This is a genomic window from Cupriavidus sp. D39 (assembly GCF_026627925.1).
Taxonomy (GTDB): domain Bacteria; phylum Pseudomonadota; class Gammaproteobacteria; order Burkholderiales; family Burkholderiaceae; genus Cupriavidus; species Cupriavidus ulmosensis.
On sequence record NZ_JAPNLE010000009.1, the window covers coordinates 4,457,482 to 4,512,567 of the forward strand.

The following is a 55,086-nucleotide window of genomic DNA, read 5'->3' on the forward strand; positions in this document are numbered from 1 at the left end:
ACAGGCGGATCTCCTCGCCGTCGATGCGCGCGAGCAGGCGGTAGCCGTCGAACTTGACCTCGTACAGCCATCCGCCATCGTCCGCCGGCGCCTTGTCGGCCAGGGTTGCCAGTTGCGGCGCCAGCATCAGCGGCAGGTCGGCGGCCTTGGCGGCGGGAGGCATGCTGTCGGGTGCTTCGATGCCAGCTTTGCGCGCGGATTTCCGCGTTGCCTTGCCGGCCGGCTTTGCGTCCGGTTTGCGCTTGCCGGAAAGCACACTGTCGGGCAACGCTTCCACGATGTCGAACGACGAGGCGGCGCGCGCCTCGTCATCGCGCTCCTTGATCAGCAGCCACGCTGGCTTGTTCGCATCCTGGTCCTGCCTGCCATGCATGCGCACCAGCGTCCATTGCCCGTGGAGCTTTTCGCCATCCAGGACGAACTTGAGCTTGCCGTCCCGATAGCCGGCATGCGGGTCGCCGAGTGGTGCCCAGGTGCCCCGGTCCCACACGATGACCGTACCGGCGCCATACTGCCCTGGTGGAATCACGCCCTCGAAGGATCCGTAGTTGAGCGGGTGATCCTCTACCTCGATGGCCATGCGTTTGTCGGACGGGTCCAGGCTTGGGCCCTTGGGTACCGCCCAGCTTTTCAGGGTGCCGTCGAGTTCCAGGCGGAAGTCATAGTGCAGGCGCCGGGCGGCGTGCTTTTGCACGACGAACGATAGTTTGCCGGCACGCCCGCCCCGTGCGCCCTGGGGCTCCGCGGTGACGGCAAAGTCGCGTTTCTGGTGGTACTTTTCCAGCGGATTCGGCATCTTGGGCACCTTGGCGCGAATGGCCGCGCTGTGCGCAATGGGTGGCAGAAATCGTGCCCGGCGAACCGGCAGGGTGGCGGCCAAGGGAATGAATCCTGCATGAGGGACAGGGCAAGGCCGCTTTGCCGGTGTCACTCACGCGCTGGCGGTTGCCGCCGCCAGATCCCTGCCTGTCGTTACCGAACAAGAACACTCCATCTTGCACTTTCTCCGACCCATGCGGGCCGCGTTTTGTAAAAAATGCAGTGCTATCGCCACTGTTCTCGCTAGTTCCGCCGCGGACGAAAGGCTCGCGCCCGGGAGACGTTCTTGCCTGCATCTTGTCGTGCTCGCAGCCGTCACGTTCGGCGTGCCGGCAGATCATGCCTTTGCCGAGGAGGCGGAGGCTGCATCTGCGGCCGATGTGGCGCAGTGCGGTGATCTGCTCGCCATCGTGCGCGATAGCCTGGTCAAGGAGGTGGAAGTGCCTTGTGCTCACCCTTCGCTGGCGACATGCAAAGAACGCAAGCGTCCACTGCAGGCCATCACCGCCTATATCCGGGAGCGCACCGGCAACCGAAGCGACGATTGCGACACGCTGCTGGAAGTGAATCGCCGGTTGCGCGCCTTGCCCCCAAAGCGCTGACAGGCCGCGCCATGGTGCTACCATGCGCGCAGCTTGCCAGCCTGGGCATCAGGCCCGGGCGGCAGAGTTCGACTTTTGCAGGGGAATCTGGATGGATCCGACAGTAGTGATCAGCACCTTCGAGCGCATCGCCAACGACGACACGGTGGAGCTATCGGTGGACGATGCCGTGGCCGGCCTGGCCGCGCTGCTTGCCAGCGAGCCGTTTTCCGACGCAGCGCGTGCGCTGCTGGAGAAGGTGGGGGCCACGCTCTATCGCGTAGGCCTGGACGGTTACGAAGACTGAAGGGAACGCGGGCGGCGCGCTCGTGCCGCCCCAGGTATTCAGTAGACAGGCGCCTCGCCCTCGGGGCGGTGCTTGAAGCGGCGATGCACCCAGTAGTATTGCTCCGGCATGGTGCGGACCTGCTGCTCCAGGAACTCGTTCATGCGCAGCGCGTCGACCTTCTCGTCGCCGGAGGGGTAGCCCGTCAGCGCATCGAATATCTTCAGCTTGTAGCCGCGGTAGCCAGGCAGGACAGAGGTCGTGAAGGGCACGACGCGTGCGCCGCTGAGCGCGGCCAGGCGCGACACCGAAGTGAGCGTGCAAGCGGGGACGTTGAAAAACGGCACGAATACCGAATCGCGCAAGCCAAAATCCATGTCCGCCGCGAGCATCAGCGGCATGCCCGACTTGAGCGCGCGCAAGGCCTGGCGCACGCTGCCATTGCGCGGGATCATCTCCGTGCCGAACCTGCCGCGCTGCTGCTTGGCGAGCTGTTCCAGCAACGGGTTCGACATCTTCGTGTAGAGCGAGGCCACCGGATGCTTGATCGAGTAGAACATGCAGCCGGCCTCGATCGCCACGAAATGGAATCCCAGGAAGATGGTCGGGCCGGCCTCGGCATTGCCGAGTTCGATGGCGGAGTCCAGTTCAACCAGGTCATTCAGCTGGCCGGCGTCGCCATACCATTGCACGCCGCGTTCCAGGTAGCTTCGGATCACGTGGCTGAAATGCGCCTGGCCCAGGGCATGGCGATGCGCTTCGCTCCTGTCGGGAAAGCAAAGCCGCAGGTTGGTCTGCACGACGCTGCGGCGCCGGCTTGGAATGCGATAGAGCAGGGCGCCCAGGCCCATGCCGACACGGGCGCACACGCTATAGGGTAAGGCGGCGAGCAAACGCAGCAGGCTGATGGTGAAAAATAGTCCAATACGCTGGATCATCCTGTTCCTGAAGGGTTGCCGCGTGGCGCGATGCGCCGCCTTTGCCAGGTGGCGCGGGCGTGCGCTGTCTCGCGTGAATGACGCGGCAGTGGTGGTGATTGCCAGCTGGTGGGCTTGCGGGGCCTGTCGGGCCCGCCTTGTTGGTGTGGTGCTATGGCGCCGCGTCGATGCGGGCGCGTGGCTGCATCATTGAAGGTCCGGGACCGGCGCCTGCTGCGGCGCTAGTTGCCAGCCCTGCGCATCGACGTTCTTCCCGTCGCGGTAGATCCAGCCGGTGCCGCAGGCCTGGCATACAAAGGTACTAACCGTCATCGCAGGGCGGCGCGGCACCTTGATGCGTTGCGTGTCAGTAATCCTGAGCAACGCATGGCCTGGCGAGCCACCACGGTTGGTGTCGATGGCGAGGCAGGCTGGGCAAGGCGACATGCGGAATCCGGCGGCGGAAGGTGGGTAACTGTAGCACGTTGATGCTGCCATAAACCGCCGCCGCCAGCTTGTGTCTGTTCACGCACGCGGGGGCGCCCGAGGCGGGAAAAAGGCCGCGCCTGCAACCGATGGGGCACTTTTCTCTTCGGCAAGTTGACATGCCTGTCCCAGCCCTGTATAAATGTTGGTGCAGGATCTTTCAAGCGGTTACTCCGATGTTATGGATCGTCCCCTCCAAGCGGCGATTCGTTTGCTCCATGTTCCTTCCTTGATCGTCATGCCTGGTGAGCATCAGGCTCATCCAGAACTTTTAAGGTTTAAAGGATATCCAGCATGGAAACCGGTACCGTCAAGTGGTTCAACGACTCCAAGGGCTTCGGCTTCATCACCCCTGACGCAGGCGGCAACGACCTGTTCGCGCATTTCTCGGAAATTCAAGGCGGCGGTTTCAAGTCGCTGCAAGAAGGCCAGAAAGTGCGTTACGTCGCAGGCGTTGGCCAAAAGGGCCCCGCAGCGACCAAGATCGAGCCGATCTAATCGAGCCGATTCGAATCGCCTAGAAGAAAGCCCCGCTTAGCGGGGCTTTTTTACCGACCGGGAATCATCGCGGTGCGCAAGCGCCAAAACATCATGCCTATGGTCGAATCCATCCTTCTTGCCGCCGTCCGGGTCTCGTCGTTCGAGGGCCAGCAGCCGCTGACCAATGCGAGCGGATTTTTTCGAGCGCGACGGCCGGCTCTTCGTGGTGACCAGTCGCCATGTGGTGTTCGACGAGCCAAGCAAGCACCACCCGGACCGTATCGAGATCGAACTGCACAGCCAGCCGGAAAACATGGCCGACTCGATCGGCTTTTCGATTCCGCTATACCGTGACGGGCTTGCGGTCTGGCATGAAGGCGAGGACGGTGGTGGCCCGGTCGATGTCGCTGTGGTGGAACTCGAGCGCAAGGCGTTGCCGCCCACGCTGCTCTATCGGGCATTCACGCCGGAGCATCTGGCGCAGCCTTCCGACCGCGTCGAGGTGGGCGACTCCCTGTTGATCGTTGGATTTCCGCTGGGTTTTCATGACGCGCTCCATCATTTGCCGGTTGCGCGCCAGGCCGTGATCGCTTCCTCCTACGGATTGCGTTTCCAGGGCCAGGGGTTTTCCTGACCGATGCCAGGACCCATCGCGGCACCAGCGGCGCGCTCGTGGTCTCGCGCATGCGCGACGGCCGGGGCGACAAGCTGGACCTCCCGTGGATGCTGCTCGGCATTCACTCCGCCCGCTTCGACGTCGGCTCGCGCGACCTGGCAGAGGACGAAGTGCTTGGGCTGAACTCGGCCTGGTATGCGGACATGCTGCTGACCCTGACCGATCCCGCGGCGGCAAAGCCCGCGCGGACCGCGCCTGGCGCTACAAGTGCAAGTGCCACTGCCACCGCCAGTGCCAGTGCCACTGCCACTGCCACCAGTGCCGCTGCTGCCACCGCCGCCGTTGGCAATGCTGCGGCCACGCCTTCAGCTGCTGCTGCGGCTGCTGCTCCTCCCGCGCCTGTTCCCGCGCCAGTCCCGCCCGCTCGGCCAAAATAAAGGTCATGGGGCTGCTCCCAATAGGAGTAGAGTGGGACTCAGTGGAACTGTGGAGTGCATCATGGACGTCAATCCGATTGCCAGCTACAAAGGGTTCGACTTATACCCTCTCGTCTACAAGCATGCGGTGGTGCGCAACTGGCCGGAACGCAGGCCGGACCGGACCTTCGATGCCGCCGTTGTGATCTGCCGCGAAGGTGGCGAGCCCGAGGGCGAGCAGGCCCGTACGTTCCGCCTCGATACCGTGCCGTGGGACAATGTCGGCGCTGCGCGCCGTGGTGTCGTTCGTTATGCCGAGGACATTATCAACGGCGCGATTCCCGGGCAATCCGTCGTATCGCTCTGACGCCTGAAGCGATATGCGGCAATGTCCGTCGTTGCACGAGGATGACGCAGGCGCGCCTGTCATGTCCTCGCCTGTCCCTGGCTTGGCCAAGCTGCCAGCCACCGCTACATCGTCGCCAGTTGACGAGATCCCCGGGATGTCCTGCTTGTCCATCGGACCGACGGTGCGCCGGTCGTTCGCCGGTGCGGCGTCATGCTAGATCTCGTTGCCTTCGTGAAGCCGGTCCTTGACGAGATTACCGGGCAGGATGTCAGGATCTGGCCGACAGGGCAACGCGTGGTGACTGCAAACTGGCAGATCCCTGATGCCAGGAGCCTTACCTGGTCAGCCAGGACGCTTGAAATCGAGATGGCGCAGGACGTCGCGGAGCAGTTAAGCAACGCGGACCAAAGCGCCTTATATCAACTACAACGCAGCCTTGACCGGTATCTGCGCGCACGCCTTGGCGTCCATTGCAAGCAGGACAATCCAGGGAACGCGATCGTGATCGTCGTCGATCGCCTGATGGCTCCCTAGCTTGCCCGCGTGCTGGCGCATTGGGCCTCGGCATTGGCCATTGCAAGCGAACCGGCACAAGGCCAGCTGCGGCATCCAGCCGCCTGGAGCACTACATGAACACAACGCCTTCCGCCAGCTACAAGGGATTCGACCTTTATCCGCTGGTATACAAGATCCAGCCCGCGCAATCCTGGCCGAGGACCAAGCCGGATCGCAGCTTCAATGCATCCGTGGTGATCTGCCGTGAGGGCCATCGGCCCGGCAGCGAACGCACTCGCGTATTCCGCCTGGAAAGCACACCATGGGAGAATATCGGCACGGCGCGCAGGGGTGCCGTGAAGTTCGGTGAAGATATTATTAACGGACTGATTCCCGGGGAATCTGTGGCTACGCTGTAACGCTGCGCCGGCAGAATCTGGCGCAGGAGCGCGGCGTTGCCCGCGCTTGCCGTTATGCTGGCGTGTCGGCTGGTACCGTAGGGCCGGCCTGGCAGCTGCCAGGCAACGGGAAGCAAGAGGAAACGGGACCGCGCCGTGCAATGCCCGCCCTGCCGGTCTACCTGTCAAAACCTGCCGTGCGCAGTTGCGCCGGCCCGCAAGCGCATACGTCATGAACAAGGTTGCAACACCATCCAACTTCCTCTGCACGCTACCGGGACAAGGCAAGGGCATCGCCTACCACGTAGCCGTCAGCTTTCTCGACTCCAGCCATCCGACGGGCGTGCGCTTCACCAGTTTCGTCGGTGACGGCAGGCGTTCATTCGGGGTTCAGGCCAAGGAGGCGGCCTTGACGGGCGAAATGGTCGACAGCTTCGAGGCGTTGTGCCGGCTCGCGATCGGGCAAGCGATTCGTGACAACCTCTATGACAAGGCCGGCGAAGGAGACTACGTGCTGGACCTGGGGGCGCAGCCTTTCGAGGGCGAGTTGCGCCCGGTTGGCTCTCGCGTTGGCGCCAGCATGCCGCGCATGCGGTTTCCTGGCTGAGCCAGCGCTTTTCCTGGCACTGGCACGGGCGCGCAAAGCGCCCGGGAGGGTAGTGCTGGTCCGGACTAGACGCCGAATGCCGGGCTGCCGAAGCGGGCCAGCAGCGATTCGATCAATGCCATGTCTTCGGTTTGCGGCGTCCTGTCTTCCGTGGCGCGCGACGGGCCGCAATAGGTTGCGGCTACATGCCTGCGCACGGTAAGCACTTCATCCGCGGGGCGCTCCACCGTGACTGCCGGTCCCGGCACGTGGCGATAGCTTCCGCCTACCCAGCCGCCTGGCGTCAGGTGCATCTCTTCCCATTCTTCGCTGATCGACATGATTCTTCCTTTCGTTAGAGGGTGGGAGGGGCCGCGGGTCAACAGCTTGACGGCGCGGCGGCGTATCGCCTAGCAGTATCAATACTTGTGGCGATAGTTGATCCGGCCCTTGGTCAGGTCGTAGGGCGACATTTCCAGCGTGACGCGATCGCCGGCCAGGATACGAATGCGGTTCTTCTTCAGGCGCCCTGACGAATAGGCCCACACCTGGAAGCCATTTTCCAGGATGACGCGAAAACGGTTGTCCGGCAGTACTTCCGATACTTGTCCACCAAATTCCACTAGTTCTTCTTTAGCCAAGGATGATCCTTTTGCAGCAAGACCTGCTGCACAGTAGGTTGAGACGCATGCGGGTTGCTTTTCGTGTGGCCGGCTTATTGCAGGCGCATATCGGCAGCGACGCTCTCGGCCGCGCGTCGGGCGGCCTGTTTAGCCAGGGCTTCGGTGCCATGCGTGGCATGGCGCATCGAGACGTTGGCGACGATGCATTCGGAGCCGTTCTTGTATTCGGCGATCAGGTAGGTCGCAAACCACACGCCTGGCTCTTGTTGTATTGGGTACACCGACACGGTGTACGGATTGACGCGAGTGGTGCTATTGGTGCTATTGGTGCGAATGATGCTTTGATTCAAGGTGTTGCCCTTATGCGGGCGGACGATCTGAGGCAACGTTGAGCGCATCTCGTGGTGCGCCGCGTGCTCTCTTCTGGCGATCGGTCGCCGTGTTTGAGCTTGCCCAGCAACGTCAGGTCCCGCGCGTTTGCGCGAGAAAGGTAGCTGGTGATGAGTGGACCGTGCTTGCGCAGGCTGATGCGCCAGGTACATGCGCACAGGTTGCGGAGCGGACATGCCGCCGGGTCGGGAGGGTGATGGGCGGTTGTCGCCCTGAACGAATCGGGTGTACGCCCGACAGGCCGCCGTTGATATTTTTTGATGATGTCTGGCAGCCGGCACGTTTGGGCCGACTAGAAGGAAGTCGGCGAACGGCCAAGACTGGCAATGATACCATTTTCCGTCAATCGGCGCTCGCCCGCGGATTTGGGCGTACGATAGACATAGCGTTGCGCATAGGCGCCCCTCGTGGCGCCGGTGTGGCGCGGCGCTACCTGTCGTATCCCGCGAAAAGCCGGTGCCCGATGCCGGGCAGGCCGCAACTGAGCGAGGTGATCGATGCCGGAGAGTTTTTTCTATCAGGGCCACTACGTCAACTTCGAGCTGACGCAGCGCACCTTCGGCCAATGGAACTGGGTCTATACACTGGATACGCACGGCCGTTTTGAAAACCAGGGCAACGCGTTCAGCTCGCGCGAGCTGGCCATGAAGGATGCCCTGGAGAACGCCAAGGCCCGGATCGAGCGCCTGGGGCACTAGCCAAGTGGCATCTGGCGCCTGGTCGCCTTACTTGCCCTCGTCGGGAATGTTGTACTGCGCCTGCATCGAGACCGTGAACGGTCGGATCTTCTCGATGCACGCGGCGCTGTCGCCGCCTTCCATGGTGGACAGGTTCCAGTTGCAGCCGCCTGCGTCCGGCGCATGCCAGCAAATGTCGCCAAAACAGGCGCCGCTGCATTCCTCGAACTTCTGCTGCTCGGCGCGAATCATTGCGCGCAGTTCTGCCTTGTTCTTGATTTGTCGGTCCATGGTCGTCTCCTGTTTTTTCGTGGGGAAGTCTTGCTGGGCGTGGCTGCGGCCAGGCCGGTCAGGGCGGCCGCGCGATGGACTGCAATTCCGGGCGAATCGAGGGGGCGGGACTACTTGCGCTTGACGAAGGTGGACATGTCGTCGATGACGGTCCTGGCATAGGACACGGCCAGGTCGATGGCATCGTGCGGCGTGTGCGCGACATGCTCGAGCAAGGGTGGCACCAGCCTGAGCGAACCGCTGTCGCCGCTGACCTGCGTGATGGTCACGGTGGCGAGAAAGCTCGCCCGTGCGAGTTCGGCACTGGGGCTTTCGTCGAACGAGCGGCGTACATTGGCCGAAACCTTGAACCCCTTGTAGATCGCATGATTTTGAGACATGTTGATCTCCTTTCTTCAACGAGCATACGCTGTTTGCCTGGTGGCGTCCGATTTACTTGGTGGCGCAAGGGCAGGTGGCTATAACCCGCCGGCCGATGGCGTTTTTCCCGCTTCGGTAAAGCACAGGCGCCTCGCGCGCGATATTTCCCTGAACGCGGGAGTAAGCGGGTATGCTGGATCTGCCGCCTGGCACGCAATGCAGTAACCCACTCGTGGAGACACACCATGGCCAAAGGTCAATTACGCGGCAATCGCGAAACCAAGAAGCCCAAGCAACCCAAGAAGCCGGTTGCGCCTGCAGCACCGTTCGGTGCGGTCCAGTCGCGCGTCGGCAATGATGGCACTGCAGGCAAGAAGAAGTAATCAAGACGCGAATAAAGCGCAACTAATGCGCAACTGAAGTGCAACTGAGACGGAACGTCAGGCCGGACCGTGCCATCTTGCTTTGCAGCAAGAAGCCCGGGGTGCCGCCGCTACCGGCGCGCGCCCGTTTGGCCCCTGACGTTCACCCGATGCGGTGGCGGTGACAAGCTGCCGCCGGGGCGTTCGAGACACCGGGAGTGCAAGATGAGGCGTGACATGTCCTTCGCGGACCGCGTGCTGACGGCACTGCGCGCCGACAGCCAGGCGATGATGACGGATCTCCAGCTCGCCAAGGCGCTGGGCAATGCCGATGCATCCAAGCTCAGCCACCATTTACTTCTGCTTCAGGATTCGGGCCTGGTCGCCAAGACCGCTACCTCCGGGTGGCGCTTGACCTGGGCCGGCCACGACCGCGCGGAGGCGCGCAGCGTGGCCTAGCAAGCAAACCACCCGCCATCAAGTAAAAAGCCCGTGGCCATTGCGGCACGGGCTTTGTCACGCTCTTTGTCACGCTATTTCTTGTCGGCGGGCTGCGCGGCTTGCGGGTCGAACTGACCGGGCTGGGAGGTATGGCGTTTCTCGCCGGGTTGCTGGAAGTGTGTCTTCCAGGGTGTGGTCGGCGCCTTTTGCTGACCAGGCTGCCTGGGACTGTAATGCATTCAATACCCCCATCGATGTCCGTGCGTGCCGGACCGGCACTCCCCTAGTGTAGGCTGATGCAGGCCCATTCCCTAACGCTGTTACCGATGAGGCGCCTGCGGCGGCGTTGCCATGCCAGTGTCATTCCTCCTGGAACGCTTCCTCGCGCTTGGCTTTGATCGACGGCAGGGCAACGATGCAGACCAGCAGCGCCGCGGCAATCAGCAGGCCGAGCGACAGCGGACGGGTCAGGAATACGGTGAACGTCCCCCGCGACAGCAAGAGCGCGCGGCGGAAGTTCTCTTCCATCATTGGCCCCAGCACAAAGCCCAGCAGCAGCGGCGCCGGCTCGCACTTGAGCTTGATGAACAGGTAGCCGATCACACCGAAGCCAGCCGCGGTAAAGACGTCGAAGGTCTGGTTGTTGACCGAGAACACGCCGATGCAGCAGAACACCAGGATGGCCGGGTACAGGAAGCGGTAGGGCACCTGCAGCAGCTTGACCCAGATCCCGATCAGCGGCAGGTTCAGGATGATCAGCATCAGGTTGCCGATCCACATCGAGGCGATCAGGCCCCAGAACAGCGCGGGGTTGCTGGTCATGACCTGCGGGCCCGGCTGGATGTTGTGGATGGTCATCGCGCCCACCATCAGCGCCATCACGGCGTTGGGCGGAATGCCCAGCGTGAGCAGCGGGATGAAGGAGGTCTGCGCCGCGGCGTTGTTGGCCGATTCCGGGCCTGCCACGCCCTCGATGGCGCCCTTGCCGAATTCATGCGAGTACTTGGAAGTCTTCTTCTCCAGCGAGTAGGCCGCGAAGGACGCGAGCGCCGCACCGCCGCCGGGCAGGATACCGAGGATGGAGCCGAGCGCGGTACCGCGCAGCACTGCTGGCGCCATGCGCTTGAAGTCAGCCTTGGAGGGCCACAGGTTGCTAACGTGATCGGTGAAGGTCTCGCGATGTTCCTTCTGCTCGAGGTTTGCGATGATCTCGGCAAAGCCGAACATGCCCATGGCCAGCGCGACGAAGTCGACGCCGTCGGTCAGTTCCGGCACATCGAAGGAGAAGCGCGCGGCGCCCGAGTTCACGTCGGTGCCGATCAGGCCCAGCAGCAGCCCCAGCACGATCATGGCAACCGCCTTGGGCAGCGAGCCCGAAGCCAGCACCACGGCGCCGATCAGGCCCAGGCACATCAGCGAGAAATATTCGGCGGGCCCAAACTTGAATGCCAGTTCCGACAGCGGCGTGGCAAACGCGGCCAGGATCAAGGTTGCCACGCAGCCGGCAAAGAAGGAGCCCAGGCCGGCGGTGGCCAGCGCCACCCCGCTCGCCCTCGCCGCGCCATCTGGTAGCCATCGATGGTGGTCACCACCGACGACGATTCACCCGGCAGGTTGACCAGGATGGCGGTGGTGGAGCCACCGTACTGGGCGCCGTAGTAAATGCCGGCCAGCATGATCAGCGCGGCCACCGGCGGCAGCGTGTAGGTCACCGGCAGCAGCATGGCGATGGTCGCCAGCGGCCCGATGCCGGGCAGCACGCCGATCAGCGTTCCCAGCACGCAGCCGAGAAAGCAGTATCCAACGTTCTGCAGTGTCAGCGCCGTGGAGAACCCAAGGGCCAGGTGTTCGAATAGTTCCATGAGGCTGTCTCCCTCGCCTGCAGTGAAACCCGGGCCGCGCATCTGCCGGAAGGCAGGTACGGCGGACCAGGCTACGCGCGGTATTTTTTACGGAATTGCGCGCGAATCGGAGGAAGCTGGCGCGGCGCGATGCCACGCTGGTTTCCGCCACAGATCGTCATCGACAGCAGGCGCGCGCGCTTAGGCGCACCCCAATGGCTTACCCAGCACAGTAGGCGCGGGTGCTTTCATCCGCCTTTCAGCGACGGCCGCTGCGGGTATGTCCCGATACGTTTGAGTGACGCCGGAGATTCCTCGGGCCTGAAAAGCCAACGCCCCGGCGAAAACCGGGGCGTTTTCACATGGCCTGCCGCTAGCCTGGCAGGCGAACGGGCGCAATGCTCACTGCTTCGTATCCTTGCCCATGGCGTCCTTGCCCATCGTGTCCTTGCTCATGGCGTCCTTGCTCATGCTGTCCTTGCCCATTTTGTCCTTGCCCATCTTGTCGTGGCTCTTGCTCATCTTGTCCTTGCTCATCGAGTCCTTGCTCATGGTGTCCTTGGCCATGCTGCTGTCACTGCTCATGGCATCCTTCTTCATGGCGTCCTGGGCAAAGGCATGACCGGCGAACAGCATCGTGGTCGAGAGCAGTGTGGCTGTGAAAAGTTTGTTCATGAAGATCTCCTTGGGGTGGTCAGTGTGCAAGCCGGCACCATGCCGGCCAATTTCAAGCGGATCAGGATCCGCCGAACCAGTTGTATCCCTGGTCTTCCCAGTAACCGCCGGGATACGTGTTGGTGACGTACAGCGCCATGATGTGCTTGGGGTTCTTGTAGCCAAGCTTGGTCGGCATGCGCAGCTTCATGGGAAAGCCGTACTTGGGCGGCAGCGTTTCCCCGTCGTAGGTAAAGGTCAGCAGCGTCTGCGGGTGCAGCGCGGTGGGCATGTCGATGCTGGTGAAGTAGTCGTCGGCGCAGCGAAAGCCCACATACTTCGCGCTGGTGTCGGCACCCACGCGATGCAGGAACTCGGAGAAGGGCGTGCCGCCCCACTTGCCGATGGCGCTCCAGCCTTCCACGCAGATATGGCGCGTGACCTGCGAGGTCTGCGGCAGCGCGTAGAGCTCGTCGAGCGTCCAGGATGCCTTGCGTGCCACCAGGCCGCCCACTTCCAGGCGGAAATCCTTTGCGTCGACCTCGGGCACCTCGTCTTCGCCGTAGAAGGCATTGAACGGGAACGGCCTTGTCATGCGGGATTCGTCATAGGTAGGCGCGAGCCGGCTGGGGTCGAACAGCCAGCCTTGCACGCGATCGTTGAAGCGCGATACCGCGGAAAGGAAGCGTTCCACCGAGGCATCGTCGGTCAGGCTGCAGCCCGTCAGCATCGACAGCCCGCCCAGCGTGACGACGCGCTTGGCGAACAGGCGGCGCGAGGGCATATCGAGTTCGCGCACGGCATCGCGCAGGATCAGACGACGGTCGAGCGTGACGATGGGTTTGCGTTTGTTCATGGCGATTCTCCGCGAGGCGGGTTCCTGGCCTCTCTGGCTTCTCTGGGTTCGGGGCGGGCAGGCGTTCAGCGGCCGCGCAGCATGATCAGCAAGGTGCGCGGTACCAGCGCCACCATGGCCACATGCACGACGGTGAACAGCACGATGGCGCTCATGCACACGAAATGGACCCAGCGCGCCGCGTCGTAGCCGCCCATCAGGTCGCGCAGCAGCGGGAACTGCACCGACTTCCAGATCGCCAGGCCGGACACCACCGTGAGCACGATGATCACCACCACGCCCAGATACATGGCTTTCTGGGCCGCGTTGTATTCGGCCAGGTCCGGGTGCGCCAGCCGGCCGCGCAGCGCCGCGGCGATATCGCGCAGCGCGGCGGGCACCGACAGCGGCAGGAAGCGGCGGCGGAACCGCCCGGTGATGGCGTTCATCAACAGGTAGAACAGCCCGTTGGCGACCAGCAGCCACATGGCGGCGAAGTGCCACTGCAGCGCGCCACCCAGCCATCCGCCGAGCGTGATGGCCTTGGGGAAATGCAGCCCGAACAGCGGCGACGCGTTATAGATGCGCCAGCCGCTCATCATCATGATGATGACGGCGATGGCGTTAAGCCAATGGGTGATGCGCACCCACGCCGGCTGGATGGTGGCGGACGAATGTCCGCGGCGGCCGTGCGCGGTCCGCGATAGCTGGGAGGCTGTGTCCACCGTTGTTCTCCAATGTCCCGTGGCGCCCGCAGGTGCGGCTGCAACGGTTTATGTGCCTTTGTCGACGGTGGTGGCACGAACTTACACGCGGGACGGAAATTTTTTGTGGCACGCGGGCACGTCGGCAACGGGTATCCCCGGCGTCACTCGGCGAGCTCGGCGAAAGAAGGTACGGACTGTTGGGCGACGCATGGACGGCTACCCGCACTCTTGACATTAGCACTCCGCCCGCGAGACGCCAAAGGCAATCGATACCCGCTTCCCACGGCCCGCTACAATGCTGGCGGGCTGCGCGGACAGCGCTGCTCCACCGCGCTGGAGCCTGCAGCCCGGCCCGCCCGTAATCGCAACGCAATCGCAAACCGCCATCGCCCCGACACCCTCCACGGACCCCAGGATCTCCGCATGCCACTGACCGCCGAGCAGCTCACCGAATACATGGACTTCGCCGCAGGCCTGGCGCAGGCGGCCGGCAACGCCAGCCTGCCGTACTTTCGCAGCGCCCCGGCGGTAGAGGACAAGGGCGGCCGGCGCTTCGACCCGGTCACCGCGGCCGACAAGGCCGCCGAGCGCGCCATGCGCGACCTGATCCTGGCGAAATACCCGGAGCACGGCATCCTTGGCGAGGAAGAAGACCGCGTGGCCGGCAGCTCGCCGCTGACCTGGGTGCTCGACCCCATCGACGGCACCCGTGCCTTTATTACGGGGCTGCCGCTCTGGGGCACGCTGATCGCGCTCAATGACGGCCAGCGTCCGGTGATCGGCATCATGGACCAGCCGTTCACGCGCGAGCGGTTCAGCGGCGATGGCAGCCAGGCATGGCTCAACGGCCAGCCCCTGCGCACGCGGCCGTGCGCCGACCTGGCGCAGGCCAAGCTGATGTGCACCACGCCGGAGATGTTCGAGGATGCGGCGCAGTTCGCCGCCTTCCGCCGCGTGGCGGACGCCGCTCGCATGCAGCGCTACGGCGGTGATTGCTATGCCTACTGCATGGTCGCCGCGGGCCATGTGGATGCCGTGGTCGAGGCTGGCCTGAAGGCATACGACGTGCAGGCGCTGATTCCCATCGTGCAAGGCGCCGGCGGCGTCATGACCAGTTGGACCGGCGGCGATGCGCAGCAGGGTGGCACAGTCGTTGCCTGTGGTGACCCGCGGCTGCACCAGCAAATCCTCGCGCTGCTGAATGCGCCTGATTGAGCACTCCTGTGGCTCGGGGCGCCTGCCGGGCTTGCTATCATGCTGGCCGCAACGTCCGGCGCGGGGAAAAGCCAGGCCAGCCAGCCCAGCCATCCCGGCCCGGACTTAACCATGCAGTAGGGAAGAAACCAGAAACATGATGTCAAACGCTTGCGGCCTCGATTTCGGCACGTCCAATTCCACGGTGGGCTGGTGCCGGCCGGGACAACCCACGCTGTTGCCGCTGGAAGATGGCAAGCTCACGCTGCCCTCCGTGATCTTCTTTCATTCCGAGGATCCGCTGGTCAGCTACGGCCGCGCCGCGCTTGGCGACTACCTGGCGGGCTATGAGGGCCGGCTGATGCGCTCGCTCAAGAGCCTGCTCGGCACCTCGATGATAGAGGACAGCACCGAGGTCATGGGCCAGGCCATGCCGTTTCGCAAGCTGCTCTCGCACTTCATCGGCGAGCTCAAGCAGCGCGCCGAGACCTCGGCCGGCGCAAGCTTCGACAAGGTCGTGCTGGGCCGCCCGGTGTTCTTCATCGACGAAGACCCCAAGGCCGACCAGCTCGCCGAGCAGACGCTGCGCGAGATCGCCGCGGATGCCGGCTTCAAGGACATCGAGTTCCAGTACGAGCCGATCGCCGCGGCCTTCGACTACGAAGCCACGATCTCGCGCGAGGAACTGGTGCTGGTGGCCGACATCGGCGGCGGCACCTCCGACTTCTCGCTGGTGCGCCTGTCGCCCGAGCGGGCCGGCAAGGTCGACCGGCGTGGCGACATCCTGGCCAATGGCGGCGTGCACATCGGCGGCACGGACTTCGACAAGAGCCTGAGCCTGGCGAGCGTGATGCCGTTCCTGGGCCTGGGCAGCGAGCTGCGCAACGGCAAGGCGATGCCTTCGGGCCAGTACTTCGACCTGGCGAGCTGGCATACCATCAACCTGGTCTACACCCGCAAGGCGTGGTCGCACGTGATGGACAACTATCGCGATGCCGCCGACAAGGTAAAACTGGACCGGCTGATCAGCCTGATCAAGCAGCGCGCCGGCCACTGGCTGGCGATCCAGGTGGAAGCCGCCAAGATCGCCTTGTCGGGCGAGCCGCAGACGCAGCTCGACCTCGGGCGCATCGCGCCGGGCGAGACCATGGCGATCAGCCGCGCTGACTTTGACCAGTCCATCGGCAAGCTGGTTGGCAAGACCGAGGTGACCGTGCAGGCGTTGCTGCGCGATGCGGGCGTGCAGGCGGATGCAATAGACACGGTGTTGTTTACCGGCGGCTCGAGCAGCGTGCCTTTGCTGCGCGAGCGGTTGTCCGAGCTGATCCCGGGGGCGCAGCGGATCGAGGGCGATCTGTTTGGCGGCATCGGTTCCGGGCTGGCGCTGGATGCGCGGCGGAAGTTTGGGTGAGGGGATGGGTGGGGTAGGTTGACTGTAACTGCAACTGCAACTGCAACTGCAACTGCAGAATCAGCTTCAGCTGCTTGACTGCAACGTCGAAAGCTTAAGGTCAAAGGCAGTTTCACCTCCCCTGCAGGGAGGCGACCTACTTTCTTGTCTCGCCAAGAAAGTAGGCAAAGAAGGCGACCCGGATGGGGCGAAAGACTCCTCGTCGCCAGGCCAAAAGAGCGGCCGGGACCCAAACTCGCATCGCCTTAGGGCGATGCTCAAACATGGGTCCCTCTTTTCCGCTCTTTTGGCCTGGCGACGAGGCGCCCCATAACGGGAGATGCAAACCTTCACGGCTCGCTTCGCCTCGCGCGTGGGTGATTTCCGCCTGGGGGCGGAAATCACGGCTATACCGAATGGTTCTCTATTCCCGTCGGTTTGCTCCCTCTCCCGCTTGCGGGAGAGGGGCCAGGGAGAGGGCGGGCGCTGGCAAGAGCGAGATACCCTAAACGACCTTGTGCCCCTGGCCGGGTGCCGTCCGTCATCCCCGCATGCTAATGTCCCATCTCCGCGAATTCGCCTCTCTGGTTTGCTCCCTCTCCCGCTTGCGGGAGAGGGGCCGGGGAGAGGGCGGGCGCTGGCAAGAGCGAGATACCCTAAACCACCTTGTGCCCCTGGCCACGTGCGGACCGTCATCCCCTCATGCTAATGTCCCATCTCCGCGAATTCGCGTTTTCGAAGAGGCACCACATGCATGCGGGTATCGTCGAAGCCAGCTACGGCTCCGATCCGGTTGGCCTGGTCAGCGGCTTTCGCTTCCTGCCCGGCGAGCCGGGCCAGCCCATCGATTCCGCCGCCGCGGCCGTGTGGCTCGGGCAGCCCCGCCGGGCGACGAGTTTCTCTGGCTGCACTTCAATTTGTCGCATAGCGCCTGCGAGCGCTGGCTCAAGGGCCAGCTCGACCTGCCCGAGGGATTCTTCGAGGCGCTGCGCGAGGGCTCGCGCTCCACGCGCATCGAGCGGCTCGACACGGCGCTGCTTGCCGTGGTCAACGACGTGATCTACAACTTCGGCGTGAGCACCACCGATATTTCCACGCTGTGGGCCTGTGCCGACCGCCGCATCCTGGTGACGGCGCGCATGAAGCCGTTGCGCTCGGTCGACCAGCTGCGCGCCTCGGTGCGCCAGGGCGAGCTGTTCCACACGCCGCTGGCGCTGCTGGTGCATTTGCTGCGCGACCAGGCCGAGGTGCTGGTGCGCATCGTGCGCGAAACCAGCGGCACCGTGGACCAGGTAGAGGATCGCCTGCTTTCGCAGCGCCTGCATGGCAACCGCGCGGAGCTCGGCTCCATGCGCCGTGGCCTGGTGCGCTTGCAGCGGCTGCTCGCGCCCGAGCCTGGCGCGCTGTTCCGCCTGCTCAACCGGCCACCTGCGTGGCTGCAGGAGCAGGACATCCACGACCTGCGCTCATCCACCGAGGAGTTCTCGCTGGTGCTGAGCGACCTGGCGGCGCTGGTCGAGCGCATCAAGCTGCTGCAGGAAGAAATCGCGGCCAAGCTCAACGAGCAGACCAATCGCACGCTGTTCACGCTGACGCTGGTCACCGTGCTGGCGCTGCCGATCAACATCGTCGCCGGTTTCTTCGGCATGAATGTGGGCGGGATTCCGCTGGCGGACCATCCACACGGTTTCTGGGTGCTGGTGGTGCTGGTGGCCAGCTTCACCGTGCTGGCGGGGCGCTGGGCCTTCCGCAAGCAGGGAGATTACTGAGCGCGCTGGCGACGATTCACGGGGACGTCACATCTCGCGGTTAGCCTGCCAGTGACCACGTTGTTGCGAACAGGAGTTAGCGATGAGACCAGACGAGAACGAGCTGATTCGGCGTATCCACCGCGAGGTGGCCGATCACTATGACGAAGAACTCGAGCTGGAGCTGGAAGACCACCATGTCGATACGCTGTTCGGCGACGCCGGCGGCGGCCTGGACGACGATGAGCGGGCCGCGCGGCGCCTGTACTTCCGTGAGCTGTTCCGTCTGCAGGGCGAGCTGGTCAAGCTGCAAAGCTGGGTGGTGGAAACCGGCCACAAGGTCGTGATCCTGTTCGAAGGGCGCGACGCGGCCGGCAAGGGCGGCGTGATCAAGCGCATCACCCAGCGGCTCAATCCGCGCGTGGCCCGGGTGGCAGCGCTGCCGGCGCCCAACGACCGCGAGCGCACCCAGTGGTATTTCCAGCGCTATGTCTCGCACCTGCCGGCGGCCGGCGAGATCGTGCTGTTCGACCGCAGCTGGTACAACCGCGCCGGCGTGGAGCGCGTGATGGGTTTTTGCACCGACGACCAGTACGAGGAGTTCTTCCGCTCGGTGCCGGAGTTCGAACGCATGCTGGTGCGCTCCGGCATCCAGGTGATCAAGTACTGGTTCTCGATCTCCGACGAAGAGCAGCACCTGCGCTTCCTCAGCCGCATCCACGATCCGCTCAAGCAGTGGAAGCTCAGCCCGATGGATCTCGAATCCCGCCGGCGCTGGGAGGACTACACCCGCGCCAAGGAAATCATGCTGGAGCGCACGCATATCGACGAGGCGCCGTGGTGGGTGGTGCAGGCGGTCGACAAGAAGAAGGCGCGCCTCAATTGCATCCATCACCTGCTGCAGCAGATGCCTTATGAAGAGCGCGTGCAGCCGGCCGTGGTGCTGCCGCAGCGCGAGCGGCACGACGACTACGCGCGCCAGCCGGTGCCGGACAACATGATCGTGCCGGAAATCTACTGAGCTATCGATCCATCCGGCAGGGCCGCGGCCCTGCCGTCCCGTCTTTTCCTTCCCTCAGTCCTTCTTCTTCACGTGCCGCAGCTCCGCCTCCCGCTGCGGCCGTGCCTCGATGATCTTCCTGCATTTCTTGTTCTTCAGTTCCTTCCACTGCTTGCATTCCTTGCGCGTGCGCAGGCAGCCCTTGCAGTAGCCGGTGGCGTCGTCGAACTTGCAGATCTTGACGCAGGGCGACTCCACGCTCATGCCGCGCTCCCGCAATCGGCGCGCCGCAGGATGAAGTCGGCCACGTCGTCGCGCACCGGCGCCAGCCAGTGCAGCGGGTCGGCGAACACGCCGATCAGCAGCGTGTGGGACAGGCGCGCATAGCTGCGGTACTGCACCGGCACGCCGCCTTGTTCCAGCCGCCTGGCCATTTGTGCGGAATTGCGCTGCGGGTTGACCAGGCGGTCGCCGTCGTCCACGCCGATGAAGGCTGCGGGTGAGCGTGCATCGGCGTAGTCGATCGGCTGCGAGCCGGGTGGATAGTCCGGATGATGGAACACCGGCTGCGCCTGGCGGTTCTCGATCGGCAGGAAATCGTAGACCCCGGCCAGCCCGATCCAGCCGCGCAGCAGGGTGGGGCTCATGTCGAAGCGGCCGAGCCAGCGCGCATCGAGCGCGAGCATGGCGGCGTTGTAGCCGCCCGCGCTGTGCCCCATCAGGAACAGCCGCCGCGGGTCGCCGCCGTAGCTGGCGATCTCGCTCCGCGTCCACGCGACCGCGCGCGCGTTGTCCACCAGGAAATCCGGATAGCTGACTTCGGGATAGAGGCGGTAGTCCGGGATCACGGTCAGGATGCCGCGCGCAGCCAGCGCTGCCGCGACGAAGGCGTAGTCGGCCTTTTCGCCGCTGCTCCAGGTGCCCCCGTAGAAGAACACCACGACCGGCGCCTTGCCTGCACACGCAGGCTGGCGCGGCGCGTAGATGTCGAGCCTGGCGCGCGGGCCATCGCCGTAGGGCACGCTGGCGCTCAGGGCATAGGCTTTGCTTTGGGTTAAGCCATTGAGCACGTCCGACGTGGAGCAGGCGCCAAGGCCGACCAGCGGCAGCGCCAGGAGGAATGAAAGAAAGCGCGGTCTGAACCTTGGCAAGGCTTCCTCGTCGGTAATTTTTTCAAGTGCCGCCAGCCATTCTTGCATAGTTGCGCGCAGTGCTTGCCGTGGTGCGCGGCGGGCCGGGAGGCAAGGCCTGGCCGCCGGGCATCGGGCGGATGCGCAGCAAGTTGAGTGCCACGCAAGCCTCGCACCGGTGCGCACCCTGCCTGGCTTCGGCTACTCTCAGTGAAGGCTCGCTACAGGAGGTACTCCTTGTTCGGCACCTGGGCATGGGTCATCGGCACGCTGCTCATCACCATGGGCTTGATCAGTTCGCAGGTAAAGCGGCTGCCGCTGTCGGCGTCGGCGCTCTACCTGCTGTTCGGCATCGGGCTCGGGCCGTGGGGGCTTGGCCTGATCCGGGGCGACGTGACGGATCGCGATCATGCGGCCGCGCTGGAGATCGTGACCGAGATCGCCCTGCTGGTATCGCTGTTCGCGGTGGGGCTGCGGCTGCGCGTGCATCCGCGCGATCGCCTCTGGCGCATTGCGCTGCGGCTGGCCACGGTGGGCATGCTGCTGACCATCGCCATGCTGTTCGCGATCGGCTTCTGGATCATGGGCTTGCCGGCGGGCGTGGCCCTGCTGCTCGCGGCCATCCTGGCGCCCACCGATCCGGTGCTGGCCTCCGACGTGCAGGTCGAGGATACGCAGGACCGCGACCGGATGCGCTTTAGCCTGACCGGGGAGGGCGGGCTCAACGACGGCGCCGCGTTTCCCTTCGTCATCCTCGCGCTTGGCCTGATGGGCGGGCAGGATCCCGGCATTGCCTGGCAGCGCTGGCTGTGGGTCGACCTGCTGTGGGCCTCCCTGGCCGGCCTGGCGCTGGGCTGGAGCATGGGCTGGCTGTGCAGCCGCGCGGTGCTGGCCCTGCGCAAGCGCCGGCGTGGCGCGGTCGGCATGGAGAGCTTCTTCGCCGTGGGCCTGATCGGGCTGGCTTACGGCGCCGCGCTGGCCGTGCACAGCTACGGCTTCCTGGCGGTGTTTGCCGCCGGCATGGCCATGCGCCACGTCGAGCACGAGGAGAACCAGGACATCGAGCCCGACGAAGTGCTGGGCGCGACCGTGTTCTCGGAGCAGGAGAGCACGGCCGTGCAGCACGACAAGGCTGCCGCCTACCTGGCCCACACCGTCAGCGAGTTCTCGCTGGACCTGGAGCGGCTCGCCGAGCTTAGCGTGATGGTGGCGGTGGGCGCGCTGCTGTCCGTGCGGATGCTGCGCTGGGAGTACCTCGGCCTGGGGCTGGCGCTGATCCTGGTGGTGCGCCCGCTGGCCGTGGCGATCTCCACCATCGGGGTTGCGCTGCAGCCGGCGCAGCGCCGGCTCATGGCCTGGTTCGGCGTGCGCGGCATCGGCTCGGTCTACTACCTGGCCTATGCCCTTGCGCATGGCGCGGATTTCCGCCATGGGGCCATGCTGGCCGACGCCACGCTCTGCGTGGTGGTGCTATCGGTGGTGCTGCATGGCTCATCGGCCACGCCCCTGATGGCGATGTACCGGCGCTGGCGCGGCGCCGCCAAGGCCTGAATCCGCTGGCGTGCGCGCCGGTCCTGGCGCCCGCCGACAATTTTCTCCCGCGTTAAAGCTCTTGTCCCGGATGCCGTTATTTGTGTGGCTTAGGGCTTGTCCGCCCAGGCCGGCATCCATAAAACAAGAACCGGAGCTTTAGAACATGAGGGGTCCTCTCTTGCGCCAACGCACAGGCCTGCTGGCCGCCCTGCTGGCCGCCATGTCTGTCGCCGCCTGTGGTGGCGGTGGCGGCGATGCGCCCGCTGCCAACCAGGTGCCTGCCAGCCCCTCGGTGCCAGTCGTCAACGCGCCCGTAGCAGCGGTGCCACCCACGCTGGCGCCCGCCTGCAGCGGCTGCAGCGCCGTGGACGCGAGCAGTTACTCGGGTTCCGGCGTCGGCGTCTGGTCCGCCTCCAACACCAACGGCGTGCCAGTCGACGTGCCGGTTGCCATCGGCGGCGTGAACGGCAAGGCCGTGACGCTGCTCTACACCAACGGCGCCGCGGCGCAGGCCATGCCGGCCAGCCTGTCGCTGTCGGTCATCCAGTCCGTGCTGGGCAACCTGTCGATCCAGTCGGTTTCCGCCGGGCAGGACGAACAAACGCTGCGCGACATCGCCGAGTTCAATCGCGCCGGCTGGGCGGCACTGGCCGGCGGCAAGCGCGTGGCCAGCCTCTCGGAGATCGCGCCGCCACCGCCGCTCGCTTCCGTGGTCAACGATACCAAGAGCTGGTATCACACCGACGGCACGCGCCGCGCCGCCACGCTGGTCAAGCAAGTGACGACGGGAGACACCACCACCGTCAACATCTGGGTGGAGACCACCGAGTCGGTGCCCGGCAAGATCACCGGCACCCTCGTCGATACGCTGGCTGCGGCCTTCGCCGGCGGCGGCGGCATCTACGACATGCTGACCTCGGTCGGCGGCCCCTTGTGGGGCGCGCACAGCTACAACAACCTCATCGCCGGCAGCGGCCAGTCGGTGGATATCGTCGTGCTCAAGCTTCGACAACAACAACAGGCCATTTGGTACCGTGGGCTATTTCTGGGGCCTGCATAGCCTGAAGGCCACCTCGGATTCGCGCAGCAACGAGTCCCTGTCGCTCTATCTCGATTCCGAGACCCTGTACCTGGGCGGCGCCGAAGGCCTGAAGTCGATGAAGATGACCATGGCGCACGAGGGGATGCATATGCAGAACTTCTACCGCCGCGGCGTCAAGGCCGGCCAGCAGTACGCATTCGACAGCTGGCTGGAAGAAATGTCCGCGATGATGATGGAGGACTTTGCCAGCAACACCATCGACGCCAGCTACAACGCGATCCGCGACGTGCGCTTCAGGGACTACGTGAGCTACGGCAATGGCAACTACAACTGCAACATGCTGAACTTCACCGGCTTCGGCGCTACCTGCGAGAGCTATTCGGTGTCGGGCAGCTTCGGCGGCTTCCTTGACCGGCAGCTCGGCCTGGCCTTCTACAAGGACCTGCTGGGCCGCACTTCCAGCGCGGATTCCAAGACCGTGCTCGACCAGGCCATCAAGGCCGCGCGCCCGGACTCCGGCTTCACCCAGGAACTGTTGCGCTGGACCGTCACCAGCAATTCGCTGATGCCAGCCGCCTCGTCACCGGCGCGCTACGGCTACCCGGCCCGTGTCGATGGCGGCTTTACGCTCCCGCTGATCGATCCGGACCTGTTCCGTGCCTCGCGCAAGCTGCCGGTGGCCGTGCCCTCCACGTTGCAGCCGTATGGTAGTTTTCCGGTGGTTCGCAGCAATGTCGGCGCCACGTTCAGCGAGACCGTGCGCGTGCCTGCCGGCACTACGCTATCCGTAGTGGTGTACTGAACGCGCTAGGCGCAGGACCGCCGGATCTCCCTGCGGCGGCTCCCGGGCGGCGATGTTCGCCGCCCGGACTGGTCAACCCAACCAACCTCATGCATCGAATCCTGTCCCTGATTGCCGCCCTGTCCGTGGTGCTGGCCGCATGCGTGCACGCGGTGCCAGCCGGGCGCTCCATCGCCTTGACGGGCACGGTGGTGGTCAAGGGCAGCGCCCTGTTCCAGCAGCCGATGCTGGTCACCGCCGACGGCGAGGCATGGGTGCTCGAGAAATTCCCCGTAGGCGAGGCCGAGGCATTGCGCGGCAAGACGGTGGGCGTGACCGGCACCGTGCTGCGCGCAAACCAGCCGGGCACGTGGGCGCCGGCCATCCGCGTCGAGCAGATCGAGGCCGCGCCGGACGGCGGGCCTGCGCGCTAGATCCGGCTGGATCCCGCTCAGTCAGTCGCTCGGGCCCGGGCGGTCCGGGAACGCCTCTTCCAGTGTCAGTACCGTGCCCGTCAGGCTGCCTTCATAGCCGGGCAGGGCGTCCACCACCTGCCGGAAACCGGCGCTCCTGAGTGCCGCCACGGCGCCGGCCAGCGTCGGGCTTTGCAGGCGCTCCCGCTCGATCACAAAGAAATACCGTTCTTTGAGCACCGGCACGAAATCCAGCCCGAAGCGGCGCGCCGCGGTTTCCACGCCGAATCCCGCATCCGCCATGCCGCTGCCGATATAGGCGGCCACCGCGGCATGGGTGAACTCGCCATTGCTGTAACCCTCGATGCGCCCGCTGTCGATGCCGCGCGCCTTGAGCATCAGATCCAGCAGCAGCCGCGTGCCGGAGCCGGTCTGGCGGTTGACGAAGCGCACATCGGCGCGGCAGAGATCTTGCAGCGTGGTGACCTGCTTCGGATTGCCGGGGCGCACGAAGATGCCCTGCGAGCGAACCGCCAGCTGGATCAGGCAATGGGTCTCGGGGCGAATCCACGTGGCAAAGCTCGCCAGCATTTCCCCCTCGAATTCGCCGATCGGCACGTGGAAGCCGGCAATGTCGCAGGCACCTTGCGCAAGTGCTGCAACCGCCTCAAGGCTGCCGCAGTACTTCAGGTCGTGGCGCACCTGGTGCGCCTCCAGGAAGTCATGCAGCGCCGCCACCGCGAAGCCATGGCTGGCGTGCAGGCGCAGCGTGGGGCCCGGCTGGTCGACCAGTTTCTTCAGTTCGATTTCCAGTTCCGATGCCAGGCTTTCCAGCGTGGGGGAGAGCCGCGCGGCAATGCGCTTGCTGGCCCACACCAGTTGCTGCGCCAGCGGCGAGAGCGCGCTGCCGCGCCCGCGGGTCTTGGCAATCAGCGCGCCGCCGAACAGGGTTTGCGCGTCGCGCAGGATGCCCCAGGCGTAGCGGTAGGACAGGCCGGTGGCCTGCGCCGACTGGCTGATGCTGCCTGTGCGCTCGATATGCCCGAGCAAGGCCACCAGGCGGGACACGTCGAGTGGGGCGCTGGCGGCATCGCTGTCGTCGCGGATTTGGAGGTGGGGCAGGATCGAGATGCGAATCATATGAGAAAAATAGCATATTGCTCGAACGCGGCCAACTGCCTATAGTCCGCTCAAAGAGGCATAGCACCCGGGAATAGCTAGCTTAGCTGGCCAGCCGAGATGGGGAATGCCCAGTCAGAGCCCCCGATATATGAAAAAAATAGCATATAACGCGGCCGCCGTAACACGGTGTGCCGCGCCCCGCAGCCAATCCTGGCAAGACGCGCAAGCCAATGCGCCACACCGTCTGCCGCTGGCGTTGCGCTTTGGCGCTTGCGCCGGCCCGTGCTGCGCCACCAGGAGACACGATGTCTGATTCAGCCGCCAAATCAGCCGCTAATGCCGTGCGCGACCCGGTCGCCCGCATTGTGGCCGCGCGCCGCGATATGCCGGGCGCCTTGCTGCCCATCCTCTATGAGATCCAGGATACGGTGGGCTACGTGCCCGCCGACGCCCTGCCCGAGATTGCGCGCGCGCTCAACCTGTCGCGCGCCGAAGTGCATGGCGTGGTGACCTTCTATCATCACTTTCGCGATAGCAAGCCGGGCCGGCACGTGGTCCAGGTCTGCCGCGCGGAAGCGTGCCAGTCGGTTGGCAGCGAGGCCCTTGCCGCGCACGCCGAGCGCGCGCTGGGCTGCGGATTTCATGAAACCACCGCCGATGGCGAATTCACGCTCGAGCCGGTGTACTGCCTCGGCCAGTGCGCCTGTGGCCCGGCCGTGATGATCGATGGGCTTCTGGCCGGCCGCGTCACGCCGCAGCGCTTCGATGCCTTGATCAAAGCCTGCGCCGATACCGCCCAGGACCAGGCAGCGGAGGTGCCGGCATGAGCATCACCGTTTTCGTACCCCGCGATTCCAGCGCGCTGGCCATGGGCGCCGACGCGGTGGCCCGCGCCATCTCGCGTGAGGCCGCCGCACGTGGCGCCAGCGTCGAGCTGGTGCGCAACGGCTCGCGCGGCATGTTCTGGCTCGAGCCGCTGGTCGAGGTGCAGACCGCCGCCGGGCGCGTGGCCTACGGCCCGGTTGCGCCGGAAGATGTCGCCGCGCTGTTCGATGCGGATTTCCTGGCCGGTGGCGAGCACGCGCTGGCGCTTGGGCTCACCGAGGAAATCTCGTTCCTCAAGGGCCAGGAGCGCCTGACCTTTGCCCGCATGGGCATCACCGATCCGCTCTCGCTCGCCGACTACATTGCGCACGATGGCTACGCCGGCCTGACCCGCGCGCTGGCGCTGGACGGCGCGCAGATCGTGCGCGAGGTGACCGATTCCGGTTTGCGCGGGCGCGGCGGCGCGGCGTTTCCCACGGGCATCAAGTGGCAGACGGTGCTGAACGCGCAGTCGGCCACCAAGTACGTGGTCTGCAATGCCGACGAGGGTGACTCCGGCACCTTCTCAGACCGCATGGTGATGGAAGGCGACCCGTTCATGCTGATCGAAGGCATGACCATCGCCGGCCTCGCTGTCGGCGCGGAGCATGGCTATATCTACGTGCGCTCGGAGTACCCGCACGCTATCGCCGTGCTGGAAGCCGCCATCGGCGTTGCGCAGGCGGCCGGCTGGCTGGGCGACGATATCCGCGGCAGCGGCCGGCGCTTCCAACTGGAAGTGCGCAAGGGTGCCGGCGCCTATGTGTGCGGCGAGGAAACCGCGCTGCTGGAGAGCCTGGAGGGCAAGCGCGGCGTGGTGCGCGCCAAGCCGCCGCTGCCGGCCATCGAAGGGCTGTTCGGCAAGCCCACCATCATCAACAACGTGATCTCGCTGGCCACCGTGCCGGTGATCCTGGCGCGCGGCGCGCAGTACTACCGCGACTTCGGCATGGGCCGCTCGCGCGGCACGCTTCCGTTCCAGATCGCCGGCAATGTGCGGCAGGGCGGGCTGGTGGAGAAAGCCTTCGGCGTGACGCTGCGTGAACTGCTGGAGGACTACGGGCAGGGCACGCGCAGCGGTCGGGCGATCCGCGCGGTACAGGTGGGTGGTCCGCTGGGCGCCTACCTGCCGGTCTCGCGGCTGGATACGCCGATGGACTATGAAGCGTTCGCGGCCTTTGGCGCGGTGCTGGGCCACGGCGGCATCGTGGTGTTCGACGACACCGTCGACATGGCCAAGCAGGCGCGCTACGCGATGGCGTTCTGCGCCATCGAATCCTGCGGCAAGTGCACGCCGTGCCGGATCGGCTCCACGCGCGGCGTCGAGGTGATCGACAAGATCATCGCGGGCGACCAGCCGGTGAAGCACGTCAAGCTGGTGCGCGACCTGTGCGACACCATGCTGGGCGGATCGCTGTGCGCCATGGGCGGCATGACGCCCTACCCGGTGCTGTCGGCGCTCGACGAGTTTCCGGAAGATTTCGGCGTGGCCGTGCCAGCCAAGGCTGCCTGAACCCAGCGCAACGGCACATCGAACCGGCGCAGCCTCAGCGCCCCTCTGAATCACCAGTACGCGGCCCCCGGGCCGCAGCGGGAGTCCGTCTTGAACACACGCAATGAAATCGACTACGGTACGCCGGCCAGCGATGCGCAACAGCAGGTCACCCTTGAGATCGACGGCGTCGACGTGACCGTGCCCGCCGGCACCTCGCTGATGCGGGCCGCCGTGCAAGCCGGTGTGAACGTACCCAAGCTGTGCGCCACCGACAGCCTCAAGTCCTTCGGCTCGTGCCGCCTGTGCCTGGTCGAGATCGAAGGACGGCGCGGCTTCCCCGCCTCCTGCACCACGCCGGCCGAAGCCGGCATGAAGGTGAGGACCCAGACCGACAAGCTGGCCGACCTGCGCCGCGGCGTGATGGAGCTGTATATCTCCGACCACCCGCTGGACTGCCTGACTTGTCCCACCAACGGCAACTGCGAGCTGCAGGACATGGCCGGCGTGGTGGGCCTGCGCGAGGTGCGCTACGGCTACGACGGCGCTAACCATCGCGCCGAGGCCAAGGACGAGTCCAACTCGTACTTTACCTACGATCCCTCCAAGTGCATCGTGTGCAACCGCTGCGTGCGGGCCTGCGAGGAAACCCAGGGCACCTTCGCGCTCACCATCAGCGGCCGCGGCTTCGATTCGCGCGTGACGGCGGGGCAGGGCGACAGCTTCATGGATTCCGACTGCGTGTCGTGCGGCGCCTGCGTGCAGGCTTGCCCTACCGCCACGCTGGCCGAGACCTCCATCATCCGCATGGGCCAGCCCGAGCACAGCAAGGTCACCACCTGCGCCTACTGCGGCGTGGGCTGTGCCTTCAAGGCGGAGATGAAGGGCAATGAAGTGGTGCGCATGGTGCCGTACAAGAACGGCCAGGCCAACGAGGGCCACTCGTGCGTGAAGGGTCGTTTCGCCTTTGGCTACGCGACCCACAAGGACCGCATCCTGAACCCGATGATCCGCGCCAGGATCACCGATCCGTGGCGTGAAGTGTCGTGGGAGGAGGCGATCAGCTACGCAGCCTCGGAGTTCAAGCGCATCCAGGCCAAGCATGGCCGGGACTCCATCGGGGGCATCGTGTCCTCGCGCTGTACCAACGAGGAAGGCTACCTGGTGCAAAAGCTGGTGCGCGCCGCCTTCGGCAACAACAACGTCGATACCTGCGCGCGTGTTTGCCACTCGCCCACCGGCTACGGCCTCAAGCAGACGCTGGGCGAATCCGCCGGCACGCAGACCTTCCGCTCGGTGGAGAAGGCCGACGTCATCATGGTGATGGGCGCCAACCCCACCGACGGCCATCCCGTGTTTGCCTCGCGCATGAAGAAGCGCCTGCGCGCCGGCGCCAAGCTGATCGTGATCGATCCGCGCCGCATCGACCTGGTGGATTCGCCGCACGTGCGTGCCGACTTCCACCTGCAACTGCGTCCCGGCACCAATGTGGCCGTAGTGACCTCGATGGCGCATGTGATCGTCAGCGAGGGCCTGATGGCCGAATCGTTTATCGCCGAGCGCTGCGAGGACCGTGCGTTCCAGCAGTGGCGCGACTTTGTCATGCTGCCGGAGAACTCGCCGGAAGCGATGGCCGAGATCACCGGCATCCCCGCCGAGCAACTGCGCGGCGCGGCACGCCTGTACGCCACCGGCGGCAATGCCGCGATCTACTACGGCCTGGGCGTGACCGAGCATGCGCAAGGTTCGACGACAGTGATGGGCATCGCCAACCTCGCCATGTGCACCGGCAATATCGGCCGCGAAGGCGTGGGCGTGAACCCGCTGCGCGGGCAGAACAATGTGCAGGGCTCCTGCGATATCGGCTCGTTCCCGCACGAGCTGCCGGGCTACCGCCATGTGTCGGACTCCACCACGCGCGGCCTGTTCGAATCCGCGTGGAACGTGGAGATCAGCCCGGAACCTGGCCTGCGCATCCCCAATATGTTCGAGGCCGCGCTGTCGGGCAGCTTCATGGGCCTGTACTGCCAGGGCGAAGATATCGTGCAGTCCGACCCCAACACGCAGCACGTGTCGGCGGCGCTCTCGGCCATGGAGTGCATCGTGGTGCAGGACATCTTCCTCAACGAGACCGCCAAGTACGCGCACGTGTTCCTGCCGGGCTCGTCGTTCCTGGAGAAGGACGGCACCTTCACCAACGCCGAGCGCCGCATTTCGCGGGTGCGCAAGGTGATGCCGCCCAAGGCCCGCTATGCCGACTGGGAAGCCACCGTGCTGCTGTCCAATGCGCTGGGCTACCCGATGGAGTACAAGCATCCGTCCGAGATCATGGACGAGATCGCGCGGCTCACGCCGACCTTCAGCGGCGTCAGCTACCAGCGGCTGGAGGAACTCGGCAGCATCCAGTGGCCGTGCAACGACGCCGCGCCCGAGGGCACGCCGACCATGCACATCGACGCCTTCGTGCGCGGCAAGGGCAAGTTCATCATCACCCGCTACGTGCCCACGGCTGAGCGCGTGAATCGCAAGTTCCCGCTGATTCTCACTACCGGGCGCATCCTGTCGCAGTACAACGTGGGCGCCCAGACGCGCCGCACCGACAACGTGATGTGGCACGACGAGGACCGCTTGGAGATCCATCCGCACGATGCCGAGGAACGTGGCATCAAGGACGGCGACTGGGTCGGCGTGCAGAGCCGCGCGGGGAAACCGTGCTGCGCGCCATCGTCAGCGAGCGCATGCAGCCGGGCGTGGTGTACACCACCTTCCACTTCCCCGAGTCCGGCGCGAATGTGATCACCACCGATAACTCGGACTGGGCCACCAACTGCCCCGAGTACAAGGTCACCGCGGTGCAGGTCATGCCGGTGGCGCAGCCCTCTGAATGGCAGCGCCAGTATCGCGACTTCCACGAGCAGCAGATGCAATTGCTGCAGGCGGCCGGCGCTGAGGCGGGGTCGGCATGACACTCTGCGAACTCGCCATGGCCAGGTCCGATGCGGCGGCGCCTTGCAGCGATGCCGAGCCGCCCACGCACAGCACCTTCGCCGTCAGCCGCTGCCGCCTGGGCGAGCTGGCGCTGGAGGACGACGAGATCGCCGAGGAAGTGCCGGTCGCGCTCGAGTACAACGGCATCTCGCACGCGGTCATGCTGGCGTCTCCGGCAGACCTTGAAGACTTCGCGCTGGGCTTCAGCCTGAGCGAAGGGCTGGTGGCCAGCCCGCGCGACGTCTATGAAATCGACACCGAGGTTCGCCCCGAAGGCATCGCGGTGAAGCTGCGCATCGCTGCGCAAGCCTTCGCCGCGCTCAAGGACCGCCGCCGCGCCATGGCGGGCCGCACCGGCTGCGGCCTGTGCGGCACCGAATCGCTGCAGGAAGTCATGCGCGCGCCGGCGCCGGTGAGTAGCAGCGCCAGCTTCAGCGACGAGGTGCTGTACGCCGCGTTCGCGCAGTTGCAGACCCGGCAGGAACTGCTGCGCCACACCGGCTCCACGCACGCCGCCGCCTGGCTGCGCGCCGACGGCCAGGTGGCGCTGGTCCGTGAAGACGTGGGCCGCCACAACGCGCTCGACAAACTGATCGGCGCGCTGGCGCGCGGCGGCGAAGACCGCTCGCGCGGCGCCGTGCTGGTGACCAGCCGCGCCAGCTACGAAATGGTCCTGAAGACCGCCAGCGCCGGCGTTGGCATGCTGGCCGCCGTCTCCGGCCCGACCGCGCTCGCGGTACGTCTGGCGATCGATGCCGGCGTCACGCTGGCCGGCTTTGTGCGCGCGGGCCGCCACGTGGTCTACTCTCACCCCCAACGTTTGCACAGCAGGACGGAACAGGCATGAACTCCGACAACCTCGTCAAGATGGCGAACCAGATCGGCACCTTCTTCGAAGCCATGCCGGACCGTGAGGAAGCCGTGGCGGATATCGCCGGCCATATCAAGCGCTTCTGGGAGCCGCGCATGCGGCGCGCATTGCTGGAGCGGCTGGACGGTGGCGAGGATGCCGGGCTGGACGAGATCGTGCTGCTGGCGGTGACGCGGCATCGCGCGTTGCTGCAGTGAGGTGATTATTCGCGCTTTCAGCGCTGGATTATTTTCAGGCTGACAGGCTGACATGGGGCTTGGGTGGGCGGTGTTTTAAAGCTTCTAGCTGCTGATGCAGAATAGCGTGAGTGGGCGGTGTTTTAGCGCTTCTAGCTGCTGGCGCGGCTGTACGGTGTTGCCGTTTTAGAACGTGTGAGATGTCACTTTTCTTTACTCGTAAAGAAAAGTGACCAAAAAAGCGATCCTTGCAGGAGGCTGGCGTGGCGTCATTGGGGACCCCAATGGTTTCGTCGTCGGGCCCCGGGTTCTAGTGGACTCGTGCCGTTACCAGTTTAGACCACCACGACTCAGCCAATGCCCAGGGATTCGTGGTGGTCCCCCGGTAGCTGTCACCACTTGCTTCAAGCCGTCTGTCGCTCGCGGCGCGGGCGGCCACGAAGTTGCAGGCGTCCCGTTTTCGTCGTGGGCGCGGTGGCACTGCCGAAATAGTTCTGAGGGATTCACCACCGCGCCCACCCCACCACGAAACCATCACGGCGTGATATATCTTGATGCTCCGATCTGGTAGCGGCAGATGGGCGAATGGGCAGGGATGCTACTACCGGGGGCCTCACCACGAAACCAGCGTCATTAATAGGATCGTGGCCATTTAAATCGGTAACGGCACGAGTGAATTAAAACCCGGGGCCTGACGACGAAACCATTGGGGTCCCCAATGACGCCACGCCAGCCTCCTGCAAGGATCGCTTTCTTTGGTCACTTTTCTTTACGAGTAAAGAAAAGTGACATCTCACACGTTCTAAAACGGCCAACACCGTACAGCCGCGCCAGCAGCTAGAAGCGCTAAAACACCGCCCCCATCCACCACACCTCTACCGCAACCGCAAAGGCTCCAGCAGCGCCGCATCATATTGCCCGCGATCAATGCGCCCCAACTCCAGCATCCGCAGCAAGATATAAGCCTGCCGCTGCCGCGCCCGCCGCGGATTGACCACAGGATTATTAGCGGAAGGCGCCTTGGGCAACCCAGCCAGCATCGCGCATTCAGCCAGCGTCAGCTCAGCCACCGGCTTGCCAAAGTAAGTCTCGGCAGCCTCAGCAAAGCCATAGGCTCCCTGCCCAAGGTAGACCTTGTTCATATAGAGCTCCAGGATCTCGTCCTTGCTCATGGCGTGCTCGATGCGGTAAGCCAGCAGCACTTCGTACAGCTTGCGGGTATAGGTCTTCTCGCGCGAGAGGAAGAAATTGCGTGCCACCTGCATGGTGATGGTGGAGGCGCCCTGCGACAGCTCGTCGGACAGGTTGGCCACGCCGGCGCGGATCACGCCGACATAGTCGATGCCGTCGTGCAGGTAGAAGCGGTCATCCTCGATGGCCACCACCGCCTGCGTGAGCTTGGGCGGTATCTGGCCGATGGGGACATAGCCGGGTGACTGGCGGAAGGTGGTGAGCGCATCCAGCGTGGGCAACTGGCGCTGAGCGACGAGTACGGCCAGCGTGCCGAGCAGGGCTACACCCAGCATCAGCACCACCAGCAGCTTGAGAAAATTCGACCAGAGACGTTCCATGGGCAGTATTGTGCCAGCACGCGGCGGCCCTGCCCCGCTCTCGGGGCCACGCCATGCGGCGACGCCTGTGCGGCCAGCGTGGCGGCGAGGCAAACGCTTGGGCTGAACCCCGTCGCACGACGCGTGGCGTAGTCCAAACAGACGATGAGCCATCCATTGCCCCCTTGTACGCTCAACGCATATTTAAGGAGTGCACCTTAAATGGAATCTGGCGCGGGCGGTGCATCGGCTAAATGCCATTGCCATCGGCCGCGTCGTTGGCGGCGGCTGCCCCGCCGAGCGTGGACGAAGGAGGGTGACAAATGTTGACGCACTTGCAGCGTCTTGAGGCCGAGAGCATTCACATCATGCGAGAGGTGGTCGCGGAGTGTGAAAACCCGGTCATGCTTTACTCCATCGGCAAGGACAGCGCGGTGATGCTGCACTTGGCAATGAAGGCTTTCTATCCCGGAAAACTCCCGTTTCCACTATTGCACGTCGACACGACATGGAAATTCCGCGAGATGATTCAATTTCGGGACGCCATGGCGAATAAGCTCGGCTTCCACCTGATCGTCCACGTGAACCCCGAGGGGTTGGAAAAGGGGATCAACCCGTTTACCCATGGCTCGGCCATACACACCGACATCTGGAAAACCGAGGGACTGAAGCAGGCGCTGGACCAATACGGTTTCGATGCGGCATTTGGTGGCGCGAGGCGGGACGAAGAGAAATCGCGTGCCAAGGAGCGCATCTTTTCGATCCGCTCCGAGCGGCACCGCTGGGATCCGAAACTGCAACGCCCCGAGCTCTGGCGACTGTACAACGCCCGCAAGCACAAAGGCGAAAGCATTCGGGTGTTCCCGCTCTCCAACTGGACCGAGCTCGATATCTGGCAATACATCTATCTCGAAGGCATTCCGATCGTACCGCTCTATTTAGCGAAAGAGCGACCGGTCGTGGAGCGCGACGGCACGCTCATCATGGTCGATGACGAGCGCATGCCACTGAAAGACGGTGAAGCTCCCGAATTCAGGAAGGTGCGCTTTCGCACGCTGGGCTGCTATCCACTGACCGGTGCCATCGAGAGTGAGGCGGATTCCCTGGCGGCAATCATTCAGGAGATGCTTCTGGCCAAGACATCCGAACGGCAGGGCCGCCTTATCGACCACGACTCGGCGGGTTCCATGGAGAAAAAGAAACAGGAGGGGTACTTCTGATGGCACACATATCCGATTCGATCGCTGCAGACATCGGGCAATATCTGCAATCACAAGAGAACAAGAGAACAAGAGCCTGCTGCGCTTCATCACCTGCGGCAGCGTGGATGACGGCAAGAGCACGCTCATTGGCCGCATGCTCTATGAGTCGAAGATGCTCTTCGAAGATCAGCTCAGTCAGTTGGAGGCAGACTCGAAGAAGGTGGGAACGCAAGGCGGCGACCTTGATTTCGCACTGCTGGTCGATGGCCTCGCGGCTGAGCGCGAGCAAGGCATCACGATCGATGTCGCCTATCGCTTTTTCTCGACCGACAAGCGCAAATTCATCGTGGCTGATACGCCGGGCCACGAACAATACACGCGCAATATGGTCACCGGAGCCTCGACGGCCGATGTCGCCATCATCCTGATTGACGCGCGCAAAGGCGTGCTGACCCAGACGCGTCGGCACAGCTATCTCGTTTCGATGATCGGCATTCGCCAGGTTGTACTTGCCATCAACAAGCTGGATATGGTGGAATACTCGAGAGAGATCTACGACAGAATTGATGCAGACTATAGAGCCTTTGCCAGCCAGATCGGCCTGCGGAGTATCGTCACCATCCCCATGTCGGCCCTGAAGGGCGACAATATCACCGAGATCAGCGCAAACACGCCCTGGTACGACGGGCCTACCCTGATGGGGTACCTTGACTCGGTGCAGGTCGAAGACGGCAGCGCTCAGCGCGGGCCGTTTCGCATGCCGGTGCAGTGGGTCAACCGACCCAACCTTGATTTCCGCGGCTACGCGGGCACCGTCGCTAGTGGCCGCGTCAAGCGCGGCGATCGCCTTCGGGTCCTGCCGTCAGGCAGGAAAGCCGGGTTGCGCGTATCGTGACAAGCGAAGCCGACCTCGAGGAAGCGGTGTCCGGCCAGTCGATCACGCTCACGCTGGAGGACGAAATCGATATCAGCCGAGGCGACGTTCTCGCGCCGATCGAGGTGCCGGCTGGCGTGGCGGATCAGTTCGAGGCGACCATTGTCTGGATGAGCGACGAGCCTATGCTGCCAGGACGCCCATACCTGTTGAAAATCGGCGCGAAGACCGTGACCGCCACCAGCGCGGTGCCGAAATACAAGATCAACGTCAACACGCTCGAGCATCTCGCGGCCAGGACGCTGAGCCTGAATGAGATCGCGGTCTGCAACCTGATTCTCGATCAGCCAATCGCATTCGATCCCTACCTGGACAATCGCGATACGGGCGGTTTCATCATGATCGACCGCCTGACCAACAATACGATCGGGGCCGGATTGCTGCACTTTGCCTTGCGCCGCTCGCAGAACATCCACTGGCAGGCGATTGACATCGACAAACAGGCGCATGCTGCTCTCAGAGGGCAGAAGCCCTGCGTGCTCTGGTTCACGGGGCTGTCGGGTGCCGGCAAGTCCACGATCGCGAACCTCGTCGAGCGCAAACTGCATGCATCGGGCAAGCATACCTATCTGCTGGATGGCGACAATGTGCGCCACGGCCTGAACAAGGATCTCGGCTTCTCCGACGCCGATCGGGTCGAGAACATTCGGCGTGTTGGCGAAGTCGCAAAGCTGATGGTCGATGCGGGACTGATCGTTCTCGTGTCCTTCATCTCGCCATTCCGTTCCGAGCGCAGCATGTCTCGCGGACTGATGGCGCCGGACGAGTTCTTCGAAGTGTTCGTCGATACGCCAATCAGCGTGGCGGAACAGCGGGATCCAAGGGGCTTTACAAGAAGGCGCGCCGTGGCGAGCTGACGAACTTCACCGGCATCGATTCCCCTTACGAGGCACCGGAGAACCCGGAGATTCGGGTCGACACCACCGCCTGGTCGCCGGAGGAGGCAGCCGAGCAGATCGTCAGCCACCTGATCACCCGCGAGGCGCTATGAACCGCTACTACGTGTTCAACGGAGATGCGGACGGCCTGTGTGCGTTGCAGCAACTGCGGCTTGCCGCACCTGGCGAGTCCAGCGGCGCGAGGCTGCTGACCGGGGTCAAACGCGACATTCAGTTGCTGCAGCACATCGGCGGGGGAGGGCGACACCATTACCGTGCTCGACATCTCGCTCGACCAAAATCGGGCTGATCTGCTTCGCCTGCTCGAGGCAGGCGCATCGGTGCGCTATTTTGACCACCATCACGCGGGCGAGCTGCCTCGCCATACGCGCTTCGAATCCCACATCGACGAGGCGGCCGGCGTCTGCACCAGCATCCTGGTCGACCGCTATCTTGGCGGCCGCCACCGTGCGTGGGCTATCGCGGCGGCATACGGCGACAGCCTGCCTGGCGTGGGCAGCGCCATGGCACTGGCGGCCGGCTTCGGCGCTGGCGCGGCTGCGGCCTTGGAGCGGCTCGGCATCTATCTCAACTACAACGCTTACGGCGAAACCGTCGTCGATCTGCATTTCGATCCGGCCGAGTTGTCGGCGCTGATGCTGCCTTTTGCCGACCCGCTGGAATTCGTGGCGTGCTCGGACGCATACGCGCGGCTGGCGGCCGGCTATGAGGAGGACATGGACCTGGCACGCCGGCTCGAGCCGGCACGCCAGGTCCCTGGCGCGGCGCTGCTGGTGCTGCCGGATGCACCGTGGGCGCGGCGCGCCATCGGCGTCCTGGCCAACGAACTCATGCATGGGCAGCCTGATCGTGCGCTTGGTATCCTTTCACCCAAAAGGCAAGGTGGATTCACGGTCAGCGTGCGCATACCCGGCCATAGCCCGGTGGCTGCGGCCGACTTCTGCCGCACGTTCGACACCGGAGGTGGCCGGAAACTGGCGGGAGGCATCAACCATTTGCCCGAGTCGGAAGTCGACCGCTTTGCGCGCGAGTTCGAGGCATGCTTCGGCATCGCGTCTGGATCGCGTTTCGCATGATTCTCATGATCGTTGGTGAAAGACTTGCGCTCTCGGGATGAGGACGGCCTCGTTGCGAGGCGTCGCGTCTGCGTTACGATCGTCGATGGGCGGGTGCCGCGGCAAGGCTGACGGCAGCCTTGCCGCCCCGTGCGCTCCGACCCGTTGACTTCGGCGCGTGCCTCGCGACTTCGCCGGAGACGTCCAGCCGGGAAAGCAGGGAAGCCGTATCGGGCGACATCGGGCCCGCCAGTAGCGCCACCAGGCAATCCTCGAGGTTCTTGATGAACAACTCCGTGTCCATCACCAGGCTTTCCTTCTCGCTCGCATCCAGCATGCGGGAATGGTCGGCGAGCCCGTGGAGCAGCAATACGGCCGCCATGAGCAGGCGCTGGTGTGCCACGGGCTCAGGCAGATCCTGGATGACGTCAAGCAGCGATCGCCTCAGCCGGTCCACCTGGCCAAGCTTGAGCGTGGAGGTGCGCAAGTTCTGCACGGAGAGCGTATGCGTGGCCACCAGTTGGGCATCCAGGCGGATGAACTCCTTTCCGCCGTCGGGATCGAAGATCTTCTCCGCAACCGGGTGCATCAGCGCCCGCACCACGTCTCTAACCGAAGGTTTGCCCCGCTGCTCCAGTTCGTCGAGCAGCGCGTTGCGCCGGGCGGCGATGCCCGGCTCATGCTTGTCCAGGATAGCCTGCAACAGGCCGTCCTTGCTGCCGAAATGGTAATGTGTGGCGTTCTTGTTGCGCTGTCCGGCGGCTTTGTTGATATCGTTCAACGAAACCCCTTCGATGCCGCGCTCGGCGAACAAACGCTCCGCAATTGCCACTAGCTTTGCCCGCGTGGCAACACTTTTCAGTGTCAGGCTCTCGACTTTTCTGCCTTGCTGGGACATCGTACCAATCGTCTCGTTTGATCAACGCCATGCAGTGTAGCATCGGGCATGGGCCGGCATGTCCCGGTATTGCCGGCCGGCTGGCGTCTTCCATGCCTTCCATTCCGGCTCATCCGAACGTCACCAACACCTTGGCCGACTCCTCAGCGCGCGCGGCGGTAGCAAAGGCTTGCTCGAAATCGGCGAAGGCGAAGCGGTGGCTGATCAGCGGAGTAGTGTCGATCCGGCCGGTGGCGAGGATCTCCAGTACCTCTCCAAACTCAGTGGGGTAGGCCATTGCGGTGGTCACCTCCATCTCCTTGCCCAGCGCCATCGCCAGATCCATGGCGACAGGCGCGTGATGCACCGCCACCACCGTCAGATGCGCCCCGAATCGTGCGTGCGCGATGATCTGGGGAATAACCGGCGCAGCGCCCGACACTTCGATGAATTCGTCGGTATCCACGACAGGCATCCCATAGAGCGTGCCAGCGCCATGGCGTTGGCCGATTTCAGCCCAGAGATCGCATTTGTCGGGATTGAGCGTGGCGTTTGCTCCGAGCGCCTGCGCACGTGCCAGGCGGGTGTCCACGCGATCGACAGCGATGATGTCCGCGACGCCGCGCAGACGGAGCATCGCCACGACGCCGAGCCCGATGGGGCCCGCGCCGAAAACGACCACCCTGCTGCCTGCGCCGGCGCGCGAACGGTTGACGCCGTGCAGCGCGACGGCGAGCGGCTCGGCCAGCGCGGCGGTTTCGATGTCCAGCATGTCGGGAATGGTGTAGACCGACGACTCGGCCATCACATTGCGCACGAGAATGTGCGAGGCGAAGGCCCCTGGGCCGCCGGAGCCGATCATGTTCGCGGGCGTCGTCGGGTTCACCACCACGCGCTGCCCTTTGCGCAGCGCCGTCACTTGCGCTCCCGCCTCCTCGATCACGCCCGAGAATTCGTGCCCGAGCGATAGGGGACCATCGCCTCCGATCGGCAGGCCGCCCGCGCGTGCGTAGCCGAGATCGGAGCCGCAGATGCCGCAGACCGCGACCTTGACGACGATATCGCCCGGCCCGACGCTCGGCCGCTCCACAGGCTCGATGCGGATATCATCAGGTCCATGGACCGCCGCACGGAACATCATTTCTGCCATGGTGGTGTCCTTCCTTTCAGATCGCAATCCAGGCGCGATCGCGCGCCGACCGTCGCACCGCGTCGAGCACCGCCTGCCCGCGCACCGCATCGTCGAATGTCGCCGCGCGCTCGGGGATGGCGGGCACGCCATGCTCGATCCGCGCGCGCATCTCGGCGAAAAGGCGCGCATAGGGCGGCACATCGATCCCCATTGTGTGCCAGCGATCCTGCTCGGTCTGGATCAGCTCGGCGACGGGAAAAGGTGTCGACGTCGCGTTGACGAGATCGGCGGGTATCTCGATGCGCCGCACGCCATCGGCGTCGCTTACCCAGACCTCTTCGGGGTCAGCGTAGGTCGCGCCGCTCTGAATCCACGCCCCGCCTGCGCTGCCTACCACCTTCGTCGCCATCACCAGCGGTCCCGGCGCGGCAAGTGCGGCGATGATTGACCCCGCAACACCGCTGCCCGTTTCGAACTGCACGTTGTAGCAATCGTCGGCCGTCATGTTGGGGCGCCCGGGCGCCAGCGTTTGCAGCATGCCGCTGACGCGCGCGATGGGCCCGAACATGTATTCGACCTGATCGATCATGTGCGAGCCGAACGCGCCAAGGAAGCCGCCGCCCTGGTCGGCGTCCTCCCACCAGTCGCTGAGCCTCTCTGCGGAATCCTGCAGGCCCGGCTGGTGGTAGATGCGCAGGAAATGGCGCGGTGCCCCGATCATTCCCGACTAGACGACCCGCCGCAACAGCGCCTGCGCGCTGTCGAAGCGGAACTCGGCGCCGAGCATGTGATAGACGCCGGCTCTTGTCGCGGCTTTGCGCATCTCCGCGGCTTCGGCAACGTCGCGGGCAAAGGGCTTTTCGCAAACGACATGCCGCCCCGCGGCGATCGCCTCCATCACCGGTGCATAGTGCGCGTGCGGGGGCGTCGCCACCGTGACGAGTTGCACCGCTGGATCGGCAAGCGCTTCGGCAAGACTATCGGTTGCGAGCGGGATGCCAAGCGGCGCGGCGCGCGCGATGGTGCGGGCACGGTCTCGGCCGACGATCGCGCGCACCTCGAACCCCGCCTCGCGTAGCGCACGTACATGGGTAAAAAGGCCGAAGCCGGTGCCGACCACCGCGGCGGCTATGGGATGCGTCATCAAGGGTTGCCTCCATATGGTTCAAGATTGAGCGCCGCGGCGCAGCGGCGCGCGGCTTCGCCGAGATCGGCAATGCGTCGCGGCGCCGCATTCATTGCGCCACCTCGCCGCTCAGCAGCGGCGAGACTTCATCCAGCGCCGCCTCGCCGCGTTCATGCAGCGCGGCCAGTGCGATGCGGCGCAGCGTTACCAACGGCGGCTCGCCCTGCGTGCCGATCAGCCGCAGGCTCATGCCCCCATGGACATGGCCGAAGGGGTGGATCCAGTTGCCGGAGATGCCGGGCTCGCCCTGCGCAATGATGACGCGCACCGAGCCGTCATGGCGATAGATGGCCTTGTACTTCTGCACATGGCCGCCGCCGTCTTCGTAGTTGTCCAGGTTCTCTTGCCAGATCGAGCAGAGCTGGAGGATCCAGTAGTCGCAGGGCGTTGGCAGGAAATCGATCACCAGCGCTTCGCCGTCGGCGCATTCCCAGGTGCCAAAGCCGTGATGCCGATCCGGCACCCCGCCATTGGATAGATACACCGCGCGATCGAAGCGGATGCGGTTCGGCCGTTGGCTGAGATTGTCCTGCCACCAGCGCCGCACCAGTTCGCAATAGCCAAGTACCGTCTGTCCCGCCTTGGCGAGCGCATCGCTCATTTCGGCGGCGGTGATGGGGCGCGGTTCCGGGCGATCGACTCGCTCGATGGTGAACCCGGGCGGCGCGGTATTCGCGCGATCATGATAGAGCGTGCGGATGAGCAGGCCGACGCAATCAGGCGTGATCGACAGCCAGTCGCGTTCGTCCGCTGGCCTGCGCTGGCCGACGACGATCTCGAAATTGCCCGCCGCATCGAAGGTCACTTCGCGTGACGAGATGAAGCCGGTGGTCTGCAGCGCCGCGGGATCGAACCCGGCAAGGCCCGCCACGCCGTGCGCCGCCCAGTCCAGCGTTCCCGGATGGCGCGGCTGCGGCGCACGCCATGAAGCAATGACGAAATAGGGCAGTCCGCCGCGATTGCCGCGAATGACGTAGTCATGGCTGCCATCGATGAACTCGGCGAGCAGGTGATCCTGGTCGGGCGACTGGAAGTTGATGGACTGGCGCCAGGGCGCATTGCGCAGGCGCGGCCGTTCGGGCTCGCAGTTCTCCATGAAGCGCTCGATCCCGTTGCGCATCAGGCGCGTCATGAACCGATACCATTCGGCGCAGTCGAGGGCGTTAGCCTCCGCGCCGAAATGGTCGACCATATGGCCGGCGCGGCGCACCGTTTCACAGTAGTCATGCCACGCCCGGCCGGACAGCAGGCGCTCCGCGGCTCGATCTGTCATCACAACTCTCCTTCGATGCGCTCTGGCCTGACCGAGAAGCGCTGATAATAGAAGCCGAATCGCTCGCGCAACGCCGCTACGTCGATGCCAAAATCGCCTTTCAGGTCATAGACGACCCGTCCGTGCTTTCCGCGGGGATTGGACTCCAGATAGGCATGCACACGGGCACGGGCTACGTCGGTCAGTGCAAGACCGGCCATCGCATAGACGCGCTCGATCACCGTCTTTTGGTCGGCCATGTAGTCGTCGAACAGCACGTCGAGCGATTGGCCGGCGGGCACGGTGTCCCGGTCTCGCACACAGGCGCGCAGCAGATGCTCCAGGCGATCCGTCCAATAGCGGGCAAGTTCCTTTACATCGACGGTATGCCGGCGGATGCGGTCACCATAGGCGATCATGGTGATCGCTGACTGCAGGACGGCGACCGGATCGCGATGCGTGATGACGACCGTTGCGTCGGGATAGGTCGTCATCAACGGCCGGAGATTCTCCATGTGCGGCGGCGACTTCATCACCCATCGGTCCGGCCCCTTGAGCCAGGTGAGCGCTTGCAGGACCCGGCGGCCGTAGGCGTAGTGCGAAGTCTGATCCTTGCTGTAGTAATAGTCGCGCCAGCGATAGGGCCGGCACTGCCATTCCGGCAGATAGGATGAGAAGTCCAGGGCTTGCAGCTCTATGTCCTCATGCACGTGGGCCGGGGCCATCTCGTGCATCGCCGGCATGAGCGGCAGCATGGCTTCGAATTCGCCCCACATATCGCGGGCACGAAGGAAGCGCGGATCGTCCGCGCCCGGCGTGGCCTGCTCTTCCGGCGTTGGAATCGGCTCCATCGCTTCCCATAGCGGCATGGAGCGCAGCCGCGGATCGGCTGCCAGGATGTTGACGAGGTGGGTGGTGCCCGAGCGTGGAAGCCCGGCGATGACGATCGGCTGTCGAATCGCGACCTCATTGATTTCAGGGTGCTGCTTCACAAGATCTTCGAAGCGAAGGCGCGCACAAGCATAGCGCACGGCATCGCCGAACAGGCCCGCGCGACCCAGCGGGCCGAGGCCCGTGTCCTCGTCAAAGCTCCTTAGCCAGATACGCAGCCGCTCGCGGAAGTCGTCCGGACCAAAGTCGGACAGACCCGTTCGGTGGCGTGCGGCCGCCAGGACGGCCTCCTCGCTCATTTCCACTGGCGGGGAGGAAGCAATCGCTCGACGCTGCTTCTCGGTTAGTTGGGGGTGCCGAGGTCGGCGATGCGGATGGCGTCAGGTTTCATTGCGTTGGTCCGGTCTGGAAGCGTGATGGAAGGCTGCAGCGATCCTGCCGTTGCGGTTCAGCCAGCGACGGTAAAGCCGCCGTCGACCGGCAGCGTTTGTCCGGTGATCCAGCTGGCGGCTGCGCTTGTCAGGAACAGGACCGGACCCGCGATGTCGCGTGGCACGCCCAGCCGTGCTGCCGGCGTACGTGCAAGCGTGGGTCCTGACCATGCCGGGTTGGCGACGGTCGCCGCCGTCATGCGGCTCGCGGTAAGCCCCGCGGCGACCGCGTTGACACGAATGCGCCCGCCCCAATGGACTGCCAATGCCCGGGTCAACCCGACGACACCGGTCTTCGCTGCACCATAGCCGGGAACGATGTCGATCCCGAAGAACGAGCTCATCGACGCGATGCTGATAATGGAAGGCCCGCCTGGCAGGGCGCTTTTCAGGAGTTTGTCCGCACAGCCATGCGCCATGCGGTAACCGCCGACGAGGTGCATGCGCACCGCGCGCTCGAAGACCTCCGGGTCGTACTCGTCGAGGCCGCTGCTCGGCAGCGCAAAGCCGGCGTTGTTGATGAGAATGTCAACCTGTGGCACCGCGGCTGCCACAGCGGAGATATTGTCCGCGTCCTCGATGTCGAGCTGCAAATAGCAGTAGCCATCCAAATCAGCCCCATAGTCGGACACAGAGCGCCGGGTGCCGGTGATAGTGACCTCCGCGCCTGCGTCTCGATACGCTTCGGCGATCCCGGTGCCGATACCGCTGGTGCCACCAGTCACCAACACGTGACAGCCTTTGTAGTCAAACCGAAGGTTCGGCCAGTCGGCCTGTAGGGTATGCATTGGACGTTGTCTCCAATAGGAATACGGGATCGCTGCTACGCGATGCGATCAGTCGGCGGCGCGGTGCAGGGTGTCACCCAACACCGGTGCAAACGAATTTAAGGTAAGAATATTAAAATTTGTTGTCCATGGCAAGCGCCTGATAAGGTGCCAGAGCCGCGATTGGAATTTCCCGGGACTTCTTTGCATCGCGCCTTGCTCTGGCCGGCGGCCTGCGAAACGGCACGGAAGTTGGCAAAAATTCCGGAGTTTCCTGAAGCTTGGAGGAGGGAGGGCGAGACAGGAGATGAGCCAGGAGGCGCGTGGGGGCTCGGATGACCGGCCCCGTTCGGCGAGGAAAGGCGCGTTGCGGATACGCCATCCTCGATGGTCGGCCGTTTTGTGATAAGGCTTGTGCCTTAAAAGAGGTGTGTCAAGGGCGGAAGCGGTCCCCCTCGACGCGATGCATGCGCCTTGCGGCAAGCACACCTGCTCCATAAGGGGGCCGGCACGCGGCGGGCCGACGCCCCCGTGTCACGCCGGCTCAGCCAGCGGGCAGCGCCACGCCGAGGTCCTTCGCCAGCGTTTCCAGGTTGCGCCAGATCGCCGGGTTCACATCCAGGTGGGTGGTGGCGAGCGCGCGGTTGGCGGCTTCGAACTCGCCCGGGTACTGCACGCGATCAAAGCCCGGGGCGGGTGGGGTGTCGTGCAGGTAGTTGACGAAGGCTTACACCTCCGCGCTCTGCCAGCTCAGGCCCAGGTCGAGTTCCGGGTTCATCAGCACCGCGAACATATTGTTGGTGGCCACGCCGCCGCGGGGGTTGTCCGGCTGGATGGTGCCGCCCCGGACAGCACGCCGGCCAGCAGTTCAGCTACCACGCCGAGCGCATAGCCCTTGTGGCCGCCGAAGGGCAGCAGGGCGCCCGGGTGTTCGCTGAACATGGAGCAGGCATCGGTGGTGGGGTTGCCGTCGCCGTCGATGATGCTGTTCTGCGGCGCGTGCTCGCCTTTTCGGCGAGCACGCGGGCCTTGTTGATGGCGATGGCGCTGGTGGCGATGTCGACCACCAGCGGCGGGCGACCGTTGGGCATCGGCCCGGCGAAGCACAGCGGGTTGGTGGTCAGCCGCGCGGTGCGGCCGCCGTAGGGGGCCACCACCGGAGAGCGGTTGATCACGTTGGTAAAGCTCAGCAGCACGAACCGCTCCTTGGCCACCATCTCGCCGTAGTGTCCCATGCGGCCGAGATGGTGCGAACGGCGCAGCGTGACGATGCAGTGGCCGTGCTGGCGCACGCGCTCGATGGCGGTCTCGATGACGCGCTTGCCCACGTGCTGGCCGAAGCCGCCGTTGCCGTCGAACACCAGCAGGCTGTCGCGGTCGAGCACGCATTCGGCGCGGCCCCCGGGTTGACGTTGCCTGTGGCGAGCGAGCGCTGGTAGTTGGGCAGGATCGACAGGCCGTGGCTGGTGTAGCCGCAGCGGTCGGCCTCGACCAGGTGCTCGGCCACGTCGTTGGCGATGTCGGTCGGCACGCCTAGCGCGGCGAGCACGTCGCGGGCGAGCTGGGTGGCGGATTGCAATGCGATTTTCATGATCGGTCCTTTTCCCGGTGTGCGCTCAGATCCAGCCCAGCCAGCGCCAGTAGGTGGCGGCGAACAGCAGCATCAGGGCGTAGCCGATCACCGTCACGGGGATGCCGACCTTGGCGAACTGCTTGCCGTTGAAGGTATCCGTGCCAAGGCAAACCATGTTCTGAGGCGCATTGATCGGCAGGATGAAGCCGAAGCTCACGGTGAAGCCGAGCAGCATGGTCAGGCCGATCTGGTTGATATCGCCCGGCAGCGTCTGCAGCACCGAGATCAAGATCGGCAGCAGCGCGGCGGTGAGCGCGGTGGCGCTGGCAGTGGATCAGGATCAGGAAGGCGGCCAGGATGGCGAACACCAGGATCGGGCCTTGCGTGGCGAGCCCGGAGTTGGCCACCACGAACTTGCCCAGCCATTGGCCGGCCTGCGTGGTGACAAGCGCGGTGCCCAGGCTGATGCCCACCCCGAACACGATCAGCGTGCCCCACGGCGTGCGTTGCTGCATGGTCTTCCAGTCCATCACGCCGATGCGCGGCATCATCAGGATCACCAGGCCGACGAAGGTCACGGTGGCGGTGTCGAACTGGTGCAGCTCGCCCTCGGTGGCCCAGAACAGCAGCAGCCCGATGGACACGGCGGCAAGCCGCTTCTGCGGGCCGCTCATCGGGCCCAGCCCGGCGAGTTCCTTTTGCACGGCCTCCTTGCCGCCGGGGATGGCTTCGGTTTCGGCGGGCAGCAGGAAACGCACCAGGAAATACAGCACGACCGACATCACGATGGCCCACGGCGCGCTGGCGATCAGCCATTGCAGCCAGGTGATGCGCTCGCCCAGCAGCTTATCCATGAAGCCTGCCGTCAGCAGGTTCTGCGCGGCGGCGGTCTGGATGCCGACGTTCCAGATGCTGGTGGCCATGGCCACGGTGATCATGATGCCGGCGGCGATATTCGATTTCTTGTCGACCCCGAACGCCGCGATCACGCCCATCATGATCGGCACCACGCAGGCGCTGCGCGCGGTGGCGCTCGGCACCACCAGCGACAGCGCGATGGTCACCGCGATGCTGCCGATCAGGATACGCCGCGTGCTGGTGCCGATGGCCGACAGCGTGACCAGCGCGATGCGCCGGTCGAGCCCGGTCACCGTCATCGCCGCCGAGATGAAGAGGGCGGCGGCAACCAGCGCCAGCGCGGTGTTGGAGAACCCTGCCAGCGCCATGCCGAGCGCGCGGGACGTGCCGTATTGCGTGGCCGGGTCGGCCACCGTGGGCGCGAAGCCGATCAGCGCCGCCATCAGCGACGTGATCATGATGGCGCTGGCCTCGTAGGAGACCGCCTCGGTGATCCACACCACGATGGCAAAGGCGAGGACGGCCAGCATGCGATGTCCCGCCACCGGCAGGTCCGGGGGCAGGGGCAGGGCGAGTATGCCGATCAGTACCAGGATGGCGGCATAGAGCCCCCATGGCGTGGATCTACCAGGCGCGGCTTGCGGCACGGCGGCAGCTGCACCAATGGCGCTCGGGGCGGCAGCGCGAACGGCTTGGGTTGGAATGCGCGGGTTTGTCATCGCTTTGCCTTTTCTTCTCTGGTTGGTCTTGGTTCGACACGGAAAGGCGGACGTCACGCGCGGGCAGGTGGCTAGCCTGTGACTGGCTGGGTGGCGGCGTCGTTCGGCGGTTTTCCGTGAAGACCTGGCGGATGCGGGGGACCGGCTTGTGGCGCTTGTGGCCGGACTGCCGCGTTCGACATGGGGAAATTATTGTGCCGGCCAACGGCGCCTGTCGAGGGTGGATCCGGGGACATATGATGCGGATCAAGGAACCGGTTCGCGCCGGGAAATTTCCATGCGCCACACGGTCAGACTTTCAGAGCTTTGCGCTACAAGGGCTTGAGGGCGTTGCGCCACACGGTCAGACTTTCAGAGCTTTGCGCTACAAGGGCTTGAGGGCGTTGCGCAGCGAGCGCAACAGCCGGCGGCCCTGCACGCTTGCAAGCCGCGCGAAAGTGATCTGAAAATATTGGAGTGCATGATGAAGGTTTTAGTGAGAGGACTACGTGCCGAAGTCGACGCATCCACGTTGCGTAAAGCCCTGGCCGCCTACGTGCGGGTCAAGGATGTCGAGCTGATCTGCGAGGGCGACTGTGCCCATCCCTGGGCCTGGGTCGACCTGGATCTGGACGATGTGGACCCGATGAGCGTGTGGAAGCTGGTGGCGAAGCTCGATCGCCGTTATATTGCTGGCTGCCATACGCGCTGGCATGTGCCGGCCTATCGCCCGCGCTGAACCGCCGCCACGTGCGGTGCGGCGCGCGCGCCACCGAACGACAAAGACAGGGCAGGGACACGATGCAGGAAAACATGGCCGATGCGCCATCACAAGGTGCCGGCGTGCCCGGCAATGCAGCGCTTGCGCTGGACAACGTGGTCAATCTGCGCGACCTCGGCGGCCTCGCCACGCGCGACGGCTACCGCGTGCGAGCCGGCAAGCTGTTTCGCAGCGGCAACCCGGGCCTGGCCAGCGCGGCGGATATGGAGCGGCTGCGCGCATTGCAGCTGGACATGGTGATCGATTTCCGCTCGCCTGATGAGAAGACCGCGGCGGAGAGCCCCTTTGGCGAGGCCTTCCGCTGGGTTGCCACGCCGGTGCTGGAAGGCAGCATGTCGATGGCCGAGTTGATGCCGCGTTTGCGCGACGGCAGCGCGGCGCAGATGGAGGCCTTCATGCTGGAGGTCTATGGCGACTTTCCGCGCAAGTACCAGGCCGCGTTCGGCAGTTTCCTGAAGGCCGCGGAGCAGGGCGGCAACCTGCTGTACCACTGCACCGCGGGCAAGGACCGCACCGGCTTTGCCTCGCTGTTGCTGCTGGCCGGCCTGGGCGTGGAGCGCGACACCATCATGGCCAACTACCTGGAATCGAATCACTGGAACCAGGGCTTCAACCAGAAGATGAGTGCCGGTGCCGCGCAGTTCGGCGTCGATCCCGCGGTGATGTGGCCATTGCTGGCGGTGAAAGCCGCCTACCTGGAAGCCTCGATGCATGCCATCGAGCAGGACTACGGCGGCATCGACGCCTACCTGGGCAACGTGCTGAAGGTGGATGCCGAGCGCTTGCGCCAGGCCTACCTGGTACGCGCATAAGGTGCCAGGGAGCTACGCGAGCGCCTTTTGCTCCATCATGATCCGCGCGGTGTTCAGCGCGATCATCCCTTCCTCGTCGGTAGGCAGCACCAGCACCGGCACGCGGCTGTGGTCGCGGCTGATGCACTGGCGGTTCTCGTTGTTGGCGCCGGCGTCCAGGCTGATGCCGAACAGCTCCGCCAGCCGCGCGCAGATCTTCTCGCGCACCGGTGGCGAGTTGGCGCCAATGCCGGCGGTGAACACCAGCGCATCCAGGCCGCCCAGCGTGGTCGCCAGCTTGCCGATTTCCTGCGCCGCGCGGTAGGCGTAGAAATCGATCGCCAGCCGCGCGCGCGGCGCGTCGCTGGCCAGCAGGGCGCGCATGTCGCTGCTGACACCCGACAATCCCTTCATCCCTGAATCCTGGTACAGCATCGCCTCGATGTCCTTGGTGCTCATGCCTTGCTGCGACAGCCACAGGATGGCGCCGGCATCGATGGCGCCGCAGCGCGTGCCCATCGGCAGGCCGTCGAGCGCCGTCAGGCCCATGGTGGATTCCACGCTGCGCCCCTCGCGCATGGCGCACAGGCTGGCGCCGTTGCCCAGGTGCGCCACCATCACGCGGCCTTGTGCCAGGTCGGGCGCGATCTGCTGCAGGCGGCGCGCGATGTATTCGTAGGACAGGCCGTGAAAGCCGTAGCGGCGGATGCCGCGTTCGAAGTACTCGTAAGGCAGCGCCAGCAGTTGCGCCAGCGGGTCGTGCCCGGCGTGAAAGGCGGTGTCGAAGCAGGCTACCTGCAGCAGCGCCGGCGCGGCGGCGCGCACCGCACGGATCGCCGTGAGGTTGTGCGGCTGATGCAGCGGCGCCAGCGGGATCAATGCTTCGAGCTTGGCAATGACGTCGTCATCGATCTTCACGGCGGCGGCGAAATCCGCGCCGCCATGCACCACGCGATGGCCGATCGCCACCGGCGGCGCATCGCGCAGGCCGATGCTCAGCACCAGCCGGATCAGGCGGAAGGCCGCGTCGTGATCCGCCACCTGCGCCACCGGAAAGCGCTCGTCCGCTACCACGCGGCCATCCGCCATGCTGGCGGTGAGGCGCGGCGACACGCCGATGCCTTCGATCTGTCCGTGCGCGCTGAGCACCGGGTTGATGTCGGTATTGGCATGGGCGGCCTCGGGCACGGTGTACACCGAGACCTTGACGCTGGAGGAGCCGGCATTGACGACGAGGATGGTGGGATGGGTGGCGCTCACGCTGGCAGGCCTCCTTGTGACGATGACGTTGACTATGACTGGGACGGTGGCGCGCTCAGATCTCGGTGGGCGTCCGGGCGGTGCGGCGCGCATGCGCCAGCAGCACGGCGATCGCGCAGCTGCCGATGCGCGCGCGCACGCTGTCGGCGCGGCTGGTGAGGATGATGGGCACGCGCGCGCCCAGCACGATGCCGGCGGCTTCGGCGCCGGCCAGGAAGGTGAGCTGCTTGGCCAGCATGTTGCCGGCCTCCAGGTCGGGCACCAGCAGGATGTCGGGGTCGCCGGCGACCTCGGAGACGATGCCCTTTGTCACCGCGGCTTCATGGCTGATCGCGTTGTCGAAGGCGAGCGGGCCATCGAGGATGCCGCCTTCGATCTGGCCGCGCCGGCTCATCATGCATAGCGCGGCCGCGTCGATGGTGGAGGGGATCTTGTCGGTCACGGTTTCCACCGCCGAGAGGATGGCCACCTTTGGGCACGCGATGCCCAGCACGCGCAGCAGGTCGATCGCGTTGCGGCAGATGTCGGCCTTGTCGTTGAGCGTGGGAAAGATATTGACCGCGGCGTCGGTGATGAACAGCGGCTTGTGATAGCTCGGCACGTCCATTGCAAACACATGCGAGAGGCGCCGGCCCGTGCGCAGGCCGGTGGCGGACGCGGTGACTTCGTGCAGCAGCTCGTCGGTGTGCAGGCTGCCCTTCATCAGCAATTCCGCCTCGCCAGCGCGTATCGCCGCGACCGCGCGCGCGGCGGCGGCATGGCTATGCGGCGCGTCGATCAGCACGCTGTCGCCGAGGTCCAGCGCATTTGCGTCGGCCACCTGGCGGATGCGCGCCTCGGGCCCGATCAGCAGCGGCACGATCAGGCCGAGGCTGGCCGCCTGCAGCGCGCCGCCAAGCGAGGAAGCATCGCAGGGATGCGCCACCGCGGTGGGAATGGCGGGCAAATCCTGGCAGCGTGCCAGCAGGACGGAGTACTTGTCGAGCGTCTGGGTCATCGGCGTTCCGGTGCGTCGGGGTTGCGGTGCGACCGCGCGGGCATGCTGCGTCGCGCAAAAAGCAAAGGCCAGTATAGGCGATGTTTCCTGCGGCACGATGACATCGGCTGATACCTTGCGCCAGGTCATCCCGCTGCGGATCCGCCCATGCGGCGGGTTGTCAAGCACGGTGCAGGCTGATAGATTCTGCTGTGCTGCAGGGCAGCACTTCCGTGCGATCGCCTGGAAACGACTGCCTTCCGCGCCACACCGTAGAACGTAGAAGGGAAGCCGAGTGAACGCACGTGATCCCGTCACCCATGCCGGCAGCGCAGCCGCCGGCGTGCCACCGCTCTTGTCCGATGCGTGGTCGTACGCGCATGACGCCTGGCAGCGCGCCATCCTGTTGCTCGACATCCTGCGCGAGCGCGGCAACCAGACCTTCGAGCACGAGCGCGAGGGCATGCCGCCGGTACTGATCTTCGAGCACGAGGTGGTGATCGACGCGCGCACGCTGGCGCAACCCGCCAACTACGCGCTGCTGCGCATCCTGCCGCCGCCCGGCATCGTCACCGACGACACCAAGCGGCCCTTCGTGGTGATCGATCCGCGCGCCGGGCATGGTCCCGGCATCGGCGGCTTCAAGATCGACAGCGAGATCGGCATCGCGTTGCGCAGCGGCCATCCCTGCTATTTCGTCACCTTTTTCCCGGTGCCTTGCCCGGGCCAGACCATCGAGTGCGTGGCGCGCGCCGAAGCCGTGTTCCTGCGCACGGCGGCCGAGCGCCATCCGCAAGCGCAAGGCAAGCCGTTCGTGATCGGCAACTGCCAGGGCGGCTGGGCGCTGATGATGCTGGCTGCCGCCGCGCCGGAACTGGTCGGCCCCATCCTGCTGGCCGGTTCGCCGCTGGCCTACTGGTCGGGCGTGCGCGGGCGCAACCCGATGCGCTACAGCGGTGGGCTGCTGGGCGGCTCGTGGCTGTCGTCCTTTACTTCCGATCTCGGCAATGGCCGCTTCGACGGGGCCTGGCTCGTGCAGAATTTCGAGCAGCTCAATCCGTCCAACACGTACTGGAAAAAACTCTACGACGTCTATGCGCGCGTAGATACGGAGCGCGAGCGTTTCCTGGAGTTCGAGCGCTGGTGGGGCGGGCACTTCCTGCTCAACCGTGCCGAGATCGACTGGATCGTGCAGAACCTCTTCGTTGGCAACCATCTCACCGCCGGCGAGGTGCACAGCGCGGATGGCAGCGTCGTGGTGGACCTGCGCAATGTGCGCTCGCCGATCGTGGTCTTTGCCTCCTGGGGCGACAACATCACGCCGCCGCAGCAGGCGCTGAACTGGATTCCCGATCTTTACGCCAGCGTCGACGAGATCGTCGCCAACGACCAGGTCATCGTCTACTGCCTGCATGAAAAGATCGGGCACCTCGGCATCTTCGTGTCGGCCGGCGTGGCCAATCGCGAGCACACCGAGCTGTTCTCCGCGCTCGACCTGATCGACGTGCTGCCGCCCGGGCTGTACGAGGCGCGCATCGAAGATATCGCGCCGGGCACCTCGCACCTGGAACTGATCGAAGGCCGCTACCTGATGCGCTTCGAGCGCAGGACCATCGACGACATCCTCGCGCTGGACGATGGCCGCGACGACGAGCGAGCGTTCGAGGTGGTGCGCCGCGTGGCCGAAGTCAACCAGCGCCTGTACGATACCTTCGCCTCGCCGGGGTGCAGGCCGCATCCAACGAGCTGGGCGCCTACGCGATGCGGCAGATGCATCCGGCCCGGCTCGAGCGCTCCCTGGCATCGGACGCGAATCCGTGGATGGCGTGGATCGCCGCGCTGGCGCCGTCGGTGCGCGAGGCGCGCCAGCCGGTGGCGCCGGACAATCCCTTCGTCACGCTGGAGCGCGCGGTGTCCGACACCATCGTGCGCACGCTCGACGCGTGGCGCGACCAGCGCGATGCCTTCCAGGAGCAGGTCTTCGAGGCGCTGTACCAGTCGCCATGGCTGTCCGCGCTGATGGGCTTCTCGCCCGGCGCCGAAAAGCGCGGCCCGCCGCCGGTGACCGCGGCGCTGCGCGAGGAACTGGCCGCGCGGCGCCTCCATGACGCGGAGGCGGGCATCGAGCAGGGCACGCCGCTCGACGCCTTCATGCGCATCCTTTGCTATGTGGCCGACGAAAACGCCAGCATCGAGGAGCGGCCCTTCAACCTGATGCGGCAGATGGCGCGCGAGCACCTGGAGCAGCAGCCTGACATCGCCACGGTCAAGGCCACGGTCAAGCGGCAGAGCTTTATCGTGGGGCTGGACGCCGAACGCGCCGTGGCCGCGCTGCCGCTGCTGGTGCCGGACAGCGGGCAACGCCATCGCATCATGATGGCGATCCACCGCATCGTGACCGTGGTGGGGCCGCTCGAAGGCGCCCGCCTGGCGCGCTATCGCGAGGTGGCGCACGTGTTGGGCACCGACCATACGGCGCGGCAGACGGCGGAGCCCGCAACGGTGGCGCCCGCGGCGCCTGCCCCCGTGGCACCGTCGCCGCGCGCGGTGCGCAAGGCGGCATCGCCGCAAGCCAAGGCGCGAGCCCGCAAGGCAGGCTCGGCCGTGGCCGGCGCGGCCAAGCCCGGCAAGCTGGCCAAGCCGCTCAAGGCGGTCAAGCCATCACCGCGGCGCAGCGTCAAGACAGGCACCTGAACCAGGCGAGCAAAAACCGGCGCTAGCAGGGGCGCGCATTCACTAAGCGAGGGACATCATGGTGCAAGTACCCAATCCCCCATTGCTGGGCGCGCGCGTGTTGGTGGTCGGCGTGGCCAACGCGGAATCCATCGCGTGGGGCGGCGCGCGGGCCTTTCGCGAGCTTGGCGCCGAGCTCGCGATCACCTATCTCAACGACAAGGCCTATCCGCATGCGGCGCCGCTGGCCGAAGCGGTGGGCGCGACGATCCTGATGCCGCTCGACGTGGAGGACGCTGGCCAGGAGCAGGCGCTGTTCGAGCGGATCACCCAGCAATGGGGCCAGCTCGACGTGCTGGTGCACTCGGTGGCCTTCGCGCCCAAGGCCGACCTGCAGGGCGGGCTGCTGAATGCGTCGGCGGCCGGCTTCGCGCGGGCCATGGACGTCTCCTGCCATTCCTTCGTGCGGCTGGCGCGGCGCGCGGTGCCGCTGATGCGCGAGGGCGGCAGCCTGTTCGCCATGAGCTACGAGGGCGCCAACCGCGTGGTGCCGAACTACAACCTGATGGGTCCGGTCAAGGCGGCGCTGGAGGCCTGTTGCCGCTACCTGGCGCACGAACTCGGCCCGAGCGGCATCCGCGTGCACGCCATCTCGCCGGGGCCGCTCAAGACCCGCGCGGCGTCCGGGCTCAAGGATTTCGAGCAATTGCTGGCGGATGCCGCGGGCCGCGCCCCGCTGGGCGAGCTGGTCGACATCATGGATGTGGGCTTTGCCACCGCCTACCTTGCCACGCCCTACGCGCGCCGGATCTCCGGCAACGTCGTGTACGTGGACGGCGGCGCGCACATCATGGGCTGACTGCCGCCAAGGGCGCGATGCGCGGCCCACACGGCCCGCGTCGGGCCGCCTACAATGAGCTAGACAACCCAGGCCCGTGCCGCTTGCCGCGTGCGCGCTGCCTCATATCGGGAGCGAGACATGAAGGTACTCATCCGGGGCCTGCACCGCGATGTGACCGAACAGATGCTGCGCGACAAGCTGGCGACCTACGCACCGGTGACATCCGTGGAACTGGTGCGCGAGGGCGATCCGGACCATCCTTGGGCCTGGGTCAACCTGGATATCGATCCCTTCACCGCCTGGCGCCTGCTGCGCCAGCTCGATCGCCAATACTTTGCCGGCAGCATGATGCGCTGGTATATCCCGGCTCACCAGGGTTGACGCGTTGACATGTTGACGTGCAGGCAAGTTGAGGCAGGGCGGCTGCCGCGCCGCCAAGCTTTGGCATTAAGATAAGCGGCTTCTGCCACTTTGCTGCGCTGCCACGCGGTAGCGCCATTCCCGCATGCTAGAACTCGAAGGCGCGATCTGGTTTCGCTCAGGCTCCCAGGACTGGGGCGGGGGCGAACGCATCGCCCTGCTGGCCGCGATCGGCGAGCATGGCTCGATCACGGCTGCCGCCAAGGCGGTCGGCCTGAGCTACAAGGCCGCCTGGGATGCCATCGACGCCATGAACAACAGCGCGGGCGAGCCGCTGGTGGTGCGCGCCGCCGGCGGCAAGGGCGGCGGCGGTACCGTGCTCACGGAGCGCGCCGCCAGCCTGATCCGCACTTACCGCGTGCTCGAGCACGAGCACCGGCTCTTTATCGAACACCTCGCCAGCCTCGGCAACTTCAACGAGACGGCGCAGGACGACCTTCACCTGATGCGGCGTTTCATGATCAAGACCAGTGCGCGCAACAAGCTCTTCGGCAAGGTGGCTGCGATCCGTGGCGGCGCCGTCAACGACGAGATCACGCTGTCGCTCGCGGGCGGCCAGCACGTGGTCGCCACCATCACCCACGAAAGCGTGGAGACGCTGGGCCTGGTACCCGGCGCCGAAGCCTTCGCGCTGATCAAGGCTTCCTCGGTCCTGCTGGGGCTGCCCGATCCCGGACTGCGGCTC

At 65.2% G+C, this 55,086-nt stretch carries 54 protein-coding genes and 9 pseudogenes (2 of these 63 cut by a window edge); 34 read left to right on the forward strand and 29 right to left on the reverse strand.

Translation table 11 applies throughout. The features are described 5' to 3' along the window. Positions 1-796: pseudogene (gene ligD, locus OMK73_RS32825) on the reverse strand (DNA ligase D); it reaches 1,797 nt to the left of the window's first position. Between the two features lie 217 nt (positions 797-1,013). Between ligD and OMK73_RS32830 the strand changes: the two are divergent. Both OMK73_RS32830 and OMK73_RS32835 read left to right on the forward strand, forming a co-directional pair. Next, complete coding sequence (locus tag OMK73_RS32830) at positions 1,014-1,421, forward strand: hypothetical protein (protein ID WP_267605670.1); 408 nt, start codon at positions 1,014-1,016, stop codon at positions 1,419-1,421. 91 nt (positions 1,422-1,512) lie between these two features. Continuing rightward, positions 1,513-1,707, forward strand: a complete 195-nt coding sequence (locus OMK73_RS32835; RefSeq protein ID WP_043419220.1) for a hypothetical protein — start codon at positions 1,513-1,515, stop codon at positions 1,705-1,707. Between the two features lie 38 nt (positions 1,708-1,745). Here the strand turns inward: OMK73_RS32835 and OMK73_RS32840 are convergent, their stop codons facing one another. Both OMK73_RS32840 and OMK73_RS32845 read right to left on the reverse strand, forming a co-directional pair. Further along, positions 1,746-2,624 carry a lipid A biosynthesis lauroyl acyltransferase gene (locus tag OMK73_RS32840; RefSeq protein ID WP_267605671.1) on the reverse strand — a complete coding sequence of 293 codons (879 nt, stop codon included), beginning with the start codon at positions 2,622-2,624 and terminating at the stop codon, positions 1,746-1,748. Positions 2,625-2,810: 186 nt separating this feature from the next. Continuing rightward, a complete protein-coding gene (locus tag OMK73_RS32845) occupies positions 2,811-3,050 on the reverse strand; it encodes a hypothetical protein (protein WP_267605672.1) in 240 nt (79 codons plus the stop codon). Between the two features lie 333 nt (positions 3,051-3,383). Here OMK73_RS32845 and OMK73_RS32850 point away from each other — a divergent pair, with 333 nt between their 5' ends. The 7 genes from OMK73_RS32850 (at position 3,384) to OMK73_RS32875 (ending at position 6,450) form a co-directional block, all read left to right on the forward strand. Next, positions 3,384-3,587, forward strand: a complete 204-nt coding sequence (locus tag OMK73_RS32850; protein WP_006157950.1) for a cold-shock protein — start codon at positions 3,384-3,386, stop codon at positions 3,585-3,587. A gap of 166 nt (positions 3,588-3,753) precedes the next feature. Beyond that, a complete protein-coding gene (locus tag OMK73_RS39480) occupies positions 3,754-4,203 on the forward strand; it encodes a hypothetical protein (protein ID WP_420715621.1) in 450 nt (149 codons plus the stop codon). 50 nt (positions 4,204-4,253) lie between these two features. Beyond that, positions 4,254-4,622 (forward strand): hypothetical protein, encoded by a 369-nt coding sequence (locus OMK73_RS39485; protein WP_420715622.1) that lies wholly within the window; start codon positions 4,254-4,256, stop codon positions 4,620-4,622. 61 nt (positions 4,623-4,683) lie between these two features. Beyond that, a complete protein-coding gene (locus tag OMK73_RS32860; RefSeq protein WP_267605673.1) occupies positions 4,684-4,968 on the forward strand; it encodes a hypothetical protein in 285 nt (94 codons plus the stop codon). A gap of 192 nt (positions 4,969-5,160) precedes the next feature. After that, positions 5,161-5,484, forward strand: coding sequence for a hypothetical protein (locus tag OMK73_RS32865; RefSeq protein ID WP_267605674.1), 324 nt, complete (start codon positions 5,161-5,163; stop codon positions 5,482-5,484). Positions 5,485-5,579: 95 nt separating this feature from the next. Next, positions 5,580-5,864 (forward strand): hypothetical protein, encoded by a 285-nt coding sequence (locus OMK73_RS32870; protein ID WP_267605675.1) that lies wholly within the window; start codon positions 5,580-5,582, stop codon positions 5,862-5,864. A 211-nt stretch (positions 5,865-6,075) separates the two neighbouring features. Next, positions 6,076-6,450, forward strand: coding sequence for a hypothetical protein (locus OMK73_RS32875; RefSeq protein WP_267605676.1), 375 nt, complete (start codon positions 6,076-6,078; stop codon positions 6,448-6,450). A gap of 65 nt (positions 6,451-6,515) precedes the next feature. Here OMK73_RS32875 and OMK73_RS32880 read toward each other — a convergent pair whose 3' ends face one another. From OMK73_RS32880 to OMK73_RS32890, 3 genes are all read right to left on the reverse strand, one after another. Continuing rightward, the gene (locus OMK73_RS32880; protein ID WP_267605677.1) at positions 6,516-6,770 is read right to left on the reverse strand and encodes a translation initiation factor 1; all 255 of its coding nucleotides are present in this window, start codon (positions 6,768-6,770) and stop codon (positions 6,516-6,518) included. A 78-nt stretch (positions 6,771-6,848) separates the two neighbouring features. Beyond that, entirely contained in the window at positions 6,849-7,070 is a 222-nt protein-coding gene (gene infA, locus OMK73_RS32885) for a translation initiation factor IF-1 (RefSeq protein ID WP_006157957.1), read from the reverse strand. A gap of 74 nt (positions 7,071-7,144) precedes the next feature. Further along, complete coding sequence (locus tag OMK73_RS32890; RefSeq protein WP_324291792.1) at positions 7,145-7,438, reverse strand: isochorismatase; 294 nt, start codon at positions 7,436-7,438, stop codon at positions 7,145-7,147. Between the two features lie 501 nt (positions 7,439-7,939). Between OMK73_RS32890 and OMK73_RS32895 the strand changes: the two genes are divergently transcribed. Continuing rightward, a complete protein-coding gene (locus tag OMK73_RS32895) occupies positions 7,940-8,140 on the forward strand; it encodes a hypothetical protein (RefSeq protein WP_267605678.1) in 201 nt (66 codons plus the stop codon). Between the two features lie 27 nt (positions 8,141-8,167). Here OMK73_RS32895 and OMK73_RS32900 read toward each other — a convergent pair whose 3' ends face one another. Both OMK73_RS32900 and OMK73_RS32905 read right to left on the reverse strand, forming a co-directional pair. Beyond that, positions 8,168-8,410, reverse strand: a complete 243-nt coding sequence (locus tag OMK73_RS32900; protein WP_267605679.1) for a hypothetical protein — start codon at positions 8,408-8,410, stop codon at positions 8,168-8,170. A 110-nt stretch (positions 8,411-8,520) separates the two neighbouring features. After that, a complete protein-coding gene (locus OMK73_RS32905; RefSeq protein WP_267605680.1) occupies positions 8,521-8,790 on the reverse strand; it encodes a GTP cyclohydrolase in 270 nt (89 codons plus the stop codon). Between the two features lie 225 nt (positions 8,791-9,015). Between OMK73_RS32905 and OMK73_RS32910 the strand changes: the two genes are divergently transcribed. Further along, a complete protein-coding gene (locus OMK73_RS32910) occupies positions 9,016-9,153 on the forward strand; it encodes a hypothetical protein (protein ID WP_267605681.1) in 138 nt (45 codons plus the stop codon). Between the two features lie 216 nt (positions 9,154-9,369). Then, positions 9,370-9,591, forward strand: coding sequence for a hypothetical protein (locus OMK73_RS32915; RefSeq protein ID WP_043344159.1), 222 nt, complete (start codon positions 9,370-9,372; stop codon positions 9,589-9,591). A gap of 74 nt (positions 9,592-9,665) precedes the next feature. Here the strand turns inward: OMK73_RS32915 and OMK73_RS32920 are convergent, their stop codons facing one another. From OMK73_RS32920 to OMK73_RS32940, 5 genes and pseudogenes are all read right to left on the reverse strand, one after another. Continuing rightward, positions 9,666-9,812 (reverse strand): hypothetical protein, encoded by a 147-nt coding sequence (locus OMK73_RS32920; protein WP_267605682.1) that lies wholly within the window; start codon positions 9,810-9,812, stop codon positions 9,666-9,668. A 121-nt stretch (positions 9,813-9,933) separates the two neighbouring features. Beyond that, positions 9,934-11,435 (reverse strand): annotated as a pseudogene (locus tag OMK73_RS32925) (tripartite tricarboxylate transporter permease). 381 nt (positions 11,436-11,816) lie between these two features. Continuing rightward, on the reverse strand, positions 11,817-12,089 hold the full coding sequence (locus tag OMK73_RS32930) for a pentapeptide MXKDX repeat protein (protein ID WP_267605683.1): 273 nt from the start codon (positions 12,087-12,089) through the stop codon (positions 11,817-11,819). A gap of 61 nt (positions 12,090-12,150) precedes the next feature. After that, positions 12,151-12,924 (reverse strand): molybdopterin-dependent oxidoreductase, encoded by a 774-nt coding sequence (locus OMK73_RS32935; protein WP_267605684.1) that lies wholly within the window; start codon positions 12,922-12,924, stop codon positions 12,151-12,153. Between the two features lie 65 nt (positions 12,925-12,989). After that, entirely contained in the window at positions 12,990-13,628 is a 639-nt protein-coding gene (locus OMK73_RS32940) for a cytochrome b/b6 domain-containing protein (protein WP_267605685.1), read from the reverse strand. Between the two features lie 405 nt (positions 13,629-14,033). Here OMK73_RS32940 and hisN point away from each other — a divergent pair, with 405 nt between their 5' ends. The 4 genes and pseudogenes from hisN (at position 14,034) to ppk2 (ending at position 18,963) form a co-directional block, all read left to right on the forward strand. Beyond that, positions 14,034-14,825, forward strand: coding sequence for a histidinol-phosphatase (hisN, locus tag OMK73_RS32945; RefSeq protein WP_267605686.1), 792 nt, complete (start codon positions 14,034-14,036; stop codon positions 14,823-14,825). 136 nt (positions 14,826-14,961) lie between these two features. Further along, complete coding sequence (locus tag OMK73_RS32950; RefSeq protein ID WP_267605687.1) at positions 14,962-16,215, forward strand: Hsp70 family protein; 1,254 nt, start codon at positions 14,962-14,964, stop codon at positions 16,213-16,215. Between the two features lie 729 nt (positions 16,216-16,944). Next, positions 16,945-17,963: pseudogene (locus tag OMK73_RS32955) on the forward strand (transporter). A gap of 82 nt (positions 17,964-18,045) precedes the next feature. Beyond that, complete coding sequence (gene ppk2, locus OMK73_RS32960) at positions 18,046-18,963, forward strand: polyphosphate kinase 2 (protein ID WP_267605688.1); 918 nt, start codon at positions 18,046-18,048, stop codon at positions 18,961-18,963. A 54-nt stretch (positions 18,964-19,017) separates the two neighbouring features. Here ppk2 and OMK73_RS32965 read toward each other — a convergent pair whose 3' ends face one another. Both OMK73_RS32965 and OMK73_RS32970 read right to left on the reverse strand, forming a co-directional pair. Next, a complete protein-coding gene (locus OMK73_RS32965) occupies positions 19,018-19,206 on the reverse strand; it encodes a DUF1289 domain-containing protein (protein WP_267605689.1) in 189 nt (62 codons plus the stop codon). Then, positions 19,203-20,141 carry an alpha/beta hydrolase gene (locus OMK73_RS32970; RefSeq protein WP_267605690.1) on the reverse strand — a complete coding sequence of 313 codons (939 nt, stop codon included), beginning with the start codon at positions 20,139-20,141 and terminating at the stop codon, positions 19,203-19,205. Before OMK73_RS32970 ends, OMK73_RS32965 begins: the two co-directional genes overlap by 4 nt. Before the next feature lie 168 nt (positions 20,142-20,309). On the opposite strand from OMK73_RS32970, the gene OMK73_RS32975 reads away from it, so the two are divergent. The 4 genes from OMK73_RS32975 to OMK73_RS32985 all read left to right on the forward strand — a co-directional run bounded on the left by OMK73_RS32975 (position 20,310) and on the right by OMK73_RS32985 (position 23,862). Then, a complete protein-coding gene (locus tag OMK73_RS32975) occupies positions 20,310-21,623 on the forward strand; it encodes a cation:proton antiporter (protein WP_267605691.1) in 1,314 nt (437 codons plus the stop codon). Between the two features lie 160 nt (positions 21,624-21,783). Beyond that, positions 21,784-22,665, forward strand: coding sequence for a M30 family zinc metallopeptidase (locus tag OMK73_RS38525; protein ID WP_324291793.1), 882 nt, complete (start codon positions 21,784-21,786; stop codon positions 22,663-22,665). Then, positions 22,640-23,449 (forward strand): M30 family zinc metallopeptidase, encoded by an 810-nt coding sequence (locus OMK73_RS38530; RefSeq protein ID WP_324291794.1) that lies wholly within the window; start codon positions 22,640-22,642, stop codon positions 23,447-23,449. The genes OMK73_RS38525 and OMK73_RS38530 overlap by 26 nt, the downstream gene beginning before the upstream one ends. Positions 23,450-23,538: 89 nt before the next feature. Beyond that, positions 23,539-23,862 (forward strand): hypothetical protein, encoded by a 324-nt coding sequence (locus tag OMK73_RS32985; RefSeq protein ID WP_267605692.1) that lies wholly within the window; start codon positions 23,539-23,541, stop codon positions 23,860-23,862. Between the two features lie 21 nt (positions 23,863-23,883). Here OMK73_RS32985 and OMK73_RS32990 read toward each other — a convergent pair whose 3' ends face one another. Continuing rightward, positions 23,884-24,981 carry a substrate-binding domain-containing protein gene (locus OMK73_RS32990; protein ID WP_267605693.1) on the reverse strand — a complete coding sequence of 366 codons (1,098 nt, stop codon included), beginning with the start codon at positions 24,979-24,981 and terminating at the stop codon, positions 23,884-23,886. Positions 24,982-25,268: 287 nt separating this feature from the next. On the opposite strand from OMK73_RS32990, the gene OMK73_RS32995 reads away from it, so the two are divergent. The 5 genes and pseudogenes from OMK73_RS32995 (at position 25,269) to OMK73_RS33015 (ending at position 31,375) form a co-directional block, all read left to right on the forward strand. Then, a complete protein-coding gene (locus tag OMK73_RS32995) occupies positions 25,269-25,790 on the forward strand; it encodes a formate dehydrogenase subunit gamma (protein ID WP_267605694.1) in 522 nt (173 codons plus the stop codon). Next, positions 25,787-27,340, forward strand: coding sequence for a formate dehydrogenase beta subunit (locus OMK73_RS33000; protein WP_267605695.1), 1,554 nt, complete (start codon positions 25,787-25,789; stop codon positions 27,338-27,340). The genes OMK73_RS32995 and OMK73_RS33000 overlap by 4 nt, the downstream gene beginning before the upstream one ends. A 90-nt stretch (positions 27,341-27,430) precedes the next feature. Continuing rightward, positions 27,431-30,285, forward strand: a pseudogene (gene fdhF, locus OMK73_RS33005) (formate dehydrogenase subunit alpha). Then, positions 30,282-31,154 carry a formate dehydrogenase accessory sulfurtransferase FdhD gene (fdhD, locus tag OMK73_RS33010; protein ID WP_267605696.1) on the forward strand — a complete coding sequence of 291 codons (873 nt, stop codon included), beginning with the start codon at positions 30,282-30,284 and terminating at the stop codon, positions 31,152-31,154. The pseudogene fdhF and the gene fdhD overlap by 4 nt, the downstream one beginning before the upstream one ends. Then, on the forward strand, positions 31,151-31,375 hold the full coding sequence (locus OMK73_RS33015; RefSeq protein WP_267605697.1) for a formate dehydrogenase subunit delta: 225 nt from the start codon (positions 31,151-31,153) through the stop codon (positions 31,373-31,375). The genes fdhD and OMK73_RS33015 overlap by 4 nt, the downstream gene beginning before the upstream one ends. 854 nt (positions 31,376-32,229) lie before the next feature. On the opposite strand, the gene OMK73_RS33020 is transcribed toward OMK73_RS33015, so the two are convergent. Continuing rightward, positions 32,230-32,925 (reverse strand): transglycosylase domain-containing protein, encoded by a 696-nt coding sequence (locus OMK73_RS33020; protein ID WP_267605698.1) that lies wholly within the window; start codon positions 32,923-32,925, stop codon positions 32,230-32,232. 302 nt (positions 32,926-33,227) lie between these two features. Here OMK73_RS33020 and cysD point away from each other — a divergent pair, with 302 nt between their 5' ends. The 3 genes and pseudogenes from cysD to OMK73_RS33035 all read left to right on the forward strand — a co-directional run bounded on the left by cysD (position 33,228) and on the right by OMK73_RS33035 (position 37,015). Further along, a complete protein-coding gene (gene cysD / locus OMK73_RS33025) occupies positions 33,228-34,124 on the forward strand; it encodes a sulfate adenylyltransferase subunit CysD (protein ID WP_267605699.1) in 897 nt (298 codons plus the stop codon). Continuing rightward, positions 34,124-36,031, forward strand: a pseudogene (gene cysN / locus OMK73_RS33030) (sulfate adenylyltransferase subunit CysN). The gene cysD and the pseudogene cysN overlap by 1 nt, the downstream one beginning before the upstream one ends. Further along, positions 36,028-37,015, forward strand: a pseudogene (locus OMK73_RS33035) (acetyltransferase). The pseudogenes cysN and OMK73_RS33035 overlap by 4 nt, the downstream one beginning before the upstream one ends. Positions 37,016-37,088: 73 nt before the next feature. On the opposite strand, the gene OMK73_RS33040 reads toward OMK73_RS33035, so the two are convergent. The 10 genes and pseudogenes from OMK73_RS33040 to OMK73_RS33080 form a co-directional block, all read right to left on the reverse strand. Next, entirely contained in the window at positions 37,089-37,892 is an 804-nt protein-coding gene (locus OMK73_RS33040; RefSeq protein ID WP_267605700.1) for a TetR/AcrR family transcriptional regulator, read from the reverse strand. 109 nt (positions 37,893-38,001) lie between these two features. After that, a complete protein-coding gene (locus OMK73_RS33045; RefSeq protein ID WP_267605701.1) occupies positions 38,002-39,021 on the reverse strand; it encodes a zinc-dependent alcohol dehydrogenase in 1,020 nt (339 codons plus the stop codon). Positions 39,022-39,037: 16 nt separating this feature from the next. Continuing rightward, on the reverse strand, positions 39,038-39,724 hold the full coding sequence (locus OMK73_RS33050) for a Gfo/Idh/MocA family oxidoreductase (RefSeq protein WP_267605702.1): 687 nt from the start codon (positions 39,722-39,724) through the stop codon (positions 39,038-39,040). Between the two features lie 6 nt (positions 39,725-39,730). After that, positions 39,731-40,147 (reverse strand): Gfo/Idh/MocA family protein, encoded by a 417-nt coding sequence (locus OMK73_RS33055; protein WP_267606603.1) that lies wholly within the window; start codon positions 40,145-40,147, stop codon positions 39,731-39,733. Positions 40,148-40,238: 91 nt separating this feature from the next. Next, positions 40,239-41,462: a hypothetical protein gene (locus tag OMK73_RS33060; RefSeq protein WP_267605703.1), complete on the reverse strand. Its 1,224-nt coding sequence runs from the start codon at positions 41,460-41,462 to the stop codon at positions 40,239-40,241. Then, positions 41,462-42,631, reverse strand: coding sequence for a sulfotransferase family protein (locus OMK73_RS33065; protein WP_267605704.1), 1,170 nt, complete (start codon positions 42,629-42,631; stop codon positions 41,462-41,464). The genes OMK73_RS33060 and OMK73_RS33065 overlap by 1 nt, the downstream gene beginning before the upstream one ends. 149 nt (positions 42,632-42,780) lie before the next feature. Then, positions 42,781-43,551: an SDR family NAD(P)-dependent oxidoreductase gene (locus tag OMK73_RS33070; RefSeq protein WP_267605705.1), complete on the reverse strand. Its 771-nt coding sequence runs from the start codon at positions 43,549-43,551 to the stop codon at positions 42,781-42,783. Between the two features lie 523 nt (positions 43,552-44,074). Continuing rightward, positions 44,075-44,206, reverse strand: a complete 132-nt coding sequence (locus tag OMK73_RS39490; protein ID WP_420715624.1) for a hypothetical protein — start codon at positions 44,204-44,206, stop codon at positions 44,075-44,077. A 101-nt stretch (positions 44,207-44,307) separates the two neighbouring features. Beyond that, a pseudogene (locus OMK73_RS33075) lies at positions 44,308-45,121 on the reverse strand (Ldh family oxidoreductase). A gap of 25 nt (positions 45,122-45,146) precedes the next feature. Then, positions 45,147-46,680 (reverse strand): annotated as a pseudogene (locus OMK73_RS33080) (DASS family sodium-coupled anion symporter). A 463-nt stretch (positions 46,681-47,143) separates the two neighbouring features. Here OMK73_RS33080 and OMK73_RS33085 point away from each other — a divergent pair. Both OMK73_RS33085 and OMK73_RS33090 read left to right on the forward strand, forming a co-directional pair. Continuing rightward, the gene (locus OMK73_RS33085) at positions 47,144-47,398 is read left to right on the forward strand and encodes an RNA-binding protein (RefSeq protein ID WP_267606604.1); all 255 of its coding nucleotides are present in this window, start codon (positions 47,144-47,146) and stop codon (positions 47,396-47,398) included. A gap of 62 nt (positions 47,399-47,460) precedes the next feature. Continuing rightward, the gene (locus tag OMK73_RS33090; protein ID WP_267605706.1) at positions 47,461-48,252 is read left to right on the forward strand and encodes a tyrosine-protein phosphatase; all 792 of its coding nucleotides are present in this window, start codon (positions 47,461-47,463) and stop codon (positions 48,250-48,252) included. A gap of 12 nt (positions 48,253-48,264) precedes the next feature. Here the strand turns inward: OMK73_RS33090 and OMK73_RS33095 are convergent, their stop codons facing one another. Both OMK73_RS33095 and OMK73_RS33100 read right to left on the reverse strand, forming a co-directional pair. Next, on the reverse strand, positions 48,265-49,491 hold the full coding sequence (locus tag OMK73_RS33095) for an acetate/propionate family kinase (RefSeq protein WP_267605707.1): 1,227 nt from the start codon (positions 49,489-49,491) through the stop codon (positions 48,265-48,267). 55 nt (positions 49,492-49,546) lie between these two features. Beyond that, positions 49,547-50,488, reverse strand: coding sequence for a phosphate acetyltransferase (locus OMK73_RS33100; protein WP_267605708.1), 942 nt, complete (start codon positions 50,486-50,488; stop codon positions 49,547-49,549). Positions 50,489-50,762: 274 nt separating this feature from the next. On the opposite strand from OMK73_RS33100, the pseudogene OMK73_RS33105 reads away from it, so the two are divergent. The 4 genes and pseudogenes from OMK73_RS33105 to OMK73_RS33120 form a co-directional block, all read left to right on the forward strand. Beyond that, a pseudogene (locus OMK73_RS33105) lies at positions 50,763-52,939 on the forward strand (DUF3141 domain-containing protein); the annotation flags it as partial. Between the two features lie 280 nt (positions 52,940-53,219). Continuing rightward, complete coding sequence (gene fabI, locus OMK73_RS33110; protein ID WP_267605709.1) at positions 53,220-53,999, forward strand: enoyl-ACP reductase FabI; 780 nt, start codon at positions 53,220-53,222, stop codon at positions 53,997-53,999. A gap of 120 nt (positions 54,000-54,119) precedes the next feature. Beyond that, on the forward strand, positions 54,120-54,362 hold the full coding sequence (locus OMK73_RS33115) for an RNA recognition motif domain-containing protein (protein WP_267605710.1): 243 nt from the start codon (positions 54,120-54,122) through the stop codon (positions 54,360-54,362). Between the two features lie 124 nt (positions 54,363-54,486). After that, a protein-coding gene (locus tag OMK73_RS33120) for a TOBE domain-containing protein (RefSeq protein WP_267605711.1) crosses the window boundary here: on the forward strand, positions 54,487-55,086 show its 5' portion. 204 nt of this gene lie beyond the right edge of the window; the window shows 600 of its 804 coding nt (coding positions 1-600); its start codon is at positions 54,487-54,489; its stop codon lies beyond the right edge, outside the window.

Coding starts and splice junctions, on each gene's coding strand:
- OMK73_RS32830 (WP_267605670.1), top strand. CDS start 1,014: ATGCGGGCCGCGTTTTGTAAAAAATGCAGTGCTATCGCCACTGTTCTC.
- OMK73_RS32835 (WP_043419220.1), top strand. CDS start 1,513: ATGGATCCGACAGTAGTGATCAGCACCTTCGAGCGCATCGCCAACGAC.
- OMK73_RS32840 (WP_267605671.1), bottom strand. CDS start 2,624: ATGATCCAGCGTATTGGACTATTTTTCACCATCAGCCTGCTGCGTTTG.
- OMK73_RS32845 (WP_267605672.1), bottom strand. CDS start 3,050: ATGTCGCCTTGCCCAGCCTGCCTCGCCATCGACACCAACCGTGGTGGC.
- OMK73_RS32850 (WP_006157950.1), top strand. CDS start 3,384: ATGGAAACCGGTACCGTCAAGTGGTTCAACGACTCCAAGGGCTTCGGC.
- OMK73_RS39480 (WP_420715621.1), top strand. CDS start 3,754: ATGCGAGCGGATTTTTTCGAGCGCGACGGCCGGCTCTTCGTGGTGACC.
- OMK73_RS39485 (WP_420715622.1), top strand. CDS start 4,254: ATGCGCGACGGCCGGGGCGACAAGCTGGACCTCCCGTGGATGCTGCTC.
- OMK73_RS32860 (WP_267605673.1), top strand. CDS start 4,684: ATGGACGTCAATCCGATTGCCAGCTACAAAGGGTTCGACTTATACCCT.
- OMK73_RS32865 (WP_267605674.1), top strand. CDS start 5,161: ATGCTAGATCTCGTTGCCTTCGTGAAGCCGGTCCTTGACGAGATTACC.
- OMK73_RS32870 (WP_267605675.1), top strand. CDS start 5,580: ATGAACACAACGCCTTCCGCCAGCTACAAGGGATTCGACCTTTATCCG.
- OMK73_RS32875 (WP_267605676.1), top strand. CDS start 6,076: ATGAACAAGGTTGCAACACCATCCAACTTCCTCTGCACGCTACCGGGA.
- OMK73_RS32880 (WP_267605677.1), bottom strand. CDS start 6,770: ATGTCGATCAGCGAAGAATGGGAAGAGATGCACCTGACGCCAGGCGGC.
- OMK73_RS32895 (WP_267605678.1), top strand. CDS start 7,940: ATGCCGGAGAGTTTTTTCTATCAGGGCCACTACGTCAACTTCGAGCTG.
- OMK73_RS32900 (WP_267605679.1), bottom strand. CDS start 8,410: ATGGACCGACAAATCAAGAACAAGGCAGAACTGCGCGCAATGATTCGC.
- OMK73_RS32905 (WP_267605680.1), bottom strand. CDS start 8,790: ATGTCTCAAAATCATGCGATCTACAAGGGGTTCAAGGTTTCGGCCAAT.
- OMK73_RS32910 (WP_267605681.1), top strand. CDS start 9,016: ATGGCCAAAGGTCAATTACGCGGCAATCGCGAAACCAAGAAGCCCAAG.
- OMK73_RS32915 (WP_043344159.1), top strand. CDS start 9,370: ATGTCCTTCGCGGACCGCGTGCTGACGGCACTGCGCGCCGACAGCCAG.
- OMK73_RS32920 (WP_267605682.1), bottom strand. CDS start 9,812: ATGCATTACAGTCCCAGGCAGCCTGGTCAGCAAAAGGCGCCGACCACA.
- OMK73_RS32930 (WP_267605683.1), bottom strand. CDS start 12,089: ATGAACAAACTTTTCACAGCCACACTGCTCTCGACCACGATGCTGTTC.
- OMK73_RS32935 (WP_267605684.1), bottom strand. CDS start 12,924: ATGAACAAACGCAAACCCATCGTCACGCTCGACCGTCGTCTGATCCTG.
- hisN (WP_267605686.1), top strand. CDS start 14,034: ATGCCACTGACCGCCGAGCAGCTCACCGAATACATGGACTTCGCCGCA.
- OMK73_RS32950 (WP_267605687.1), top strand. CDS start 14,962: ATGATGTCAAACGCTTGCGGCCTCGATTTCGGCACGTCCAATTCCACG.
- ppk2 (WP_267605688.1), top strand. CDS start 18,046: ATGAGACCAGACGAGAACGAGCTGATTCGGCGTATCCACCGCGAGGTG.
- OMK73_RS32965 (WP_267605689.1), bottom strand. CDS start 19,206: ATGAGCGTGGAGTCGCCCTGCGTCAAGATCTGCAAGTTCGACGACGCC.
- OMK73_RS32970 (WP_267605690.1), bottom strand. CDS start 20,141: ATGCAAGAATGGCTGGCGGCACTTGAAAAAATTACCGACGAGGAAGCC.
- OMK73_RS32985 (WP_267605692.1), top strand. CDS start 23,539: ATGCATCGAATCCTGTCCCTGATTGCCGCCCTGTCCGTGGTGCTGGCC.
- OMK73_RS32990 (WP_267605693.1), bottom strand. CDS start 24,981: ATGATTCGCATCTCGATCCTGCCCCACCTCCAAATCCGCGACGACAGC.
- OMK73_RS32995 (WP_267605694.1), top strand. CDS start 25,269: ATGTCTGATTCAGCCGCCAAATCAGCCGCTAATGCCGTGCGCGACCCG.
- OMK73_RS33000 (WP_267605695.1), top strand. CDS start 25,787: ATGAGCATCACCGTTTTCGTACCCCGCGATTCCAGCGCGCTGGCCATG.
- fdhD (WP_267605696.1), top strand. CDS start 30,282: ATGACACTCTGCGAACTCGCCATGGCCAGGTCCGATGCGGCGGCGCCT.
- OMK73_RS33015 (WP_267605697.1), top strand. CDS start 31,151: ATGAACTCCGACAACCTCGTCAAGATGGCGAACCAGATCGGCACCTTC.
- OMK73_RS33020 (WP_267605698.1), bottom strand. CDS start 32,925: ATGGAACGTCTCTGGTCGAATTTTCTCAAGCTGCTGGTGGTGCTGATG.
- cysD (WP_267605699.1), top strand. CDS start 33,228: ATGTTGACGCACTTGCAGCGTCTTGAGGCCGAGAGCATTCACATCATG.
- OMK73_RS33040 (WP_267605700.1), bottom strand. CDS start 37,892: ATGTCCCAGCAAGGCAGAAAAGTCGAGAGCCTGACACTGAAAAGTGTT.
- OMK73_RS33045 (WP_267605701.1), bottom strand. CDS start 39,021: ATGGCAGAAATGATGTTCCGTGCGGCGGTCCATGGACCTGATGATATC.
- OMK73_RS33050 (WP_267605702.1), bottom strand. CDS start 39,724: ATGATCGGGGCACCGCGCCATTTCCTGCGCATCTACCACCAGCCGGGC.
- OMK73_RS33055 (WP_267606603.1), bottom strand. CDS start 40,147: ATGACGCATCCCATAGCCGCCGCGGTGGTCGGCACCGGCTTCGGCCTT.
- OMK73_RS33060 (WP_267605703.1), bottom strand. CDS start 41,462: ATGACAGATCGAGCCGCGGAGCGCCTGCTGTCCGGCCGGGCGTGGCAT.
- OMK73_RS33065 (WP_267605704.1), bottom strand. CDS start 42,631: ATGAGCGAGGAGGCCGTCCTGGCGGCCGCACGCCACCGAACGGGTCTG.
- OMK73_RS33070 (WP_267605705.1), bottom strand. CDS start 43,551: ATGCATACCCTACAGGCCGACTGGCCGAACCTTCGGTTTGACTACAAA.
- OMK73_RS33085 (WP_267606604.1), top strand. CDS start 47,144: ATGAAGGTTTTAGTGAGAGGACTACGTGCCGAAGTCGACGCATCCACG.
- OMK73_RS33090 (WP_267605706.1), top strand. CDS start 47,461: ATGCAGGAAAACATGGCCGATGCGCCATCACAAGGTGCCGGCGTGCCC.
- OMK73_RS33100 (WP_267605708.1), bottom strand. CDS start 50,488: ATGACCCAGACGCTCGACAAGTACTCCGTCCTGCTGGCACGCTGCCAG.
- fabI (WP_267605709.1), top strand. CDS start 53,220: ATGGTGCAAGTACCCAATCCCCCATTGCTGGGCGCGCGCGTGTTGGTG.
- OMK73_RS33115 (WP_267605710.1), top strand. CDS start 54,120: ATGAAGGTACTCATCCGGGGCCTGCACCGCGATGTGACCGAACAGATG.